48 protein-coding genes and 1 tRNA gene (1 of these 49 running past the window's edge) are annotated in these 56777 nt (G+C 69.2%); 20 read left to right on the forward strand and 29 right to left on the reverse strand.

Going from position 1 to position 56777, the window contains the following annotated elements:
- Positions 1-99 precede the first annotated feature (99 nt).
- Positions 100-191 (reverse strand) — tRNA-Ser (locus ABD658_RS07220).
- A 166-nt stretch (positions 192-357) separates the two neighbouring features.
- On the opposite strand from ABD658_RS07220, the gene ABD658_RS07225 reads away from it, so the two are divergent.
- Positions 358-2328, forward strand: a complete 1971-nt coding sequence (locus ABD658_RS07225; protein WP_344682589.1) for an FAD/NAD(P)-binding protein — start codon at positions 358-360, stop codon at positions 2326-2328.
- 63 nt (positions 2329-2391) lie between these two features.
- On the opposite strand, the gene ABD658_RS07230 is transcribed toward ABD658_RS07225, so the two are convergent.
- From ABD658_RS07230 to ABD658_RS07240, 3 genes are read right to left on the reverse strand one after another with little or no spacing between them, the layout of a single operon-like run.
- A complete protein-coding gene (locus ABD658_RS07230; RefSeq protein WP_344682587.1) occupies positions 2392-3714 on the reverse strand; it encodes an aspartate aminotransferase family protein in 1323 nt (440 codons plus the stop codon).
- Positions 3715-3758: 44 nt separating this feature from the next.
- Entirely contained in the window at positions 3759-4835 is a 1077-nt protein-coding gene (locus tag ABD658_RS07235) for a phosphotransferase enzyme family protein (RefSeq protein WP_344682585.1), read from the reverse strand.
- The gene (locus ABD658_RS07240; RefSeq protein WP_344682583.1) at positions 4832-5629 is read right to left on the reverse strand and encodes an SDR family NAD(P)-dependent oxidoreductase; all 798 of its coding nucleotides are present in this window, start codon (positions 5627-5629) and stop codon (positions 4832-4834) included. Before ABD658_RS07240 ends, ABD658_RS07235 begins: the two co-directional genes overlap by 4 nt.
- 316 nt (positions 5630-5945) lie before the next feature.
- Between ABD658_RS07240 and ABD658_RS07245 the strand changes: the two genes are divergently transcribed.
- Positions 5946-7589: an amidohydrolase gene (locus tag ABD658_RS07245; protein WP_344682581.1), complete on the forward strand. Its 1644-nt coding sequence runs from the start codon at positions 5946-5948 to the stop codon at positions 7587-7589.
- Between the two features lie 137 nt (positions 7590-7726).
- On the opposite strand, the gene ABD658_RS07250 is transcribed toward ABD658_RS07245, so the two are convergent.
- Positions 7727-8997, reverse strand: a protein-coding gene (locus tag ABD658_RS07250; protein WP_344682597.1) for an IS3 family transposase whose coding sequence is annotated in 2 segments (ribosomal slippage) — positions 7727-8694 and positions 8694-8997 — 1272 coding nt in all. Because the reading frame shifts where the segments join, the coding sequence is not laid out codon by codon here.
- 23 nt (positions 8998-9020) lie between these two features.
- Between ABD658_RS07250 and ABD658_RS07255 the strand changes: the two genes are divergently transcribed.
- Complete coding sequence (locus ABD658_RS07255; RefSeq protein ID WP_344682579.1) at positions 9021-10181, forward strand: MFS transporter; 1161 nt, start codon at positions 9021-9023, stop codon at positions 10179-10181.
- Between the two features lie 108 nt (positions 10182-10289).
- Here the strand turns inward: ABD658_RS07255 and ABD658_RS07260 are convergent, their stop codons facing one another.
- The 8 genes from ABD658_RS07260 to ABD658_RS07295 all read right to left on the reverse strand — a co-directional run bounded on the left by ABD658_RS07260 (position 10290) and on the right by ABD658_RS07295 (position 20422).
- A complete protein-coding gene (locus ABD658_RS07260) occupies positions 10290-12206 on the reverse strand; it encodes an FAD-binding monooxygenase (RefSeq protein WP_344682577.1) in 1917 nt (638 codons plus the stop codon).
- Positions 12207-12208: 2 nt separating this feature from the next.
- Entirely contained in the window at positions 12209-13000 is a 792-nt protein-coding gene (locus ABD658_RS07265) for an HpcH/HpaI aldolase family protein (RefSeq protein ID WP_344682575.1), read from the reverse strand.
- Positions 12985-13785, reverse strand: a complete 801-nt coding sequence (locus ABD658_RS07270; protein WP_344682573.1) for a fumarylacetoacetate hydrolase family protein — start codon at positions 13783-13785, stop codon at positions 12985-12987. The genes ABD658_RS07265 and ABD658_RS07270 overlap by 16 nt, the downstream gene beginning before the upstream one ends.
- An 11-nt stretch (positions 13786-13796) precedes the next feature.
- Positions 13797-14906 carry a 3,4-dihydroxyphenylacetate 2,3-dioxygenase gene (hpaD, locus tag ABD658_RS07275; protein ID WP_344682571.1) on the reverse strand — a complete coding sequence of 370 codons (1110 nt, stop codon included), beginning with the start codon at positions 14904-14906 and terminating at the stop codon, positions 13797-13799.
- 60 nt (positions 14907-14966) lie between these two features.
- Positions 14967-16508 (reverse strand): 5-carboxymethyl-2-hydroxymuconate semialdehyde dehydrogenase, encoded by a 1542-nt coding sequence (hpaE, locus tag ABD658_RS07280; protein ID WP_344682569.1) that lies wholly within the window; start codon positions 16506-16508, stop codon positions 14967-14969.
- 11 nt (positions 16509-16519) lie between these two features.
- A complete protein-coding gene (locus ABD658_RS07285; RefSeq protein WP_344682567.1) occupies positions 16520-17206 on the reverse strand; it encodes a GntR family transcriptional regulator in 687 nt (228 codons plus the stop codon).
- Positions 17203-18681 carry a fumarylacetoacetate hydrolase family protein gene (locus ABD658_RS07290; protein ID WP_344744236.1) on the reverse strand — a complete coding sequence of 493 codons (1479 nt, stop codon included), beginning with the start codon at positions 18679-18681 and terminating at the stop codon, positions 17203-17205. The genes ABD658_RS07285 and ABD658_RS07290 overlap by 4 nt, the downstream gene beginning before the upstream one ends.
- A 241-nt stretch (positions 18682-18922) precedes the next feature.
- A complete protein-coding gene (locus ABD658_RS07295; RefSeq protein ID WP_344682563.1) occupies positions 18923-20422 on the reverse strand; it encodes an APC family permease in 1500 nt (499 codons plus the stop codon).
- A gap of 261 nt (positions 20423-20683) precedes the next feature.
- On the opposite strand from ABD658_RS07295, the gene ABD658_RS07300 reads away from it, so the two are divergent.
- Both ABD658_RS07300 and ABD658_RS07305 read left to right on the forward strand, forming a co-directional pair.
- Entirely contained in the window at positions 20684-21670 is a 987-nt protein-coding gene (locus ABD658_RS07300; protein WP_344682561.1) for an AraC-like ligand-binding domain-containing protein, read from the forward strand.
- A 52-nt stretch (positions 21671-21722) separates the two neighbouring features.
- The gene (locus ABD658_RS07305; protein ID WP_344682559.1) at positions 21723-22397 is read left to right on the forward strand and encodes a TetR/AcrR family transcriptional regulator; all 675 of its coding nucleotides are present in this window, start codon (positions 21723-21725) and stop codon (positions 22395-22397) included.
- Here ABD658_RS07305 and ABD658_RS07310 read toward each other — a convergent pair.
- A complete protein-coding gene (locus tag ABD658_RS07310) occupies positions 22322-24313 on the reverse strand; it encodes a primary-amine oxidase (RefSeq protein ID WP_344682557.1) in 1992 nt (663 codons plus the stop codon). The genes ABD658_RS07305 and ABD658_RS07310 overlap by 76 nt on opposite strands.
- Positions 24314-24392: 79 nt before the next feature.
- Between ABD658_RS07310 and ABD658_RS07315 the strand changes: the two genes are divergently transcribed.
- The 7 genes from ABD658_RS07315 (at position 24393) to ABD658_RS07345 (ending at position 31578) form a co-directional block, all read left to right on the forward strand.
- Positions 24393-24911: a hypothetical protein gene (locus ABD658_RS07315; RefSeq protein WP_344744180.1), complete on the forward strand. Its 519-nt coding sequence runs from the start codon at positions 24393-24395 to the stop codon at positions 24909-24911.
- 32 nt (positions 24912-24943) lie between these two features.
- Entirely contained in the window at positions 24944-26377 is a 1434-nt protein-coding gene (locus ABD658_RS07320) for an aldehyde dehydrogenase family protein (RefSeq protein WP_344682553.1), read from the forward strand.
- Between the two features lie 330 nt (positions 26378-26707).
- On the forward strand, positions 26708-28072 hold the full coding sequence (locus ABD658_RS07325) for an MFS transporter (RefSeq protein ID WP_344682551.1): 1365 nt from the start codon (positions 26708-26710) through the stop codon (positions 28070-28072).
- Between the two features lie 108 nt (positions 28073-28180).
- Positions 28181-29281, forward strand: a complete 1101-nt coding sequence (locus ABD658_RS07330) for an ABC transporter substrate-binding protein (protein ID WP_344682549.1) — start codon at positions 28181-28183, stop codon at positions 29279-29281.
- Between the two features lie 154 nt (positions 29282-29435).
- Positions 29436-30380, forward strand: coding sequence for an ABC transporter permease (locus tag ABD658_RS07335; protein WP_344682547.1), 945 nt, complete (start codon positions 29436-29438; stop codon positions 30378-30380).
- A gap of 1 nt (position 30381) precedes the next feature.
- Positions 30382-31173, forward strand: a complete 792-nt coding sequence (locus ABD658_RS07340) for an ABC transporter ATP-binding protein (RefSeq protein ID WP_344682545.1) — start codon at positions 30382-30384, stop codon at positions 31171-31173.
- Positions 31174-31287: 114 nt separating this feature from the next.
- Entirely contained in the window at positions 31288-31578 is a 291-nt protein-coding gene (locus tag ABD658_RS07345; protein WP_344682543.1) for a hypothetical protein, read from the forward strand.
- 69 nt (positions 31579-31647) lie between these two features.
- Here ABD658_RS07345 and ABD658_RS07350 read toward each other — a convergent pair whose 3' ends face one another.
- Positions 31648-32553, reverse strand: a complete 906-nt coding sequence (locus ABD658_RS07350) for a transporter substrate-binding domain-containing protein (RefSeq protein ID WP_344682541.1) — start codon at positions 32551-32553, stop codon at positions 31648-31650.
- Between the two features lie 37 nt (positions 32554-32590).
- Positions 32591-33907, reverse strand: a complete 1317-nt coding sequence (locus ABD658_RS07355) for a short-chain fatty acid transporter (protein WP_344744238.1) — start codon at positions 33905-33907, stop codon at positions 32591-32593.
- 319 nt (positions 33908-34226) lie between these two features.
- On the opposite strand from ABD658_RS07355, the gene ABD658_RS07360 reads away from it, so the two are divergent.
- From ABD658_RS07360 to ABD658_RS07375, 4 genes are all read left to right on the forward strand, one after another.
- Positions 34227-35429, forward strand: coding sequence for a thiolase family protein (locus ABD658_RS07360; RefSeq protein ID WP_344682537.1), 1203 nt, complete (start codon positions 34227-34229; stop codon positions 35427-35429).
- 2 nt (positions 35430-35431) lie between these two features.
- A complete protein-coding gene (locus tag ABD658_RS07365) occupies positions 35432-36286 on the forward strand; it encodes an enoyl-CoA hydratase/isomerase family protein (RefSeq protein ID WP_344682535.1) in 855 nt (284 codons plus the stop codon).
- Positions 36283-37176, forward strand: coding sequence for a 3-hydroxyacyl-CoA dehydrogenase family protein (locus tag ABD658_RS07370; RefSeq protein WP_344682533.1), 894 nt, complete (start codon positions 36283-36285; stop codon positions 37174-37176). Before ABD658_RS07365 ends, ABD658_RS07370 begins: the two co-directional genes overlap by 4 nt.
- Before the next feature lie 74 nt (positions 37177-37250).
- Positions 37251-37994, forward strand: coding sequence for a Pr6Pr family membrane protein (locus ABD658_RS07375; RefSeq protein ID WP_344682531.1), 744 nt, complete (start codon positions 37251-37253; stop codon positions 37992-37994).
- Positions 37995-38288: 294 nt separating this feature from the next.
- Here ABD658_RS07375 and ABD658_RS07380 read toward each other — a convergent pair whose 3' ends face one another.
- Genes ABD658_RS07380 through pdhA form a run of 3 tightly spaced genes read right to left on the reverse strand, consistent with a single transcriptional unit; the run spans position 38289 to position 42182 of the window.
- Positions 38289-39761, reverse strand: a complete 1473-nt coding sequence (locus ABD658_RS07380; protein ID WP_344682529.1) for a dihydrolipoamide acetyltransferase family protein — start codon at positions 39759-39761, stop codon at positions 38289-38291.
- 1 nt (position 39762) lies between these two features.
- A complete protein-coding gene (locus ABD658_RS07385; RefSeq protein ID WP_344682595.1) occupies positions 39763-40800 on the reverse strand; it encodes an alpha-ketoacid dehydrogenase subunit beta in 1038 nt (345 codons plus the stop codon).
- 56 nt (positions 40801-40856) lie between these two features.
- Entirely contained in the window at positions 40857-42182 is a 1326-nt protein-coding gene (pdhA, locus tag ABD658_RS07390; RefSeq protein ID WP_344744186.1) for a pyruvate dehydrogenase (acetyl-transferring) E1 component subunit alpha, read from the reverse strand.
- A 199-nt stretch (positions 42183-42381) separates the two neighbouring features.
- Here pdhA and ABD658_RS07395 point away from each other — a divergent pair, with 199 nt between their 5' ends.
- The 4 genes from ABD658_RS07395 (at position 42382) to ABD658_RS07410 (ending at position 48518) form a co-directional block, all read left to right on the forward strand.
- Entirely contained in the window at positions 42382-42876 is a 495-nt protein-coding gene (locus ABD658_RS07395) for an Lrp/AsnC family transcriptional regulator (RefSeq protein ID WP_311025768.1), read from the forward strand.
- Positions 42877-43001: 125 nt separating this feature from the next.
- Entirely contained in the window at positions 43002-45119 is a 2118-nt protein-coding gene (gene paaZ, locus ABD658_RS07400; RefSeq protein ID WP_344682526.1) for a phenylacetic acid degradation bifunctional protein PaaZ, read from the forward strand.
- A 93-nt stretch (positions 45120-45212) separates the two neighbouring features.
- Positions 45213-46556 (forward strand): amidase family protein, encoded by a 1344-nt coding sequence (locus tag ABD658_RS07405; protein ID WP_344682524.1) that lies wholly within the window; start codon positions 45213-45215, stop codon positions 46554-46556.
- A 120-nt stretch (positions 46557-46676) separates the two neighbouring features.
- Positions 46677-48518 (forward strand): OmpA family protein, encoded by a 1842-nt coding sequence (locus tag ABD658_RS07410; RefSeq protein WP_344682522.1) that lies wholly within the window; start codon positions 46677-46679, stop codon positions 48516-48518.
- A gap of 10 nt (positions 48519-48528) precedes the next feature.
- Here ABD658_RS07410 and ABD658_RS07415 read toward each other — a convergent pair whose 3' ends face one another.
- From ABD658_RS07415 to ABD658_RS07460, 10 genes are all read right to left on the reverse strand, one after another.
- On the reverse strand, positions 48529-49299 hold the full coding sequence (locus ABD658_RS07415) for an enoyl-CoA hydratase/isomerase family protein (protein ID WP_344682520.1): 771 nt from the start codon (positions 49297-49299) through the stop codon (positions 48529-48531).
- 92 nt (positions 49300-49391) lie between these two features.
- A complete protein-coding gene (gene paaE, locus ABD658_RS07420) occupies positions 49392-50549 on the reverse strand; it encodes a 1,2-phenylacetyl-CoA epoxidase subunit PaaE (protein WP_344682518.1) in 1158 nt (385 codons plus the stop codon).
- Complete coding sequence (paaD, locus tag ABD658_RS07425) at positions 50549-51151, reverse strand: 1,2-phenylacetyl-CoA epoxidase subunit PaaD (protein WP_344682516.1); 603 nt, start codon at positions 51149-51151, stop codon at positions 50549-50551. Before paaD ends, paaE begins: the two co-directional genes overlap by 1 nt.
- 41 nt (positions 51152-51192) lie before the next feature.
- Positions 51193-52020: a 1,2-phenylacetyl-CoA epoxidase subunit PaaC gene (gene paaC, locus ABD658_RS07430; protein WP_344682514.1), complete on the reverse strand. Its 828-nt coding sequence runs from the start codon at positions 52018-52020 to the stop codon at positions 51193-51195.
- Positions 52017-52322, reverse strand: a complete 306-nt coding sequence (gene paaB, locus ABD658_RS07435; RefSeq protein ID WP_070158946.1) for a 1,2-phenylacetyl-CoA epoxidase subunit PaaB — start codon at positions 52320-52322, stop codon at positions 52017-52019. The genes paaC and paaB overlap by 4 nt, the downstream gene beginning before the upstream one ends.
- 65 nt (positions 52323-52387) lie before the next feature.
- Positions 52388-53419, reverse strand: a complete 1032-nt coding sequence (gene paaA / locus ABD658_RS07440; protein ID WP_344682512.1) for a 1,2-phenylacetyl-CoA epoxidase subunit PaaA — start codon at positions 53417-53419, stop codon at positions 52388-52390.
- Positions 53420-53632: 213 nt separating this feature from the next.
- The gene (locus ABD658_RS07445) at positions 53633-54250 is read right to left on the reverse strand and encodes a TetR/AcrR family transcriptional regulator (RefSeq protein ID WP_344682509.1); all 618 of its coding nucleotides are present in this window, start codon (positions 54248-54250) and stop codon (positions 53633-53635) included.
- A gap of 10 nt (positions 54251-54260) precedes the next feature.
- The gene (locus ABD658_RS07450; RefSeq protein WP_344682507.1) at positions 54261-55607 is read right to left on the reverse strand and encodes an AMP-binding protein; all 1347 of its coding nucleotides are present in this window, start codon (positions 55605-55607) and stop codon (positions 54261-54263) included.
- A gap of 3 nt (positions 55608-55610) precedes the next feature.
- The gene (paaI, locus tag ABD658_RS07455) at positions 55611-56069 is read right to left on the reverse strand and encodes a hydroxyphenylacetyl-CoA thioesterase PaaI (protein WP_344682505.1); all 459 of its coding nucleotides are present in this window, start codon (positions 56067-56069) and stop codon (positions 55611-55613) included.
- Between the two features lie 164 nt (positions 56070-56233).
- Positions 56234-56777, reverse strand: partial view of an NAD-dependent epimerase/dehydratase family protein gene (locus ABD658_RS07460; RefSeq protein WP_344744192.1) — the 3' portion only. Its footprint extends 470 nt past the window's final position; only the last 544 of its 1014 coding nucleotides appear in the window; the start codon falls outside the window, past its right edge; its stop codon occupies positions 56234-56236.

Raw genomic sequence — 56777 nt, forward strand, 5'->3', positions numbered from 1 at the left:
GGCACCGACGACGAAGGGCCTCCGAACCCGGGGGTTCGGAGGCCCTTCTGTCAACGATGATCTGAGACATCTGTCAACGATGTCCCGATACATCACATCTGGCGGAGGCGGGGGGATTTGAACCCCCGGTCCGGGTTTAACCGGACCCTTCATTAGCAGTGAAGTCCGTTCGGCCGCTCCGGCACGCCTCCTGTGCGCCTGAGACCCCACGGGGATCGCCCATGCCTCGTCCAGGCGCTGTACCAGGGTAGCGGCAATCCTTGCCGGAGCACAAAAGCGGCATGACGCTCCTGGCTGGGCGGCGCAGTACCCTGGTCAGAGCAGCAGTGGGCATCAGCAGACAGGAGGCGGCCGCCGATGAGTGAGGTCCAGGGACAGGCGGCGGCCACCATGGAGCTCGTCATCGCCGTCGTCGGAGCCGGCCCGCGCGGCACCTCGTTCCTGGAACGCCTGCTGGCCCACCTTGACCACATCCCCGACCCCGTACCGGAACTGCGCATCGTGGTCCTGGACCCCGCTGCGCACGGGCCGGGTCGCGTCTGGGACCCGGACCAGTCGCCTCTCTACCTGATGAACACCCCGGCCAGCTACCCGACCGTGGCACCGGCGGGGGAGACCCAGCAGGGGCTCGCCCCCTCTGAGGTCTCACAGAGCTTCGCCCAATGGCGCCGGGAACGCTCCGGGGAGACCGGTGACGCCGACTATCCCACCCGCGCCGATTACGGGCAGTACCTTGCCGATCTCCATGAACGGACCATGGGACTGCTGTCTGCCCGCGACGGCGTCACCGTGGAGTCCCGGCGCTCCCAGGTCATAGGGCTGCGCCAGGTGGGCGGGAGCCAGCACGGTGGCGACGACGCCGTCGACCAGCGCTACTGCCTCAGCTGCGACGACGGCACCGAGCTGACGGCGGACGCCGTCGTACTGGCGCTCGGGCATGTGCCGGCGAGACTCTCCGATTCCGCCCAGCACCTCGCCGACGTCGCCGTAGACCTGGGCCTGCACTATTCGCCGCCGGCCATACCCACCGATGTCGACGTCGACGCGATCCCGGCCGGGGAGGCCGTGCTGGTCCGGGGGATGGGCCTGAACTTCTTCGACCTGATGATCCAGGCCACCGCCGGGCGCGGCGGCCGGTTCCGCCATCTGCCGGACAACCCGCCGGGGCGCCGTCTGGAGTACCACCCCAGCGGGGAGGAGCCCCACCTGATAGCCGGTTCCCGCCGGGGCGCACCCTACCGGGCGAAGACCACCGCCGCCGGGTTCGTCCCGGCAGGCATCCGGCTGGTCCACTTCACGGAGCAGGCCGTCGAGGAGGCGGAACGGCGGCACGATGTGCTGGACTTCGCCGCGCACCTGTGGCCGCTCATCCACCGGGACGTGCTGCGGACCTACTATCGGACGCTGGCCGCCGTGTCCCCGGAGCTGTTCCCGGCGCGGCCGGAGGTGTTCCTGGACGAGTTCGACCGGCTGCTGGAAGACCCCGGAGTCGGCGAACAGGTACTGGCGGTGCAGGGGCAGCATCTGCTGCACGAGCACGCGCCGGATGTGCTGTGGTTCGACATCAGATCGCTGGGCAGACCTTTCGACGACGTCGTCTTCGACTCGGCCGACCATCACCGAGACCACATGCTCGCCTACCTGGAGGATGACGCGGCGTCCTCTGCCGCCGGCGCGGCGAGCCCGGTGAAGATGGGGATCGGGGCGCTGCACGCGGCCCGGATGGAGCTCAAGGCACTGATCAGCGACGGCCGCGTGTCCACGGCCAGTCAGGTCGCGGACATCGAGGGCTGGTTCGAGTCTCTGGTGGAGGGTCTGGCCAGTGGTCCGCCGCTGCAGCGCATCGAGGAGCTCGCCGCCCTGACCCGCGCCGGCGTGGTGGACTTCCTGGGCCCGGATCCCGTCTACGACGTCGACCGGGAGAGCCGGACCTTCAGCGCCGAGTCCCCCTGGGTCGCCGCCGAGCCGTTCCGCGCCCGCTGGCTGATCGAGGCGATGATGCCGGCGAACCGGGTGCAGCTGTCCCGCTCGCCCCTGGTGGCCGGGCTGCTGAAGGACGGTCTCGCCCGTGCCAAGGAGCTGGTCGACGTCTCCGGGACCGCCCGGGCCGGCAAGGGCTTCGACGTCACCGAGACGCCCCACCGCCTCATCGACGCCGCCGGACACCCCCTGGACGGCGTCTACGTGCTGGGGCTGCAGCTGAGCTCCGTGCAATGGGGCACCGCCATCGCCGCCGAATCCGGTGGGGATCCGCGCTCAGGGGCGCGTACCCTGGCCGACGCCGACGCCGCAGCTGGCAGCATCCTGCAGACCGCGCTGGGGCGCTGACGCGCGGGGCTGAGACCCGCCACCGCAGAGACAACATGGTGAGTTTGCGTAGATGACGGCGCCTCACCGCAGCACTGTCGCCACACTCTCGGCGAGCCCCTCGAGCAGCAGCTGGGCCTCATGGTCCTCGATGACCATCGGCGGCCGGATCTTCAGTACATTGTCCTGCGGCCCGATGCGGCTGATCAGCAGGCGACGGCGTTTCATCTCCTCCACCAGGCGCTTCGTGGCACGGGCGTCCGGGGAGCCGTCGTCGTCGATGATCTCCAGTCCGAAGAACAGTCCCGAGCCGCGGCGGGCGCTGATGCGGGCGGTGCCGGAGGCGATCTCCTCCAGCTGGCGGTGGACCCGGGCACCGAGTTCCGCCGCATGGGCCATGAGACGCCGGTCCTCCATCTCCTCCAGGACGGCGAGCCCGGCCGCGGACGAGACCGGGTTGCCGGCGAAGGTGTTGAAGTACATGTTCCGCCGACCGAACTCGTCGAGCAGCTCGGCAGTCGTGACCACGCCGCCCATGGGGTGGCCGTTGCCCATGGGCTTGCCCATCGTCACCAGATCAGGATCCAGACCGACGGCCTGATGTCCCCACATCGCACCGCCGAGGCGCCCGAACCCGGACTGCACCTCATCTGCGATGACCAGACCACCTGCGGCACGGACCTTCTCGCCGAGCATCTGGGTCCACCCGTCCGGAGGCTCCGGCATGCCCTCTGTGGAGAACAACGGGTCCACCAGCAGGGCGGCGACGCCATGGCCCGCCTCCTGCAGGGAGCCCAGCGCAGCGTCGAGCTGGGCGGCGGAGCTCTCCAGGAGCGAGCGAGGATCCACGCCGGTAGCGGTGACGGTGTCGGGGACGTGGAACGCCCGCACGTGGTCGCCGAATTCCTCACCCACAGCGAGCCCCGTGGTCAGCTCCGCGAGACTCCTGGTGTTGCCGTGGTAGCTGAAGTCGGTGACCAGCACACCGCGAGCACCGGTGTGCTGCGTCGCCAGCCGCAGGGCCAGCTCGTTCGCCTCGGAACCGGAGTTGGTGAGGAACAGGCGATCCAGGTCAGTGTCGAAGGTCGCCAGCAGCCGCTCCGCATACTCCACCACGCGGTCCTGGAGGTACCGGGTATGGACGTTCAGCCGCCCTGCCTGGTCACAGATCGCCTGCTGCACCCGGGGGTTCGCGTGTCCCACATGGGGCACGTTGTTGTAGCCGTCGAGGTACTCGGTGCCGTCGGCGGCGGTCAGCCAGACGCCTGCGCCGGAGGCCAGGTGCAGGGGCTCCTCGTAGAACAGTGGGGAGTGTGGGCCGAGCGTGTCCCGCCGACGCCGCAGCAGAGCGGCTGTCGCCGGCGTCTGGCCGGGAGCGCTGACGGGGGAGCTGTCCGCGGTGCTCATGGGTGCTTCCTTCCAGGAGTGTCGGATGCGGGGAATGTCGGTGGTCAGCGTGTGGCCAGGCTCAGGGCCATGTCGGTGACGGGCCCCGCCACGTGATCGACGATGAACTCGGCGTCCTCGTCTCCACGACGAGCCGCGGCCCAGCCGAGGTAGGTGCAGCCGCGGGCCAGGATGAGGTCGTCGAGGAGTGCCAGGTGCTCCGCCGGGATGGGCCGGATCTGCGTGTAACCTGCCAGCAGGGCCTCGCGCTGCCGAGCGGCGTCCGGATGCCGGTGGTGCCAGAACAGGATGGTCGCCAGATCGAAGAGATGCCAACCGGTCGCGCAGTCATCGAAGTCGATCAGGGTCAGTCCCTCCGGGCCGGTGAGGATGTTCTCCGGGGTGAAGTCGGCATGGATCGGGCCGAACCAGTCATCATGCGGTGCTCGGGTCAGGCGCTGCCGCACTCCGGCCGTGGCTTCCGCCAGGCGTCCCGCCCCGGGATGGTCGAGCGTCCCGGGGTCTCCCCAGACGGCGTCGGGCCCCCAGAAGCCGGCGGCGTCCCAGGTAGGCCGGTCGTAGGCGCTGGGGCCGATCTCTGAGGCGGCCAGATGCGCCTCCGCCGCGAGCCTTCCCACGGCGGTGAACATCGTCAGGTCCGGTGTGGTCCCGCCGGTCCAACCGGACTCCACCGAGCCGATCGGTCGCGAGTCGACCACCCATTCCATGACCACCACCTGGGTGGGTCCTTCCGGGGTCTCCACCGTGACCGGATCCAACAGGTCCGAGGTGCGCCGGGCCGAGTCGGGCGTGTCCGCACCCGCCGCGTCCGACTCGCCAGGCACGCGGGGGATCGCGCGAATGGTTCGGACTCCGTGGGCCTGGAGACGGCGTGCGAAGTCCAGCTCCGCCCGGATCTGTGAGTCTCTGCGGTGCCCCGGCCGGTGCAGCCGTACCGCGTAGTCGCCGTCGTGCGGCGTCGCGGCACGGAAGACGGTGTTCTCGCGGTGCTTGACGAACTGCAGCGTGCTCTCGGCCGACAGCCCATAGGCGGGCAACGCCCGTCGTGCCGCCTCCTCCGCCCAGTCCGGTGCCTGTTCGCGCACGATGTGGTTCCTTCCGCTCAGGTCGATGTCACTCATGTCAGGGCGTCGAAGGCGAGGGTGGGGACATCGACGATGTGCGCACCCCCGTCGGTCACCAGTGTTGCGCCGGTGAGGCAGGCGGACTCGGGACCGGCCAGGAAAGCGATCGCCTGTGCGACCTCGTCGGCCTCGGCGGGGCGCCCCAGCGGCACATGGCGAGTGACGTGGGCATAGGCTGACTCCCGGTCCGGCAGCTCGGCGACGGCGTCACACAGCTGGTCCATCTCCTCGTCGGCCATGGGCGTGCGCGTCCAGCCGGGGCAGATCGCGTTGACGCGGATGCCCTCCTTCCCATGGTCCCGGGCCAGCGCGCGGGTCAGCCCGATCACCGCATGCTTGCCCGTGGTGTAGCCGACCACCCCGGGCCCGGCGCGCAGACCTGCCAGTGAGGAGACCATGACGATGCTGCCCCGGCTGCGTCGGAGGTGACACAGCGCGGCTCGGGCCGTGTGGAACGCAGTGCCGACGTTGGCTCCCATGCTCGCCTCCCAGTCCTCGGGGCTGGTCTCCTCGGCCGTGGCGAAACCATGACCGCCGGCGTTGGCGATCAGCGTGTCGAGGCCGCCGAGATGCTCCGCGGCGGCATCCACTGCGGCCTGGGCAGACTCCGCTGCGGAGAGATCGGCGGGGATCGCCACGCCTCCGATCTCGTCGGCGACCTGCCGGAGAGGCCCCGGGCGGCGTCCGGTCACGGCCACCAGCCATCCGCGGTCGGCCAGCAGGCGGGCGGTGGCCGCACCGATACCGGTGCCGCCGCCGGTGATGAGCGCCCGGCGGGTCGGGGTCGTCATGAAGGTCCTCCTGGTGGGCGTCATGGTCGGCGGGCCGGTGCTCCGGCGGCGGCCCGAGATCCCCACACCGCAGCGGTGCGCGGACAGGCTGTGGTCTGGATCCTGGCATGTCTCCGCCGCCGGGCTCTTGTCCACCGGTGCACAGGCCTGCGCAACGCGTGCTGGACCGACGCCGTCGGGTGATCCTGTCGCGGATCGCCAACTGACCAGCACGCACGTGCAAGCCAGCTCATGGCGCCGTCCGTAGGTTCACAGGCACGAGCACTGCCACGCCGTCGGCGGGACGGACCCGCTGGGACATGAGGAGGACTTCGCGATGACATCACCAGCAGACACGCTGATCACAGCCGCCCGCATCGACGTTGACGCCAGCGGTGAGGTGGTCGCTGACCAGATGGCCCTGCGACGAGGAAGGATCCTCGCGGTGGGCGAGTCGTCGGCGGACCACGCGGGACCGGGCACACAGGTGGTGGACATGGGCGGCCGATGGCTCATGCCGGGGATGGCCGATGTGCACAACCACCACCTGCTGGCCGGCCAGTCTGACCTCTTCGAGCTGACCGTCAGCCCCACGGCGGGCCTCGACGAGCTGCTGAGGGCGGTGGCTGAGCACGCCGCGCAGCAGAGTCCCGAGGAGTGGATCGTGGGCGGCAGCTGGGGCAGTGTGCTGCTGGATCAGCTCAACACCTCGGAGACCCTGTCACGCATGGACGAGGCCTGCGGCGGACGCCCGGTGATGCTGCGGGACGACAGCAAACACAACCGGTGGGCGAGCTCGGCGGCGCTGCGGGCGGCAGGCATCACCGCTGACACCCCGGATCCCGACGGCGGACAGATCCTCCGGGACGCCACTGGCGAGCCCACCGGTGTGCTCATCGAAGCCGGTGGCCTCCTGGTGGAGGAGGCGTTGGCAGCCCACCAGCCGATGAGCGTCGAGGAGACGGCCCAGGCGGCGGCGCGGGGCATCGAGATGCTCCACGCTCACGGGATCACGGCGTTCCAGGACGCGGCGGCGTCCTTGCAGCTCATGGAGGCACTGCACCACCTCGACAGTGAGGGTCGGCTCAAGGCGTGGACGGTGACCTCCATGCTGGCCAATGACTTCATCTTCGGGGCCGACCCTCTGGGCGAAGAGATCATCCGTCACCGGGACCGGCTGAGCAGCAGGCACCACCGGCCGGACTTCATCAAGATCTTCCTCGACGGCGTCCCGCCGACTCGCAGCGCGGCCTTCCTCGAGCCCTACCTGCCCGACGCGCTGCACGGCTGCGACCACCGAGGACACACGACGATGGACCATGCAGAACTGGAGAGCTGGCTGCTCCGTACCGCGGAGCGGGGGATCTCTGCGAAGATCCACTGCACCGGCGACGCCTCGGTGCGTCTGGTGCTGGACGCTGTGGAGGATGTGCGTCGGGCCGGACACACTGAGCCTCGCTATCAGATCGCTCACGGCCAGTTCATCCACCCGGACGACGTGCCCCGGTTCGTGGAGCTCGACGTCGTCGCCGACATCTCTCCGGCCCTGTGGTTCCCCGGGGTGATCGTCGACGCCGTCTCCTCCGTGCTGCCCGAGGGGCGCGTGGACCGCATGCAGCCCAATCGCGAGCTTCTGGATGCGGGTGTGCTGATCGCCGGCGGCTCGGACTGGCCGGTGGCGGAGTCGCCGAACCCGTGGGCGGCGATCTACGGGCTGGTGACCCGCCAAGACCCGACTCGCCGGGCACCGGGCACCCTGTGTCCGGACCAGGCGATCACCCTGCGCGAGGCGATGACCGTCCACACCACGGCGGCCGTGGAAGCAATGGGGCTGAGCGCGGAGACCGGACGTCTGGCCCCCGGGCTCTCCGCGGACTTCATCGTCCTCGAGCGGAGTCCCTACGAGGTCGACCTCGAGGAGCTCCCCGAGTTCTCCGCCGACGAGACCTGGTTCGCAGGTCAGCGGGTGCACGCCCGCTGACGTTGACTTCTGCTCCCCATTCCTGCCCAGAAAGGTCTGACAATGTCCACCATCACCCGTGGCTCCGCCGTACCGCATCAAGCATCACCAGCAGGCGACGGCGGCGTGAACCGCACTGGGATTGATGGAGACTCCAGCTATAGGGATTCCACCAGCTCATTGGATCTGGTGTTGTCATCGTAGAACAGGGCCTCGAACTCCGTCGGCGGCCGGTCACCGAGGTATCCATGGAGCCGCTCGGTGTTGTGCCAGTGGACCCATCCCAGAGTCGCCAGCTCCACATCTTCGACGGTCTTCCATGGGCCGCGCTGAGCGCGCACCGGTCCTCGGATGAGTTCGGCCTTGTAGTAGCCGTTGACGGTCTCGGCCAGAGCGTTGTCGTAACTATCCCCGACAGTTCCGATTGATGGGGTGGCCCCAATCTCTGCCAGTCTCTCGCCGTAGCGAATGGACGTGAATTGAGATCCTGCATCGCTGTGGCACCGCAGTTGCTCGTGCCGTGGGCCTCGGGACCAGCGGGCCATCTCGATCGCGTCGAGCACCGTGTCGGTGCGCATCGTAGAAGCGACCCGCCACCCAACGATCGCCCTGCTGAAGGCATCGATGATGAAGCAGACATAGGCCACACCGGCCCAAGTCGGTACGTAGGTCAGATCGGTGACCCAGAGCCGATTCGGCGCGATCGCGGTGAACTCGCGATTGACCAGATCCGGATGCCGCGGGGCTTCAGGGTCAGGTGTGGTGGTGCGGACCTTCTTGCGCCGAAGAACACCTTCAAGGCCCGCGTGGCGCATCAGTCTCGCTGTCTGATCTCTACCGATCTGCAGGCCGGCTCGGTTCGCTGCCTTCCAGAGCTTCCTGGCTCCATAGACCCCGTAGTTCTGCGCGTGCAGGCCCACCAGTTCTGGGATCAGCTCGGCATCCCTGACGCTCCGGGCCGAGGGGGCACGGTTCTTCGCTGCGTAGTAGGTGCTCGGAGCCACCTGCAGCATCGTGCAGATGGGCTCGACTCCGAGTCGACGACCGTCGATGACGTCGTCTTTGTTGGCTTCGATGAAGGCGACTATCTCGGTGACTGGCGGTCGAGCTCCGCCCCGAAGAAAGTCGCGGCCCGTTTCAGGATCTCGTTGGCCCGCCGCAGTTCACGGTTCTCTTGTTCCAGGGCTTTCTCGCGGGCCGACTGCTCGGTGCTCTGACCCGGGGCGTGGCCTTCATCGATGTCTGCTTGACGGACCCAGGACCGGACAGACTCAGGCCCGTAGCCGAGCTGAGTCGCGACCCGCTTCACGGTGCCGCGGTCAGTCCCCAGCTCCTGGCGCAGCTGGCGGACCATCCGCACCGCTGCGGCCTTCTCCTGCTCCGAGTAGCGGCGCGTGGTCGCGTTGCCCGGTTTGATCTCTCTTGGCATGTCTCCATCATCCTTTCCAAACGATGGAGTCTCCAAGAATCCCAGTGCGGTTCAGCGCGCTGATCTTCATCGCTGCGTACTCGGCGGTGCTCAATGCCCTGATGCTCATCGCCCCCGTGATCAGCGGCAAACTCGCTGAGGACTTCGGCCTGGGGCCCGCGCAGACCGGCGCGATCTTCTCCGTGGAGCTGGGCTGCTTCAGCCTGGCGACGATCCCGGCCTACCTGTGGCTGCGCCGACTGAACCTGCGCCAGGTGACGATCGTCTGCACCGTGATCGTGATCGTCGGCAATATCGTCTCCGGCTTCGTGGGCACGTATTCCGCGCTGCTGCTCGCGCGACTGGTGACCTCGTTGGCGGCGGGCTCGATCGTGGTCATCCTGCTCTCCCGGTCGGGGAAGGCTCATAACCCGAGCCGGGCCTTCGGCGTCTTCGTGGTCTCGCAGCTGGTGATGGGCGCGCTGATCCTCGCGGTCTTCCCCACCGTCTTCGCCGAGGTCGGGTCGTCGGCCGTCTACTGGAGCCTGGCGGGGCTGGCGCTGCTGTGTCTTCCGGCCACGGCGCTGTTGGACGGCGAGTTCCTCCGCCGCGACCGAGGGCAGGGCCCCGCGGACGCGGCCCGACCGAGCGGACGTTCCGTGCTGCCCTTCGTCCTCGGACTGGGGGCGGTGCTGCTGTTCTACGTGGCGCTCTCCGGAGTGTGGACCTTCATGGCCGCTGTCGCCGACGTCGCCGGGACCTCTCCGGATGCGGTGAGTCGTACGCTCTCTGTGGCGACCCTGGCGGGGATCGCCTCGGCACTGTTCGCCTCGCTGCGAGGGGACACTCCGCGGCGGCGTCTGTATCTGGCCGTCGGGTACCTGGGCATGGCGGTCTCCGTGCTGCTGCTGGTGGGGGCTCCGGGGCTGTGGCGTTTCGCCGTCGCGGCCGTCGTGTTCAAGTTCGTCTGGACGCTGATCCTTCCGTACCTGCTCTCCACGCTGGCGGATCTCGGATCCGGAGGTCAGGTGATGAACACGACGAACCTGATGATCGGTTCCGGGCTGGCCTTGGGCCCGTTGATCAGCGGATCCCTCATCGAGTCGACCGGCGGCTTCGGTGCGATGCTGCTGGTCTCGACGGTCGGCGTCATCGTCTCAGGACTGCTGGTGATGGTGGTGCATCCGCGGAGAGCCGACACTTAGGGCAGCAGCTCAATACACAGTTGGTTCCGCGGTTTGGGCCCTTCTCCCGCCTGAAACGGCGCGGCGTCAAAAGTGCCCAAACCGCGGAGTCAACGTGAAGCAGACGCCTCAGGCGTGCTGGCTCACCGGAGACTCCGTGCGAGCTGCCGCGTCCAGGGTGTTCTGTGCGAAGAACGCCGCCAGCCCCGCGGTGTCCGTCAGCGGCAGCACGTGGGCCACGTACTGGTCGGGACGGACCACGACGACGGCGCCGTCTCGGGAGATGCCGCGGGTTTCGAAGATGTCCTCGCCGTCCAGCACGGCGAAGACCTTCTCGTACTGCAGCAGCTGGTACGGGCCGACCTCCGGCAGGAAGATCCGTGGGGCGTCGGTGACCTCGAACTCGGTGTGCCGCTGCTGGTAGATGACCTTCACGTCGAACAGCGCATCCTGGTCCGCCCCCTCAGGAGTGCAACCCACCACCGGGGAGTCCGGCGACTCGGCCAGCCACCGGGCCCAGTCGGTCAGCGCGGAGGGCTGTCCGGCGGCAGGGCGGTCCGCGAAGGCGTAGATCCGCCACCGGCCGTCCGCCTCGGCCTGGTGGCCCAGATGCAGCGGGTTGGTGTCGCAGACCCGCACCACGCGGGCGGACTTGAACCGCTTGCCCACCGGGAAGCCGGAGGCCAGCTGCTGGTGCTCATCGGGGCCCACGATCATCGAGGGCTCATACTGCGTCATGAACCCGGCCGGGAACTCGGCGGTCTTGACGTAGAAGTCCTCCAGCTCGGAGGGGTCCTCGAACTCCTCGGGCCTCTTGGCCATCATCGTGGACCACTCGCGGTCGAAGTCGATGAGGTTCTGCGCGATGACCTGACGCTCCGCGGAGTAGGTGCTCAGCAGCTGCTCCGGGCTGCGCCCGGTGAGCACGTGCCCCAGCTTCCACCCGATGTTGAACCCGTCCTGCATGGAGACGTTCATGCCCTGGCCTGCCTTCGCCGAATGCGTGTGGCAGGCGTCGCCGGCGATGAACACCCGCGGGCTGCGGGAGGCGTCGTCGACGTCGTCGAACTTCTCCGTGAGCCGGTGGCCCACCTCGTAGACGCTGTGCCAGGCGACATGCCGGACCTCGATCGTGTAGGGGTGCAGGATCTCGTTGGCCTTCTGCTCGATCTCCTCCACGGTGGTCTCCCGGATGCGGTCCTTGCGCTCCGGGGTGACCTCTCCGAGGTCCACGTACATGCGGAACAGATGCCCGCCCTCGCGAGGGATCAGCAGGATGCTGCCTCCGGAGTGGGACTGGATCGCGCATTTGAGGCGGATGTCGGGGAAATCGGTGCGGGCCAGCACGTCCATCACGCCCCAGGCGTGGTTCGCCTGGTCGCCGTCGAGGCTGCGGCCGATGGAGGCGCGCACGCGGCTGCGGGCGCCGTCGGCGCCCAGCACGTACTTGGCGCGCACCACTCGCTCCTCGCCCTCGCGGGGGCCGGCGGTGTGCCGGACCCGCACCGCCACCGGGTGGCTCCCGGAGTCCTTCACGGTGAGGTCCAGGAACTCGATCCCGTAGTCGGGCCGCATCCGGGAGGGGGAGCGCTCCATGAACTCGGCGAAGCGGTCCAGGATGCGCGCCTGGTTGACGATCAGGTGCGGGAACTCGCTGACGTCCTGGGGGTCGTCCACCGGCTGGGCGGTGCGCACGATGTGCTCCGGCGTCGCGGTGTCCGGCTTCCAGAACGCCATCTCGGTGATGTGGTAAGCCTCGCAGGAGAGCTCCTCCGCGAAGCCGAAGGCCTGGAAGGTCTCCACGCTGCGGGCCTGGATGCCGTCAGCCTGGCCGACCTCCAGCCGCTGGGGCCGGCGTTCGATGATCCGGGTGTGGACGTCGGGGAACCGCGAGAGCTGGGCGGCGGCGATCATGCCGGCCGGTCCGGTGCCCACGATGAGCACGTCCATCTCGTCGGGCAGCTCGTCGGGACGGTCCAGGCCGATCCCTTCGGCCGGGAGGACGCGCGGATCCGTGGACACGTAGCCATGGTGGTGAAACTGCATCGTCATGCTCCTGCGGGTGAGGACGGGATGAACTCGGCGGCGAGACGCTCGACGCCGCGGGCGGCCAGGGAGACGTCGGCGCCCACCAGGATCCAGGAGGCCCCGGCCTCCAGGTACGCCTTGGCCGTCGCCGGATCGAAGGCGTTGACACCCACCGGCACTCCGACGGCGCGTCCGGCGGCGAAGGACCGCTCCACGGCGGCGACGACGTCCGGGTGGGTCTGCTGGCCGAGCAGTCCCATGGAGGCGGACAGATCGGAGGGTCCCAGGAAGATGCCGTCGATGCCGTCCACGCCGGCGATCGTCTCGGCGTTCTCCACGCCCTCGACGGTCTCGATCTGGACGAACACCGAGACGTGCTCGGCGCCGCGGGCCAGATACTCGGGCACGCGACTCCACCGGCCGGAGCGGGCCAGGGCGCTGCCGATCCCGCGGCGGCCCGCCGGCGGGTACTGCGCGGCGGCGGCGACGTCGCGGGCCTCCTGCGCGGTGGAGACCATCGGCACCAGGATGTTCTGCGCTCCCAGGTCCAGCACCTGCTTGATGATCACCGGGTCCGCGGAGGGCACCCGGACGATCGGGGTGACCTCATAGCCGGAGGCGGCATGCAGCTGGGCCAGCACGGACTCCAGCCCGTTGGGGGCATGCTCCATGTCGATCAGCAGCACGTCGAGCCCGCCGCCGGCCATGACCTCGGCCATCACCGGCGATCCGGAGCAGACCCACCCGCCCACCAGGGGCCGGTCGGCCGCGGCGAGGCGTTCGCGGAAGGTGGGGGTCAGATGAATCGGCATGTCACGGCTCCCAGATCCCCGTAGTCGCAGTGGACGGTGTCGCCGGGGTGGACCCACATCGGCCGGGTGAAGGATCCGGCCAGGATGATTTCCCCGGCCTCGAGCCGGTCCCCGTGTCCGGCGAGCCGGTCGGCCAGCCAGGCCACCCCGCGGGCGGGGTGGCCCAGCACGGCGGCGGCCACCCCGGACTCCTCGATGGTCTCGTTGCGGTACAGCAGTGCGGAGACCCAGCGGAGGTCGACGTCGTGGGGCCGCACGGGCCGACCGCCGTGGACCATGGCGCCCATCGCGGCGTTGTCGCTGATGGTGTCCACGATGGTGCGGCCCTCCATCTCGATGCGGCTGGAGAGGATCTCGACGGCGGGGACCACGTAGTCGGTGGCGTCCAGGACGTCGAAGATCGTGGTCTCACGACCGGTCAGCCCCGCACCGGCGAGGTCGCGGCCGAGCACGAAGGCGAGCTCCACCTCCACCCTGACCCCGGTGAATGCCCCGTGCTGAAGCACCGCACCGGTCTCATGGACCATGTCGGCGAAGATCGTGCCGTAGTCGGGTTCGGTGATGCCGGTGGCGGCCTGCATGACCTTGGAGGTCAGGCCGATCTTGCGTCCTGTGGGGCGTCGCCCGGCGGCGATGCCGCGACGCCGCCACTCGTTCTGGACCGCGTAGGAGTCCTCCACGGTCATCTCCGGGTGACGGGCGGTCAGCAGCGGCACCATGGTGCGGTCCCGCTCGGCGTCGGCGAGCTCTTCGGCGATCTGGCCGATCTGTGTCTCGGTGAGCATGGGTTCCTCCCTCAGAGCTGGTGGCCCAGCTTGTACTCGCCCTGTTTCCAGCTGGGCATGGACTCCTCGCCCTCTTCGGCGCGGGTGTAGGAGAACCCGTCGGCGCCGATGGTGACCTCCATCTCGGAGTCGTCGGTGCGCTCGGTGGTGGGCACCGGACGGCCCTCGAGGTCGAGGACGGTGGAGGCGTCGGTGTACCAGGAGGGGACCACCGGGTTGCCCCACCAGTCGCGGCGCTGATTGTCGTGGACGTCCCAGGTGACGCGCGGGTTGTCCGGGTCGCCGGTGTAATAGTCCTGGGTGTAGACCTCGATGCGGTGCCCGTCGGGGTCGCGCAGATAGAGGTAGAACGCGTTGGAGACGCCGTGCCGGCCGGGGCCGCGCTCGATGTGGTCGGAGAGCCGCAGCGCACCCAGCTTGTCGCAGATGGCCAGGATGTTGTGCTTCTCATGGGTGGCGAAGGCGACATGGTGCATCCGCGGGCCCGCCCCGCCGGTCATGGCGGTGTCGTGCACCGTGGGCTTGCGGCGCATCCAGGCGGCGTAGGTGGTGCCGGCGTCGTCCTGGATGTCCTCGGTGACGCGGAAGCCCAGGGTCTCCATGTAGCCCACGGCCCGCGGCACATCCGGGGTGACCTGGTTGAAATGGTCGATGCGGACCAGCGCTCCGGGGGAGTAGAGGTCGTAGCGCCAGGCGAGCCGCTCCACATGCTCCACCTCATGGAAGAACTCGTAGGGGAAGCCCAGCGGGTCCTGCACCCTGACCGAGTCGCCCAGCCCCTTCACGAAGCCCTCGGGGTTCCTCTTCACCGGGCAGCCCAGCTCCCGGTAGAAGGCCTCGGCACGGTCCAGGTCCTCCGGGCTGCGCACCCGGTAGGAGAAGGCGGCGACGGCGGCCTCGTCCCCCTTCCGGAGGATCAGGTTGTGGTGGATGAACTCCTCCATGGAGCGCAGGTAGATGGCGTCCTCGTCCTCCTCGGTGACCACCAGGTCCAGCACGTCCACGTAGAAGTCACGGGAGCGCTGCAGATCGGTGACCACCAGCTCCATGGAGGCGCACCGCAGGATGTCCGGCGGCGGAGTGGAGGGGGTGGGGAGGGGGTTCGGGTTCGTGTCTGTCATGCTGAGCGTCCTTGCTGCTGATGAGGATGGGAGGGATGGGCAGGGTGGGGCGGTGCCGGGTCAGTCGGCCTTGCCGAAGACCGGGTTGTGGACCTCGCCGAGGTTGATGTGGACCGCCTGCTGGTCCGTGTAGAAGTCCAGGGAGCGGTACCCGCCCTCGTGGCCGAGCCCGGAGGCCTTGACCCCGCCGAAGGGGGTGCGCAGGTCTCGGACGTTGTTGGAGTTCAGCCACACCATGCCGGCCTCCACGGCCTGGGCGATGGTGTGGGACCGCTTGAGGTCGTTGGTCCAGATGTAGGCTGCCAGCCCGTAGCGGGTGTCATTGGCCAGGGCGAGCGCCTCCTCCTCCGTGTCGAAGGGGGTGATCGCGACGACGGGCCCGAAGATCTCCTCCTGGAAGATCCGGGCGGTGGGCGGCACGTCGGCGAAGACAGTGGGGGCGACGAAGTTCCCGGTCTCGAAGCCCTCGGGGCGACCGCCGCCGGCCACCAGGCGTCCCTCGGTCTTGCCCAGCTCCACGTAGCTCATGACCTTCTCGAAGTGCTCCGGGTGCACCAGGGCGCCCACCTCGGTGGTCTTCTGGTGCGGCAGCCCGACCTTCACCCGCTTCGCCTGGGCGGCGTAGCGCTCCACGAACTCATCGTAGACCTCCCGCTGGACGAGAATCCGCGAACCGGCGGTGCAGCGCTCCCCGTTGAGGGAGAACACCCCGAAGATGGTGGCGTTGACAGCGGCCTCCAGGTCGGCGTCGTCGAAGACGATCGCCGGCGACTTCCCGCCCAGCTCCATGGACAGGCCCTTCAGGTGCGGGGCCGCGTTGGCGAAGATCAGCTGACCGGTGGCGGACTCACCGGTGAAGGAGATCAGGGGGACCTCCGGGTGCTTGACCAGGGCGTCGCCGGCCTGCTCACCGAAGCCGTTGACCAGGTTGAACACGCCCTGCGGCAGCCCGGCCTCCTCGAAGATGCCGGCCCACAGGCCGGCGGAGAGCGGGGTGAACTCCGCCGGCTTGAGCACCACCGTGTTGCCGGCAGCGATGGCCGGGGCGAGCTTCCAGCTCTCCAGCATGAACGGGGTGTTCCAGGGGGTGATGAGACCGGCGACGCCGATGGGCTTGCGGTTCACATAGTTCACCTGCCGGCCGGGCACCTTGTAGACGTCGTCGGCCTGCGCGACGATCAGGTCCGCGAAGAACCGGAAGTTCTCTGCGGCCCGGCGGGCCTGACCGAGAGCCTGGGTGATCGGCAGGCCGGAGTCGAAGGACTCCAGCTCGGCGAGCCGATCTCCGCGGGTCTCCACCAGGTCCGCGATGCGGTGCAACACCCGGGAGCGCTCGCGGGGGAGCATGCGCGGCCAGGGCCCTTCGGTGAAGGCGCGCCGTGCGGCGGCCACGGCACGGTCGACGTCGGCGGCCTTGCCGGAGGCGGCCTGGATGTAGGTCTCGTTGGTGACCGGGTCGAGCACGTCGAAGGTGTCGCCGTCGGCGGAGTCGACGAACTCGCCGTCGATGTAGTGCTGGATGCTCTGCGGCAGATCCTCCGGCAGGCGGTGGGCGTAGGCGTCGGGGCCGGGGGTCGAGGTCTGGGTCTCGAGGGAGTTCATCGGGAGTCCTCTCACTGCGGGGTGTCTGGGGTCAGGTTCTGCTCGTGGCTGCGGTAGGCCTCCACGGTGCGCCATTTGTGGCGGCGGACCGCCATCTCGATCTCCACCGGGTCTGCCTGGGCCCGGATCAGCGCCAGGATCTCCTCGTGCTCGGCCACGGAGAGCGGGGCCCGTTCCGGCACGAAGCTGAAGGTGGAGCTGCGCAGCCCGGAGAGTCGGTTCCAGCCGCGGTCCACCAGATCGGCGATGTGCGGGTTCGGGCAGCGGTGCACCAGGGCGCGGTGGAACTTCTCGTTCAGCGCGGTGAACACGGTGGGCTCGAAGTGGTCCAGCAGCGCGCGCATCTGCTCGTTGATGGACTCGGCCCGGGCGATGTCGGTCTCGGTCAGGCGTCCGAGGGACAGCGAGGTGGCCGCCCCCTCGAGCACGCCGAGTGTCTGCATGGTGTCGATGTACTCGCTCTGGTCCACCATGGCCACCCGGGCGCCGATGTTGCGTTCGAACTCGACGAGTCCCTCGGCCTCCAGACGGCGCACCGCCTCCCGGACCGGGACCGTGCTGACGCCGAGCTCCTTGGCGATGGTGCCCAGCACCAGGCGGTAGCCCGGGTTGAAGTCCCGGGCGATGATGCGTTCCCGGATCCAGCGGTAGGTCTTCTCCGACTTGGAGGCCTGCTCGTCGATGCGCAGGGTGCTCATGCCTGGTCCTGCGTCGCCGCGGCCGCGCCGTCGGCGGTCTCAGCCTCGTAGCGGGCCCGCCACTGCGCGTTCATGGGGAACAGGCCGTCCACCGGGTGGCCGGAGGTGACCTGCTCGGCGACCCAAGCGTCTTCGGCCTCCTTGGCCAGGGCGGCGTCGGCGACCTCCTCGGCGATCTCCGGGGGCAGGACGACGACGCCGTCGTCGTCGCCGACGATGACATCACCGGGCTGGACGGCGGCCCCGCCGCAGGCGATGGTGACGTCCACGTCCCAGGGGACATGTCGGCGCCCGAGCACGGCGGGGTGGGGCCCCTGGCAGAACACGGGGAGGTCGATCTCGGCGACGGTCGCGTGGTCCCGGACCCCGCCGTCGGTGACGACACCGGCGGCACCGCGGGCCTGGGCGCGCAGAGCGAGGATGTCGCCCAGGGTGCCTGAGCCTGTCTCCCCGCGGGCCTCGATGACGATCACCTCACCGGCGCCGACGTCGTCGAAGACGCGTTTCTGCGCGTTGTAGCCGCCGCCGTGGCTGCGGAACAGGTCTTCGCGTGCCGGGATGAAGCGCAGAGTGCGTGCGGTGCCGACCATCTTCCGTCCCGCACGGGTGGGGCGCAGACCGTCGATGGTGACGGTGTTGTAGCCGCGGCGGCGCATCTCCTGGGTCAGGCCCGCCACCGGAGCAGACTCCAGCTTCTCCCGCAGGGCCTCAGCGATCCCGGTGGTGTGCTCCGGCAGCCCGGCAGCCTGGCGCGATCCCCAGGCCTCCTCGCGCTGGAGGTCGTCCACGCGCGGCAGGCTCCCGAGGTCGGGATCGAAGTCTCCGGGCCCTTCGACGATCGGGGTGCGCAGTCGGCCGCTGGAGCGCGGGGCCTGCTCGGGGTCTCCCACGACGTCTACCTCCACCTCGACGACGTCGCCGGGCTGAGTCACCGAGGCGCCGGCGGGGGTGCCGGTGAGGATGATGTCTCCGGGCTCCAAGGTCAGATGCTGGGAGAGGTCCGCCACGAGCTGGGGGAGGGGGAAGATCATGCCGGCCGACGTGTCCTCTTGGACGAGGTGGCCGTTCTTCCAGGTGCGGATGCGCAGGGCGGAGGGGTCGACGTCGGCGGCGGGGATCAGCTGCGGGGCGAGCGGGGTGTAGCCGTCCCGCCCCTTGTTGCGGACGTTGGAGCCTTTGTCGTTGCCGCGCAGGTCATACAGGCCGAGGTCGTCGGCGGCGGTGATCCAACCGACATGCGCCCACGCCTGATTCCGGGCGAGGCGGCGGGCCCGGCGCCCGATGACCAGGGCGATCTCCCCCTCGAAGCCCAGCAGCTCCGTACCGGCCGGGCGTTCGACGGCGGCCTCGGTCGGCGCCAGCGAGCTGGCCGGCTTGAAGAAGTAGGACGGGGCCGCGGGGCGGCGACCGCGCTGCTCGGCCCGGGAAGCGTAGCTGATGTGGACGGCGATGATCTTGCCGGCGTGGGCTGTCATCAGGTCCTGGGAGTCGCTGAGGGTGTCCAGGTGGCTGGAGGTGTCCAAAGAAGCTCCTTCGCTCCGTGGGGGTCTGCGCTGTATGCGTCTGCGCTGTATGGGTCTTTGCCGTGTGGGTCTGCGTCGTGCGCAGCCGTGCCGTCCAGGGTGTGCCGTCTGCCGATATCAGATCATATCGAGAATCGTATATCATCCGTGGCACACGCCACAAGAGGGTCGATGGGGACAGTGAGGGGTGGAGTCAGCCGATGTTCGCCTGCCGCGCATGCTCGTAGATCTCCGGTCGGCGTCGCTGCAGATGCGAGGCCCAGATGAGCCCGGCCACCCCGGCGGCGACGATGGTGCCCGGGATGACGATCACCAGGGCGGAGAAGCTGTCGGCCTCGATCATGGTGTCGAAGTTGGCCATGATGAGCAGGGCGATGACGCCGAAGCCTACCGCGGCGACGAGCGGTGCCACCCTGCGGATGAGAAGCGGGTGCTGGTCGGGGTCCTCGCCGAGGCGGCGCATGATCGCCACGGAGGTCACGCACAGCAGGATCACCATGCCGAACCCCGCGGCATTGGTCAGCCAGGGGAACATCGTCAGCACGGGATAGAGGGCTCCGAGATCCGAGCCGGCCCCGGCCACGGTGAAGATGAGGATGAAGATCAGGCCCAGCGAAGACTGTGTCAGCGACCCGGCCACGGGAGCGCCGTTGCGCGGCCCGGTCAGGCCCAGAGCGCTCGGCAGGATCCGGGCTCGGCCCATGGAGAAGAAGTATCGGGCCGCGGCGTTGTGGAAGGCGATCATGGCGGCCAGGATGCTGGTCAGGAAGAGCAGGGCCGCCATGCTCGAGGCCATCGCCGGCACGTGCTGGCCCAGGAAGACGAACATCAGGTCCGGCCCCCACTGCTGCGACTGTTCCACCATCTGCGAGGTTCCGACGCCGAGAGAGAAGGCCCAGGCCGAGAAGGCATAGAACGCCGCGATGATGCCCACGGCGATGTAGGTCGCCGTCGCGACGGAGCGCCGGGGGTCCTTGACCTCTTCCGCGTAGATGGCGCCGGACTCGAAGCCCATGAAGGCGGCGATGCCGAAGGCGAGCAGCGCCCCGAAGCTGCTGGTCAACCAGTGTTCAGGGAGGAAGGCCTCTGTGCTGATGCCTTCCGGTGCGACGGAGAAGGAGAGTGTGCTGACGGCGATGACGATGACGAACTCGAGCGCCACGATCACTGCCAGCACCTTCGCGTTGAGGTCGACCTTGGTGACTCCCAGGGCGCCCACGATCAGCCATCCCATCAGGGCACACAGCCACCAGGGGGCCTCGAGTCCGGTGAGCTCGCCCAGTACGGACGAGGCTGTGAAGCCGAAGACCCCATAGAGTCCGATCTGCATGGCGTTGTAGGTCACCAGGGCGAGGAACGAGGTGCCGATGCCTGCCCGGATGCCGAGTCCCGCGGCCACATAGGCGTAGAAGGCCCCGGCGTTCTGGATCAAGGAGCTCATCCGGCCGTATCCGATCGCGAAGAACACCAGGACGAGGCCCAGCAGCAGATAGCCGACCGGTACGCCGAGCTCACCGGTGACGGCGAAGCTGGTCGTGGCTCCGCCGGCGAGAACGGTCAGCGGTGCGGAGGCTGCGATGATCAGGAAGACCAGGGCTGGGACGCCGAGTGTCCTTCTCGCCAGGGCGGCGTCCTCGGGGGCGGGCGTGCTGTCAGGAGTCGGGGTCGGTGTGGCGAGAGGGTGTCTGCTCATGAGGTGCTCCGTGCGGTCATAGGGTGGATGACCTCAGTCTTCTCGTCCCGCCGTCCGGCGTCTTGTGTCACCGTGCACACAGGTTGTCCCGGATCGCGCGCAGGATCTCGCCCCCCGGCATCACCGTCAGCCTTGCCATCCGGTATGAGCGGTGCCACACTGCTGGGTAAGTCGCCGTCGGACCGTGGACACTCTTCGTCACCGTTATTGAGCAATCGCTCAACAATCTGGGGTGTCCCCGCAGATGTCCCAGGAGGGGTCATGAGTCAGCAGCGTGACGAAGGAGCAGTCCTCGACCTGCCTCGGACGGGTATCGACCTGCCCTCCTGGCGGGCCGCCATCGGGTCCGCCGTCGTTCCTCTGGACATCCGCGCCGAGGGCGGCATCCCCTTCCGCGGCCACCTGCGCAGTTCCACCGTGGACGACGTCGGGCTCTTCCAGCTGGTGACCACACCGCACAGCGTGGCCCGAACCCCCGGGCTGATCTCCGCCGACGACGCGCGGTTCTACAAGATCAGTTTGCAGCTGGCCGGGCGCGGCATCCTGGAGCAGGACGGCCGTCGGGCCAGTCTGGGCCCCGGAGACCTCGCCATCTATGACACCCACCGGCCTTATCGCCTGCACTTCGCCGAGGCGAGCCAGGCAATGGTGATGATCTTCCCCCAGGAGATGGTCGACCTCGCGCCGGAGGAGATCGCCCAGGTCACGGCGAGCTGCTTCCCCCAGGACCGCGGGTTCGGACGCATGATCAACCCGTTCTTCATGGAGCTGGGCCGGGACCTCGACCAGCTCACCAGCACCTACTCGGCACGCCTGGTGCATCTGGCGTTGGACCTGATGGTCACCATGCTCTCTCAGGAGCTGGATGAGCGTCAGGCGTCGGGGGCCTCGCCCGCTCGGCACCTGGGGCGGGAGATCAGGGATCACATCCTGCGTCATCTCGGGGACGAGAGCCTGTCCCCGGCCTCGATCGCCGCAGCCCACTACATCTCCCTGCGCCACCTGTACACCATCTTCTCCGAGGAGGGCCAGACGGTCTCCGCCTGGATCCGGTCTCGGCGTCTGGAACACATCCGGCGGGATCTCGCCGACCCGCTACAGGCCGATCGTCCGATCTCAGCCGTGGCCGGGCGATGGGGGCTCCATGACGCCGCCCACTTCTCGCGGGTGTTCAAGGCGGAGTTCGGCGAGTCGCCCAGCGCCTATCGCCGGCGGCATCTCGAGCAGGAGATCTCGCTCGCCGGGTGACCTGTGGTGCCGCTGCCGCAGAGGAGTCCGTTCATGGGGCAGAATCAGCCCCATGCCGAAGAAGGTCGACCGCCGCGCCCGCCGAGAAGAGATCGTCCGCACCTACCTGAAGATCGCCGCCCGCGACGGCATGGAGGCCGCCACCACGCGGGCCCTGGCCGCCGAGCTCGGCGTCGCCGTCGGGTCCCTGTGGCACTACTTCTCCGGCTTCGACGAGGTGCTCTCCCAGGCCTTCGAGATGATCTTTGAGCGCACCGACGGACGTATCGCCCGGCAGGTGGGTGACTCCGCCGGGCTGCGGGCGCTGCGCGCCATGCTCGAAGAGGTCCTGCCGATCGGCGGCGTTCCCCGCGATGAGGCCTATGTGGTGGTCAGCTTCTGGGGGCGCGTCGCGGCGAACCCCAGTGTGGGCAGCCTGCAGGTCGCCGTCGAGCGGCAGTGGCGTCAGCAGATGACCGGACGCCTCCGGGAAGCTGTCGACGCCGCGGAGCTGCACCCGGAGGCACCGGTGGAGGACATCGCCGATGCGCTGCTGTACCTGGTCACCGCCTCACAGTTCGAACGCGTGCTCGGCACGTCCCTGGGCCAGGAGGCCAGGCTCTGGCAGATCGTGCGCCACCACCTGGCCCCCTGGATGACCGATTGGGCAGCTCAGCAGTGGCAGCCGCCGTCGTCCTGGGGCGAAGCGCCGGAGGAGGAGGCCTCCGGCGCGGCCGACGACGCCTGACAGTGCCCACCGGGCTCCGGCGGGACGTCCAAGGTGGGGTTGCGGTCGAAGAAGCCGTTCGGGGTCATGCGGAATCCCGCATAGTCCACGGGCATGATCGGCCAGTCCTCGGTGCGGGGGAAATGGGTGAGGCCGAAGGTGTGCCAGAGCACCACGTCCTCCCCGTCGATCGCTCGGTCCTGCGCCGCATACCGGGGGAGGCCGTCGCCGCCCGGGTTCAGGTTGACCAGCCGCCCGGCGGGGTACAGCTCCTCGGCGTCGTACCGGGTCACCCATAGGTGGTGCGCGGCGAAGGCCGCGCGACGTCGGATCGGGGAATCATCGGCCGCCAGCAGCGTGGGCGAGTCCTCTGCGTGGAGCACGTAGGCGGTCGGCTGCCCCAGGCGGTTGGTGGCCTCGGTGCTGCTGATGCGCCAGAGGCGACCTGCGGAGCCGTCCGCATCGCGGATGGCCTGCTGCTCGGACGGCAGTCGGGTGATGGTGCGGTTGAACGTGTTGCCCCACGGATTGCTCTGAGAGGTCGGCTCGCGGACGACGTCGATCTCGTCCACCGCGTTCGCGGTGCCGTCGACCATCATGTCCAGTCGGGCGCAGAACAGGTGCTGGTGGATCGGGGCGCCGAGTCCCGGGGCGATCTCGGTGGAGTATGGGTAGTCCCCGCCCGGATGGGCGTTGGTGAACACGATGCCGGTGGCCTTAGACTCCAGCTCGATCTTGCCGTCCAGATAGAGGTGCCAGTAGAAGCCGTAGTCGTAGTTGCCGACGGTGACGAAGAACGAGATCACCAGGCGCCGCTGGCGGCGGACCTCCGAGCTGCCGGAGAAGTCGTCGGTGTGCTTCCACAGGATGCCGTAGTCCTCCTCGTGGAGGCAGATGGCGTTCCGCAAGGTCTGCGGGCGGCCGAAGTCATCGGCGACGACGGCGTCCACATAGGTGATCTCGCCCTTGCAGTCGCAGCCCAGCTCCAGGGCGTTGGCGAGCCGTCCGAACTGGAACTCGCCGACGTCGTAGTAGTTCTGCCAGGCGTTGGTGGGAGAGGGGTCCCCGTAGCTGACCACCATCTCCGCCACGGAGCCGCGGTACAGGATGGGCCGCTGACGTCCCTGGTCGGAGAAGCTGAGCTGGTGCAGCGTGAGCCCTTCCCGGCCGTTGAAGCCCAGGCGGACGCTCCAGTTCTCCCACTCCAGTACGCCGTCGTCGAGGGTGAAGCTGACTCCCTCGGGCTGGGTGATGGAGATGGGCTTCAGTGAGGTGCGGAACTCGCCGCGCACAGCCGGGTCCAGGTAGTCGCCGGACTCGTCGGGCACGTGGGTCACCTCGGTCTCGACCACGCGCAGGACCTTCTGATCGGTCATGTCGATGTGAGCGACCACGCCGCCGATCGGGTGGGCCCAGATGGAGTCGGTCGGGTAGTCCTGGCGGAAGGAGAGGGCGCGCAGAATTCGGTGGCCGGTCTCGTCCTCGTAGCCGAAGACGCCGGCGGAGAGGCCGATGACGACGACCTTCTCGAGGTCGGTGACTCCACGGCGCCGCAGGGCCTCGACGTAGCGTGGGTCGGCTTTGAGGATGTCGTCGGCGCCGAAGAGCTCCTCCAGGAAGATCGGGCCGGTGCCCTGCTCCGCGACGTCGACCGGCTGGTCGGAGGCGATGGTCTCGCCGTCCAGGTCGACGACGACGTCGCGGACGGTGTTCGTGGCCAGGTCGGTGACGACGAGCGAGGCCTGGCGGGGGAGTCGCCGGCCCGGTGTCCAGGCCAGGACCTCCTGCTTCTCCGGTTCACGCAGCATCAGGTAGCTCACCCGCGCGGAGTCGGGCAGCAGGCCGTTCTGCTGCAGCACCGTGCGGATCCGGGAGATCTCCTCGGCGGAGAGGGGGGTCAGCGGGTGGGCGGCATCGCCCGAGGTCTTGTCAGTCATCGAACTCCTCCTTATAGTTGAGCGCACGCTCAATATAAATATCGCACAGTTCACAGTATCCGGGGAAGGGGTGCCGCTCATGGTTGCCGTCGGGTTGCGCCGCACCGCGGCGATCGTCGCAGCCCTCGCCGGCGTGCTCCATCTGCTGATGCTGGGGCACGGAGGCCTGGTGATGAGCCTGCTCATGGTCGCGATGGCCATGATCTGTCTGCCGTGCGCGGGCCATCTCTGGCGCGGCGACTCCCCGCGGGCCTGGACGATGATCGCGCTCATGAACGCCGGGATGGTGGTCCTGCACCTGGGCCTGATGAGGTCCCATGGCGCTGAGTTGGGCGATAGTGCCGAGCCCGTGCCGCATGCGCATCACCACGGGGAGGGGCTGGGACTGGCCGGACTGCATGAGCCGCTGATGCACCTCGCCCTCGGGTTCGCGACGGCGGAGATCCTGCTCGTCCTGGTGGCGGTGTGTTGGTACCTGAGGGGCCGGCATCGGGCAGTCCGCCTGACTGTTCACCACGTGGCGGAAGAGCGCTCCCCTCATAGAAGGCTGCAGGAGGAGTCAACTGCTTCTCTGCAGCTGTCGCGCACAGTGAAGTGATAAGACAGCCGATCGATGGAGGAATCACCACAATGACGACCCAGAATGTGTCTGACGGCCAGTCCCTGCTGGAGCGGATCCAGCCGGTTTCCGGGGGCCGGGAGATCCTGGACCCGGCCACCGGAGAGCTGGTCGGCCGAGCGCCAGAGGCTGATCTGGCGGACCTTGACGCCGCCGTGGCTCGGGCGAAGGCTGCTCAGTCCGGCTGGGCGGCGCGTGCTGACGAGGACCGTGCCGGACTCCTGAACGCGGCTGCTGATGCGATCGAGGCCCAGGCCGAGGAGCTGGCGGTGCTGCTGTCCCGAGAACAGGGCAAACCGCTCAATGGTCCCAATGCCCGGTTCGAGGTCGGTGCCTGTGTGGCCTGGCTGCGCGCGACCGCCTCCTTCCCGGTGGAGCCGGAGGTGCTCCTCGATGACGAGTCCGGGCATGCCGAGCTGCACCACCGCCCATTGGGGGTGGTCGGGGCGATCGGTCCGTGGAACTGGCCGATGATGATCAGCATCTGGCAGATCGCCCCCTCGCTGCGGATGGGCAACACGGTGGTGATCAAGCCCTCTGGGTACACCCCGCTCTCCGTGCTGGGGTTGGTGGAGGTGCTCAACACGGTGCTTCCGGCCGATCTGCTGATCGCGGTGCCCGGGCGCGGAGACATCGGGGACCGGCTGACCCGGCACCCCGATATCGCCAAGATCATGTTCACCGGCTCGACTCCTACGGGTAAGAAGATCATCGCCGCGGCCGCCGAGACGGTGAAGCGACTGACCATGGAGCTGGGCGGCAATGACGCCGGCATCGTCCTCGATGATGCCGATCCGGCTGCGATCGCTGAGGACCTGTTCTGGGGCGCGTTCATCAACACCGGGCAGACCTGTGCGGCGATGAAGCGTCTCTACGTCCCGGATGCTCTCTACGACCAGGTCTGTGACGCTTTGGTGGCGGTCGCTGGGCAGATGCCCATGGGCAACGGACTGGACGAGGGCAATGTGTTGGGCCCGCTGCAGAACCGGGCCCAGTGGGAGATCGTGGACCGCCTGGTCACCGCCGCGGTCGACTCCGGGGCGCGGGTGCTCACCGGCGCCGATCCCTCCCCGGAGGCGGTGGACGGATCAGGCGGGCACTTCTACCCGACCACCCTGATCGCCGACATCGATGGGGACGATCCCCTGGTGGTCGAAGAGCAGTTCGGCCCCGCGCTGCCGATCATCCGCTATACCGACCTCGATGAGGCGATCGCCGCCGCTAATGCTCTGGAGGTCGGGCTGGGCTCCTCGGTCTGGTCCTCGGACCTGGACCGGGCCCGGGCCGTGGCTGCCCGGCTGGAGGCCGGGACCACTTGGATCAACAAGCACGGCGCGATCGATCCTCGGGTGCCTTTCGGCGGTGCCAAGGAATCCGGATTCGGCCTCGAGTTTGGCGCCCACGGGCTGCGCGAAGTCTCCCAGCCCCACGTCATCAGCTGGTGAGCATGTCCGGCTGAGTCTCACGCCCCACCCCGGTTGGCTCCGGAGGAATGGTCGCTCTGAGTGCACTTGCGCGAGTTTTAGCGACCATTCCTCCGGAGCCAACGTGTCGTTGGGGCCCGCCGCTGAGGTGCGTTGAGCCCTGAGCGCGGCCCAGTGCGGTCTGCAGGATGCTGCCAGGAGTCGACGTGCTGCGTGTCGGTGACTTTTTTGAACTGACCAACCGTTCGGTCAATAAATCTGGTACATTCTCTCGCAGTGGTGAGCTGCATCACATGATGCGGGCCTCCCTTCGCCGGCGGCCCGTCCGCATCGACCGCACTCGGAGAGCACATGAGCCAGACCATCTATCTCAGCACCGAAGGCCATGAGATGACCCGCGAGGAGAAGAAGGTCCTCGCGGGGACTCTCGTGGGCACCACCATCGAGTGGTACGACTTCTTCATCTACGCGCAGGCGGCAGGCTTCGTGCTTGCCGTGCTGTACTTCGAACCTCTCGGCCAGGAGAATCAGGCGTTGGCGCAGATCGTCGCCTGGGCATCCATTGGCATCTCCTTCCTCTTCCGCCCCCTCGGAGCCATCCTGGCCGGCTGGCTGGGGGACCGGTTCGGACGCAAGATCGTCCTGGTCATCACCCTGATGGGCATGGGCGGTGCGACCGTGCTCATCGGGCTGCTGCCCACCTACGCCACTCTCGGCATCGCCGCGCCGATGATCCTGATCTTCCTGAGGATTCTGCAGGGCCTCTCCGCCGGCGGGGAATGGGGCGGTGCCGCGCTGCTGTCCGTGGAGCACGCCCCGCGCCACAAGCGCGGCCTCTTCGGCGCCTACCCGCAGATCGGCGTCCCGCTGGGCATGCTGCTGGCCACCGGATTCATGTTCGGCCTCAACGCCGTCACCACCGAGGAGCAGTTCCTCGAATGGGGCTGGCGCGTGCCGTTCCTGTTCTCCTTCGTGCTGATCATCGTCGGCTACCTGATCCGAGTGAAGGTCGACGAGTCCCCGGTGTTCACCGAGATGAAGGAACGGAAGAAGGAGTCCTCGGCCCCGCTGAAGGAGCTGGTGACCACCCATAAGAAGTACACCTTCCTGGCCGCGCTGATCTTCGCCGCCAACAATGCCGCCGGCTACCTGGTCATCGCCTTCTTCGCCGCCTACGGCGTCAGCCACCTGGGCATGGAGCGCACCGAGACGCTGATCGCCTCGCTCATCGGAGGCGTGGGCTGGTTCGGCTTCACCCTCTTCGGCGGCTGGGTCTCTGACCGCATCGGCCGGGTGCGCACCTTCCAGATCGGCTACGGCATCATCATCGTCTGGGTGGTGCCCATGTGGTTCCTCCTGGACACGGCCTCCCTGCCGCTCTTCGCCCTGGCGATCTTCGTGCTCACCGTGGGCCTCGGGCCCTCCTACGGCCCGCAGTCCGCGCTCTACGCCGAGATGTTCCCGGTGGCCATCCGCTTCTCCGGGGTCTCCATCGGCTACGCGCTCGGCTCGATCATCGGTGGAGCCTTCGCCGCCACGATCGCCCAGACCATCCTGGACACCACCGGCAAGTCCTGGCTGATCGGCGTCTACATCGCGGCCCTGGCCGTGATGTCCTTCCTGGCGGTCTCGGTGGTTCCGAAGCACCTGCAGGGCATCAACCTGACCGACGACAGCGACCGCGAAGAGCTCACCATCCTGAAGTCTTCGCGCTGACACGCCCGCCGAGGGCAGACAAGCGGCGCCGACGTCGCGCATGATGTCAGTCATGGATCGCTCACCAGCGCTGATGACTGATCCGCACCACAGATGAGGAGAACCCCCATGCGACACCACAGCACCATTCTGAGGCTCTCGGCCGCCACGGCCGCCGCCGCTCTGCTGCTCACCGCCTGCGACGGCGGCGGCGAGGGAGAGGACGGCGGAGGCGACGGCGACAGCTACTCCATCGGCATCACCCAGATCGTCGCCCACCCGTCCCTGGACGCCGCCCGCGAGGGCTTCAAGGCGGCCTTCGAGGACGCCGGGGTGGAGGTGGACTGGGACGAGCAGAACGCCCAGGGCGAGCAGGCCACGGCCTCGAACATCGCCGGCACCTTCGCCACTGCGGGCCACGACCTGGTCCACGCGATCGCCACCCCCACCGCCCAGGCGGCCGCCCAGTCCATCACCGACATCCCGATCGTCTTCTCCGCGGTGACCGAGCCGCAGGAGGCCGGCCTGGTGGACGACTGGGACGCCCCGGGCGGCAACGTCACCGGCGCCTCGGACATGAACCCGGTGGCCGATCAGCTGGAGCTGCTCCAGGAGATCGCCCCCGACGTCGAGTCCGTCGGCATCGTCTACTCCTCCGGCGAGGTCAACTCTGCCGTCCAGGTGGAGCTGGCGCACGAGGCCGCCGAGGAGCTGGGCCTGGAGATCCAGGAGGCCACCGTCTCGAACTCCGCAGAGGTCCAGCAGGGCGTGGAGTCGCTGGATGTGGACGCGATCTACGTGCCCACCGACAACGCCGTCGTCTCCGCCCTGGAGTCGGTGCTGCAGTACTCGCACCAGAACCAGATCCCCGTGATCGCCGCCGAAGGCGACTCGGTGCAGCGCGGGGCGCTGGCCACCTACGGCATCAACTACGAGAACCTGGGCCGCCAGGCCGGGGAGATGGCGCTGCGGATCCTCCAGGATGGCGAGGACCCGGCCGAGATGCCCGTGGAGACCGGTGAGGTCCTCGAGCTGGTCGTCAACCCGGAGGCCGCCGAGCAGATGGGCATCGAGCTCGACGACGAGCTGCTCGATCGGGCCGACGGCGTGGTCGGCGAGGACCTCGAGGAGCTGGACCCCGAGGACGACGAGGAGGACTCTGACGAGGACGTCGACGAGGACGCTGAGGACGACGTCGACGAGGACGACGTCGACGAGGACGACGAGTGACCCTGACGCTGATCACGCACGCGTAGGATCACCCAGAGACAGAATCCAGGACGGGCACCGGCCTGGCCCACCAGGCCGAGCCGGTGCCCGTTCCCTGGGCGGACGTGGAGACGTCGTCGGGCGGAACCCGGCCGACGACGGCGGATGAGGACAGATGATCACAGCACTTGAGCTCGGGCTGATCTACGCGATCATGGCCCTGGGCGTCTACCTGACCTTCAGGATCCTGAACTTCCCGGACCTGACGGTGGACGGTTCGTTCACCTCGGGCGCGGCGACGGCGGCGATCCTGATCACCAACGGGGTCAACCCCTTCCTGGCGACGGCGGCGGCGTTCGTCGTCGGCTGCCTGGCCGGCCTGATCACCGGGCTGCTGCACACCAAGGGCAACATCAACGGCCTGCTGGCCGGCATCCTGACGATGATCGGGCTCTATTCGATCAACCTGCGCATCATGGGCGGGGCCAATGTGCCCCTGCTGGGGCAGGACACCATGATCAGCGCGCTGCGCTCCGTGGCCGGGGTCGGCTGGACCTCCGTGCTGGTGCTCGCCGCGGTGGCGGTGATCTTCAAGCTCGTCATGGACTGGTATCTCCACACGGACAACGGCCTGGCCCTGCAGGCCACCGGTGACAACGAGCAGATGATCCGCTCCTTCGCGGTCTCCACCGACCGGCAGAAGATCACCGGGCTGATGCTCTCCAACGGGCTGGTCGGCATCTCCGGCGCCGTTGTGGCCCAGCATCAGGGCTTCGCCGACATCGGCATGGGCATCGGTCTGATCCTGGTGGGCCTGGCCTCGGTGATCGTCGGTCAGGCCATCTTCGGCACCCGCACCGTCTTCCAGGCCACCCTGGCGGTCGTCCTCGGCGCAGTGATCTACCGCCTGGCCATCCAGCTGGCCCTCAACGTGGGGCTGAACCCGAACGACATGAAGCTGATGTCCGCGGTGCTGGTGGTGGCCGCCCTGCTGCTGCCGCAGTGGAAGGGCTTCGCCAAGCTCACCCGCCGTCGCAAGGGGCGCTCAGCCCTGAGCGCCGCCGCCGAGGCCACGCTGACCTCCGACGCCGCTGCCGGCGCCGGCAAGAAGGGAGCCTGACATGTTGAGCATCACCTCCGTGTCCAAGACGTTCTTCCCCGGCACCGTCAACGAGCGTCGGGCCCTGGTGGACGTGGACCTCGAGATGGCCGAGGGCGACTTCGTCACCGTGATCGGCTCCAACGGCGCTGGAAAGTCCACCCTGCTGAACACCGTGGCCGGCCGGATCATCCAGGACGACGGCGTCGTCGCCCTCGACGGCAAGGACGTCAGCCGCCTCAAGGAGCACCAGCGCGCGGCGAAGGTGGGCCGGGTCTTCCAGGACCCCATGGCCGGCACCGCCCCGAACCTCACCATCGAGGAGAACCTCTCCCTGGCCGACCGTCGCGGCAAGATGCGCGGCCTGGCCCGGGGCGTGACCAAGGCGAAGCGCGAGCGGTTCGCCGAGGCGCTGACCCAGCTGGAGCTGGGCCTGGAGAAGCGTCTCAAGACCAAGGTCGGGCTGCTCTCCGGCGGGCAGCGGCAGGCGCTGAGCCTGCTCATGGCCACCTACTCCGACCCCCGGGTGCTGCTGCTGGACGAGCACACCGCCGCCCTGGACCCGCAGCGGGCGGAGCTGGTCACCCGGCTCACCCGCTCCGTGGTGGAGGAGAAGGGGCTGACCACCCTGATGGTCACCCACAACATGGTCCAAGCCTTGGAGGTGGGCAACCGGCTGATCATGATGCACGAGGGTCGGATCATCCTCGACGTCGATGCTGAGCGGAAGTCTCAGATGACCCCGGAGGACCTGCTGGCCGAGTTCGGCAAGCTCAAGGGCGCCGTCGTCGACGACAAGACGATGCTGCAGTAGGCGCACTCCGTCACCGTTGAGCTGGTGCGTTTCCACCGGAATCAGGCGCTGTCGAGCGTCATTCGGGCGGGAAAGCACCAGCTCAACGCGTTCTGAGGGAGTACCGTGGGGGTCATGACTGCTGACGCGCTGTTGTTCCTGTCCGCCACCCCGCTGGTTCCGGCCGGGTTTGAGGCCGTCGCCAGCGGAGCAGGGCTCCTGACGCTCGCCCTGCTCGTCTGGGCGCTGGTCGAGATCTTCCGCTGCCCTGGCCTGGCCCCCGGGTGGAAGCTGGTGCTGGGGCTGCTGGCGTTCACGCTGCCGTTCTTCGGTCCGCTCACCGCGGTGGTCATGGCACGTTCGCACCGCCGGCGGGTGGAGTCCGGGGAGCTCGCGCTCACAGCGATGGCGCCGCGGGGTCGATGAGCGCAGGCTCTGCCACGGCCAGCAGGCAAGCGTCCGCTCGGGGCGGTGTCCCTGAGGCACCGGCCCGGGTCACAGGTCGACGTCGTCGCCGAACCAGGGTTCCGTGATCTCCTCGTAGGTGCCGTCGTTCAGGGCCATGGTCAGCCACTGGTCCACATAGTGCTTCATCACGGTGTCGCCGCGCGGAAGCATATAGGCCTTCTCGAAGTAGTCGAAGGGCTCGTCCGGATTCACAGCGCAGAGCTCGTCATACTCGTGGGCGATCCACAGCACCTCGGAGCGGTCGGTGGTCATGACGTCGGCCTCGCCGTCGACGATCTGGTCGAAGATCGTCAGGTTGTCATGGGTGACCAGGTCCCCGTCGGGGTAGTGCTCCTGGGCGAAGATCTCGTTGGTCCCGCCGCTGGGCATGATCGAGGTGACGTCAGGATCGTTGATCTGCTCGATCGTGCGGTAATCGTCCACGTTCTCACAGCGCGTGATCGGGGTCTTGCCGTCCTCCATCAGCGGTGCGGAGAAGAACACCTGCTCGGACCGCGCCGTGTTGATCGAGATGCCGCCGACGGCGATGTCGCATTGGGCCAGATAGTCGTCCATAAGGTCGTCCCAGGTGGTCTGCACCCACTCGACCTCCACCGCGAGGTGATCGGCGAGGTCTCGAGCCATGTCGACGTCGATGCCGGTGTACTCGCCGGTCTCCTCGTCGAGCTCGGTGAACGGCGGATAGTCGCCGGTGGTGCACACCGCCAGCGAGCCGGCGTCGAGGACCTCGTCCAGCCGGGAGGAGTCCTCGAGGACCTGCGGGGCGGCCTGCTCGGTGCTGTCCTCCGCAGAAGCGTCGGCACCAGCGTCGACGTCGGCCTCAGAAGCCGGGGAGCAGGCGGCGAGCAGCGCGACGGCGACGCCGGCGGCCGTCAGCAGGGCTGCGGTGGGTGTCAGAGCGGTGGGTGTCAGAGCGGTGGGGTGGGATGTCATAGGACCTTCCGAGTCGAGTTCAGGGTGGTGGGGGAGCTCAGGACACGATCAGCAGCGTCGCGCCGAAGACGAGTCCGGAGGCGATGAGCACGATCGTGGTGTAGCCGAGGATGTCGCGCATCTTCAGCCCGGCGATGGCCAGCAGCGGCAGCGCCCAGAACGGCTGGATCATGTTCGTCCACTGGTCGCCGTAGGCCACCGCCATGATCGCCACTGCCGGATCGGTGCCCAGGGACTCGGCCGCCTCCAGCAGGATCGGCGCCTGCACGGCGATCTGCCCGCCGCCGGAGGGGACGAAGAAGTTCACGATCCCGGCCGAGAGGAATGCCCACAGCGCGAAGGTCTGGTCCGTGGAGATCGCCACGAACGCTTCGGAGAACACCTGCATCAGCCCGGTGCCGGCCATGATGCCCAGGATCCCGGCGTAGAGCGGGAACTGCAGCAGGATGTCGCCGACATTCGCGGCGGCCTCCTTGGTCAGCGCCAGCAGCTCGAAGGGGCTGCGCACCAGCAGCATGATCAGCGTCAGGAAGCTCCAGTTGACGATGTCCAGGGTCAGCCCGCCTCCGCCGGAGAAGTGGATGGCCAGGTAGCCGACCAGCATGAGCCCCACCAGCATCGTGGGGATGCGGCTGGCGTCCACGCGGTCGGCCGGAGTGACGACGGCGTCGTCGACCTCCGTGTCCTTCAGGCGCGCGTCCACTCCCAGCGGGACGACGTCGTGGGGATTGCGGGGCGCGATGAGCGTGAGCGCGCCGGCGACCACGAGGATCGTCACCGCGGCGGCGATCAGGTTCCAGCTGGAGAACACCGTCTCCGTGATGGACAGCGGCTCGCCGAGGACATCGGCCACGAAGGAGTCCGGCGTGGCGGCGGTCAGCGGTCCGGAGGCCGAGTACCCCATGTGCCACACCACGAAGCCGGAGAATCCGGCGGCCACCAGCATCGGGAAGTGCACCGGCATCTCCCGACGGCGGGCCTGTTCGGCGACCTCCCGGGCCATCAGACCGCCCACCACGAGTCCCAGCCCCCAGGTGATCAGCGAAGCCAGGGCGGCGATCAGGAACACGAACAGGTAGGCCTGCATGGGGGTCCGCGGGACCTGGGCCAGCCGGCGCAGCAGGGCGCGGACCGGACGGGTGCTGGCCAGGATGTAGCCCAGGAACAGGATCAGCGCGATCTGCGTCATGAACTCCAGCAGACCCGCCAGACCGAGGCCCCATTCCTCGACCACCTGCACCGGGCCGGCGTCCGTGAGCAGCAGGGCGAGCACCGCGACGATGACGGTCAGCCCGATCGCGAAGACCAGGGCAGAGGGGATCAGCTTCTCGACCAACGCGTTCAGCGGTCGCATGACGGGGCCGAGCAGGGCTCCGCCTCCCGCGCTGGGCTTCTGGCCTGAGGGGGCAGCGTTCACGGCATCCTCCTTGATGGTGAGACTGAGGCGTCAGTGACAGGGGAGGGGTGATCCCTGAGTGACGTGGCTCACCTCACCTTAGCCAGTCGACCGCCCTGGCGGGCGGGCGACCCGCTGGGTGCAGTGCAGGCGACCTCCTGGTGATTGACCTCACAGCCCGGGCGTGGAAGAGTGTTCAGGTGAACGATCGGTCAGTAATTCCGGTCCGGCGACCTGCCGCCGCCCTGCAGCCCTCACCGACAGTCGGAGGAACCCCGTGACCACCCCCGCCTTCCTCGTCTCCGGGACACGCACGCCCGTCGGCCGCTACGGCGGCGCGCTGTCCTCCGTCCGGCCCGACGACCTCGCCGCCCTGGTGGTGCGCACCGTCGTCGAGGATGCCGGCATCGACCCCGCCGCCGTGGACGAGGTCATCCTCGGCAACGCCAACGGCGCGGGCGAGGAGAACCGCAATGTGGCCCGCATGGCCTGGCTGCTGGCCGGGTTCCCCGAGACCGTCCCGGGCATCACCGTCAACCGGCTGTGCGCCTCCGGGATGAGCGCCATCGCTCAGGCGCACCACATGATCGCCGCCGGTGCCGCGGACCTCGTCGTCGCCGGGGGAGTGGAATCCATGTCGCGGGCCCCCTGGGTGATGGCCAAACCCACCCGCGGCTTCGGCAAGCCCGGGGAGATCGTCGACACCTCCATCGGCTGGCGTTTCGTGAATCCGAGGTTCCTCACCATCGACAAACGGACCTACTCCATGCCGGAGACCGCCGAGGAGGTCGCCCGCGTGGAAGGCGTCACCCGGGAGGAGGCCGACGCCTTCGCGGTGGAGTCCCAGCGTCGGGCGGCCGCCGCCGTCGACGCCGGCCGGCTGGCCCGCGAGATCACATCCGTGGAGGTCCCCGGGCGCAAAGGCGCGGTGACCGTCGTCGACTCCGACGAGGGGCCCCGGCCCGGCACCAGCATGGAGGACCTGGCCGGTCTGCGACCGGTGGTGGGCGGCGGCGACGTGGTCACCGCCGGCAACTCCTCGTCCCTGAACGACGGAGCCTCCGCCGTCATCGTCGCCTCCGAAGCCGCCGTCGAACGGTACGGGCTCACCCCCCGGGCGCGGATCGCCGGCGGGGCCAACGCCGGCCTCGCCCCCGAGATCATGGGCATGGGGCCCGTGCCGGCCAGCACCAAGGCCCTCGAGCGTGTCGGCTGGGGCATCGGCACGGTGGAGGCTGTGGAGCTCAACGAGGCCTTCGCCACCCAGTCCCTGGCCTGCATCCGACGCCTGGGCCTGGACCCCGCACTGGTCAACGCCGACGGCGGCGCGATCGCCCTGGGCCACCCGCTCGGCTCCTCCGGGGCGCGCATCGTGCTCACCCTCGCCCGCCGCATGGAGGACGAAGGCGCCCGCCGCGGCCTGGCCAGCATGTGCGTGGGCGTCGGGCAGGGATCGGCGATGCTGCTGGAGGCGATGTGATCATGACTGAGACCCCTGCGCCGCACGCCTCCCACCAGGGCGCGCACCGGCTCGACGCCGCCGCCTTCACCACCCTGCGCATCACCGAGGCCGAGGACCGCCTCCACGCCCGACTCGACCGGCCCGAGGTCCGCAACGCCATCGACGCGACCATGGTCGACGAGCTCCACGCGCTCTGCGCCCACCTGGAGCACCACCCGAAGATCCTCATCCTCTCCGGCACCGACCCGGACCCGCAGACCGGCCGGCCAGGAGTCTTCGCCTCCGGAGCCGACATCGGCCAGCTGCGTGCACGCCGCCGCGACGACGCCCTGCGCGGGGTCAACTCCACTGCCTTCGACCGCCTCGCCAAACTCCCCATGCCGGTCATCGCCGCCCTCGACGGCTACGCCCTCGGCGGCGGGGCCGAGCTCGCCTGGGCCGCCGACTTCCGACTCGGCACCCGTGAGCTGAGGATCGGCCAGCCGGAGACCGGACTGGGCATCATCCCCGCCGCCGGGGCACTGTGGCGGCTGCGCGAGCTCGCCGGGGAAGCGATGGCCAAGGAGATCCTGCTGGCTGGGCGCATCCTCGACGCCGAGGAGGCTCTGGCCCATGGGCTCCTCAACGCCGTGCACCCGGCGGAGGAGCTGCTGGAGGCCGCCGATGCGCTCGCCGATCGGATCGCGAGGCAGGACCCGCTGGCGGTACGGATCTCCAAGCAGGTCTTCCACATGCCGCGGGAGGCCCACCCGCAGATCGACAACCTCGCCCAGGCGATCCTCTTCGAGTCCGAGGCGAAGTTCGACCGCATGCAGGCCTTCCTGGATCGGAAGCGACGCAAGGCCGCCGAGAAGAACACCGGAGACGACGCATGAGCACCCCACAGACCGTTGAGCCCGCCCGAGACGCCACCCTGCCCGACGTCGTCGGTGTCCTGGGCGGAGGGCGCATGGGCGGAGGCATCGCCCACGCGTTCCTCATCTCCGGAGCCGAGGAGGTCGTCGTCGTCGACGTCTCTGCGGAGGCGGCCGAGGCCGCTCGCGGACGTATCGAGGCCGACGTCGCCGCCTCCCTGGACCGCGGCAAGATCAGCGGCGAGCTGACCGACTGGACCTCGAAGCTGACCACCACCGACGACGTGACCGCCTTCGCCCGCTGCGGGCTGGTCATCGAGGCTGTGCCGGAGGACATGGCGCTGAAGACCTCCTCCCTGCGCCGGGCGGAGCAGCAGCTCTCCCCAGAGGCGTGGCTGGCCACCAACACCAGTTCGCTGTCCGTGACCGGACTGGCCGAGCACCTCCAGCGTCCCGAGCGATTCTGCGGACTGCACTTCTTCAACCCTGTGCCGGCCTCCAAGCTTGTGGAGGTGGTGCTCGCCGAGACCACCGGCGAGGAGCTGACTCGCCGCAGCCCGCAGTGGGTGCAGGCGCTGGGCAAGACGCCGGTGGTGGTGAACGACGCTCCGGGCTTCGCCTCCTCCCGGCTGGGGGTCGCGATCGGACTCGAAGCCATCCGGATGGTGGAGGAGGGCGTGGCGAGCCCGCAGGACATCGACAACGCCATGGTGCTGGGCTACAAGTTCCCGATCGGTCCCCTCGCGCTGACCGACATCGTGGGCCTGGACGTACGGCTCGGGATCGCCGAGTACCTCGAGTCCCAGCTGGGGGAGCGCTTCGCCCCGCCGCAGCTGATGCGGGACATGGTGGCCCGTGGAGAGCTCGGGAGGAAGACCGGCAAGGGCTTCTACGACTACCCTCAGGACTGACCCGTCGGCCCTCCTGATCCGGATGTCCCTATCCGGCTGTCCTGATCGGGCTGTCCTGAAGCGGACTCCCTGAGGTGGCCGGCGACGAGCACACAGGAGGTGCCCTGAGCGCACGCCAGGACGCAGCGGAGCCGCGACCCTTCGGCCCTGGCCGGTGGGAGGAGTCGACGACGGCGCGGGGCCTGCACGCCGTCGTCGCGGCCCTGTGTGCCGTGGGTCTGGTGACCTCGGTGCACCTGGGGTGGACCACGGAGACCAGCCTGCCCGTCGGGGTCGGCTATCACGGAGGATTCGCCGCCGGGTGGGAGCACACCCTCAACCAGCCCGCCTACTTCACGGTGCTCTCCGGGTTCCTGGCCTGCCTGACCTCGGCGATGCTGGCGGTTCGGGTGCCTCGGACCTCCACGGTCTTCCATGCCCTGCGGCTCTGCGCGGTGGTGAGCGTGATCATCACCGGAGTGGTGTTCAACCTGCTCCTGCGGGGCCCGGACGTGCTCACCGGGGTGCGGTGGGTCAATGACACGGTGCTGCATGTCATCGTGCCCATCCTGGTGCCGGCCGTCTGGCTGCTGGTCGGGCCGCGAGGAGTCATCACCGGCAAGGTGGTGGCGCTGTCCCTGCTGGTGCCGTTGGGCTGGCTGGCCGTCACCCTCGGACGAGGGCCGCTGATCGACTGGTACCCCTACGACATCCTCGACGTCCCCGGGATGGGCTACGCCGGGGTCGGGGTGTACGTCGGCGCCATCCTGGGCGGGTATCTGCTGCTGGCGTGCCTGCTGTGGGCGGTGGATCGCCTGCTCGCGCGCGTGCCTGGGTGAGGTGCTGCGGCTCGGCTCGATGCGGTTGGCCTCGAGGAGTCATTCTCCCGCACATCGGGGAGGGCTGACGCGCGTCACCCGGCCTGTGGCGTGAGGGAAAGTGACTCCTCGATGGAGACAGCGTCCAGGTGAAGGATTCTGACGAGACGGCCGGGACGCGGCCACCGCTGCGTGGAGTCACGCGGAGGTGGGCCGTGTCCCGGCCGTCGTGCAGGGTGCGAGTGATCCTGCGGGCGGTCCGAGGGACCGGCTCAGTGGGACCGGCTCTGTGGGGTCCGGGCGGTGGGGAGCGGCTCAGAGATCTGCCAGGGCTGTGGTGGGGTCCTCTACGCAACGTGCCACGAAGTTGAGGAACCCTCCGGCGGTGCCGCCGTCGCAGACCCGATGGTCGAAGGCCAGGGTGAGCGTGGTGATGCTGCGCACCGTCAGCTCCCCGTCCACCGCCCAGGGGCGGTCCAGGATGCGTCCGATCCCCAGGATCGCGACCTCTGGGTGGTTGATGATCGGAGTGGCCCCGTCGGAGCCGAAGACCCCGTAGTTGTTCACCGTGAACGTGCCGCCGGTGAGCTCCTTGCCGGAGATGGAGCCGTCGCGGGCGGCCCCCACGAGTCGGCCGATCTCGCCGTGCAGCTCACGGGCGGAGAGTCGCTCGGCATGCAGGACCACCGGCACCACCAGTCCGGTGTCGGTCTGGGCGGCGAAGCCCAGGTTCACCCCGTCGAAGTGGACGATCTCCTGCTCACCGTCCTCCCGGGTGTCCACCCGGGTGGCCAGCTCCGGGTGGCGGGACAGCCCGGCCAGCACGAACCGGCCGATGAGTGCGAGCAGTGAGGGCGCGGAGGAGCCTTCGGCCTCCGCCTGACGCTTCAGGCGGGCCCGCAGCGCCAGCAGCTCGGTGGCGTCCACGTCCTGCCACACGGTGGCCTCCGGGATCTCCCGGCGGGAGCGGGAGAGCGTGGTGGCCACGGCCTTGCGGATGCCGGTCACAGGGACCCGCTCGCGGATCTCGAGCCCGCCGGGAGCCGGCAGGGACGGCGAGGCCGACACAGGGCCAGTCGACGCCGGCGCCTGAGCAGTCTGCTGGTCCTGGGCGGGCGCCGCGCCGCGCGACTCCACGGCGGCCAGCACGTCGGCGCGGACGATCAGTCCGTCCGGGCCCGTGCCCGTCAGGCCGGTCAGCGGGACGGAATGCTCCCGCGCCAGTCGGCGGACCAGCGGAGAGGAGACCCGCGGTGCCTTCTGCGCGGGACGCTCCGCCACCGCGAGTGCGCTCCCCGCGCGAGGGCCCGTGGGGGGCTGGTTCGGGCCACCGGCGCGACGGCGACGACGGCGGGCGCCGGCTGAGGCGGAGGTGCCGTAGCCGATCAGCACGTTCCCAGAGCCTTCGTCGCCCGTGTCCTGGAGGGTCTCCTCCCCGCCGCCGTCGGCGGGGACCGCGGTCCCGGCCCGCTCCTCCTCGCGGTAGCTCAGCGCACCCGCGGAGGAGCCTGCGGCCGCGCTCGGCCCGGCGGCGTCGTCGAACCCGCCGCCGCCGTCGGTGTCCACGGTGATCAGCGGTTCGTCCACGATCAGCGTCTCGCCGACCGCGCCGTGCAGACGCACCACGATTCCGGCGTAGGGGGAGGGGACCTCGATGGACGACTTCGCAGTCTCCACTTCGGCGATCGGCTGGTCGACCTCGATCATGTCGCCCTCGTCCACGAGCCAGCTCAGCAGGGTGGCCTCGGTCAGGCCTTCGCCCAGATCGGGCAGGTCGAAGGTGGTCATCTCAGTCCTCCCACTGCAGCTCGTCGAGGGTGTCCAGGATCCGGTCCACGCTGGGCAGGTGGTGCTCCTCGAGCTTCGGCGACGGATACGGGATGTCGAAACCGGTGACCCGCCGCACCGGGGAGGAGAGGGAGTGGAAGCAGCGCTCCTGGATGCGGGCCACGATCTCACCGGCCACCGAGACGAAACCCTGCGGCTCGGCGATCACCACGGCGCGGCCGGTCTTCTCCACGGTGGCGGTCAGCGCGTCGTCGTCGAAGGGCACGATGCTGCGCAGGTCCAGGACTTCGGCGGAGATGCCCTCCTCGGCGGCAACCTGGGCTGCCTTCAGCGCCACGGAGACGGAGGGCCCGTAGCTGATCAGTGAGACGTCGGAGCCCTCGCGGACGACGACGGCGCGGCCCTCGGTGCCCACCCCGGCGTCCGCGGCGCCAGACTCATACCGGCGGCGCAGCGCGGCCAAGTCGACCTGCTCCTTGGTCCAGTAGAGCTTCTTCGGCTCGAAGAAGACCACGGGGTCGGGGGAGTCGATGGCCTCCCGCAGCATGAGGTAGGCATCCGCCACGGTGGCCGGGGTGTAGACCTTCAGGCCGGGGGTGTGGGCGTAGTACGCCTCGGAGGAGTCGCAGTGGTGCTCCACGCCGCCGACTCCGCCGCCGTAGGGCACCCGGATCACCATCGGCAGGCGCACGTGGCCGCGAGTACGGTTGGCCAGCTTGGCGATGTGGCTGAAGATCTGCTCCAGCGCCGGGTATGCGAAGGCGTCGAACTGCATCTCGATCACCGGCTTCATGCCGTTGATCGCCATGCCAGTGGCCATGCCGGCGATCCCGGACTCGGCCAGCGGGGTGTCGAAGCAGCGGTTCTCGCCGAAGCGCTGGGTCAGCCCGTCGGTGATGCGGAAGACGCCGCCGAGGGTGCCCACGTCCTCGCCGAAGACGCAGACGGCGTCGTCGTGCTCCATGGCGTCGGACATCGCGGTGTTCAGTGCCGCGGCGAAGGTGGTGGCCTTCACTCCGGTGGGCGAGGTGTCGCCCATGGCGGAGGCGGGGGAAGTCTCGGCGGTGCTGGTGGTCTCTGTGGTGGTGGCCATGGTCAGTCCTCCTGGCTGCGCTCGAGCTCGTCGGCCAGCTGGGCGCGCTGCTCGCGCAGCTGGGCGGTGGGGGCGGAGTAGACGTGATCGAAGATCTCCAGCGGGTCCATGGCCGGCTCGGTGGTCATCGCCTGGCGCAGGGAGGCGGCCACCTCCTCGGCCGTGGCGCTGATGCGGGACTCGACGGCGTCGTCGAGCACGCCCTTGCCGGAGAGGAACCGCTTCATCCGCAGCAGCGGATCGCGTTCCTTCCATAGCTCCACCTCATCCGCGTCCCGGTAGCGGGTGTCGTCGTCGGCGTTGGTGTGGGCCTGCATCCGGTAGGTGGTGGCTTCCAGCAGCAGCGGCATGGAATGCTCCCGGGCCAGGTCGACGGCGCGGCGGAGGGTGGCCAGCACGGCGACCATGTCGTTGCCGTCCACCTGTTCGCCCGCCATGCCATAGCCGATGGCCTTGTGCGCGAGGGAGGGCGCGGCCGACTGGTGTGACAGCGGCACCGAGATCGCATACCCGTTGTTCTGCACGAAGAAGACCACCGGAACCTCGAAGACGGCGGCGAAGTTCAGCGCCTCGTGGAAGTCGCCCTCACTGGTGGCGCCGTCGCCGCACATGGCCAGCACCACGGTGTCCTCGCCACGCAGCTTCGCGGCGTGGGCGACGCCGACCGCGTGCAGCAACTGGGTGGTCAGCGGGGTGGAGAGTGCGGAGACCTGGTACTGGTGCGGGTCGTATCCGCAGTGCCAGTCGCCGCGGAAGGAGACCATGACCTCCAGCGGGTCGACGCCGCGGGTGATCACCGCGACCGTGTCCCGGTAGGTGGGGAACATCCAGTCGCCGTCGCCCAGGGCGAGAGCGGCGCCCACCTGGCAGGCCTCCTGCCCGTGGGAGGAGGGGTAGACGGCCAGGCGGCCCTGCCGGACCAGGGCGTAGTTCTGGTCGTTGATCCGGCGGCCGACCACCAGGGCCTCATAGGCTGCCAGCAGGGCCTCGTCCTCCGGCAGGGGGTACTCGTGGCCCGGGCTGGTGCCCTGCTGGTCCTCCGGGATCAGGGTGCCGTCGGGGGCCAGCATGCGGATCTGCTGGCCGGCCGGGAGCATGTACTGCTCCGGGGTGATCCCGAAGCGGCGGCTCGTCTCCCAGATATGGGTGGCCTGCTCGGCCTTCTCGTGGCCCGGGACCTCCGGGGCGAAGCGCGGGTCCACGTCGGTGCTCGTGGGGCCGGCGCCGGTGCCCTGTCCGATGTCGGCGGCCTGCTTGGGCTGCTGCGCGTGCGACGAGGCCTCCCCGGTGGGGGTGGTCTCGTCGGCTGGTGCTGTGCCGGGGGTCATGGCTGTCAGCCTCCTCGAAGGTGTCGCCGGCGCGGGGATCGCGGCATCGGTGCATCACGGGTGATGCTTCGAGTGTGACCCAGCTCATGGCGAGGTCTCCAGCTCTGCCGGACATCCAAGACGTCGTCTCAGTCGGCGGGCTGTCGGTTGGACGATCTGCTCTCCAGTTGGGCATCTGGCAGTGGTATCGTCCAGCGATATGAGCAGTCTGCCGGACACCACTTCGTCGAGCATGCGGCCGCTGGATGCCGTCGACCATCGCATCCTGGCTGCGCTGAGTGCGGATGCGCGGAAATCGGTCACCAGCATCGCCCAGGAGCTCCACCTGTCTCGGGCCAACGCCTATGAGCGCATCGCGCGGCTTCGCGAGGCCGGGGTGCTCCGTGGCTATACGGCAGTCATCGATCCCCGCGCCGCGGGCCTCGCGACGGCGGCCTATGTGTTCCTCACGCTGAAGCAGGATGACTGGGAGGTGCTGCGCTCGGCGCTCGCCGACGAGCCGGCGGTGCGGCACCTGGCCCTGGTGGGCGGGCAGTACGACGCCGTGCTGCTGGTCCGCACGCGCACGGTGGAGGAGCTGCGCCGGGTGATCTTCGAGCGGATCCAGTCACTGTCCTGTGTGCAGTCCACGCAGACCGCCTTGATCTTCGACGATCACGCCGAGCATCGGCATGCTGTGGCGCCGGAGGGCTGAGGCCCCGTCTCGGTGGATGGGGTCTCGGTCCGCATCGACTGCCCCTCGAAAAGTGGCCGCGATCACGTTAGGATGATCATGATTACCGACCGTTCGGTCAGTTACGCCGCCGTCGAGAGGACGCCATGACCGCCACAGCCCCCACCGCCGAGGCCGCCGTCGTCGACCTGCTGCCCAGCTACATCCAGGACTCCTGGTGGACGCCGGAGGACCCGCAGAAGGTCGCCGAGGTCCACGACGCCTCCACCGGAGAGCCGGTGTGCCGCATCTCCACTGACGGCCTCGATACCCGTGCCGCCGTCGAGCATGCCCGCAGCGTCGGGCAGGCCGGGCTGGGCGAGATGACCATCCACCAGCGCGCGCTGCGCCTGAAGCACATCGCCGGCTACCTGGACGAGCACAAGGAGGAGCTCTACGCGCTCTCCGACCGCACCGGCGCCACGCGCCGTGATCATCTGATCGACGTCGACGGCGGCATCGGCACCCTGCGCGTGTTCTCCTCCAAGGGGCGCAAGGAGCTGCCGAACACCAACGTCATCATCGACGGCGACGTCGAGCAGCTCTCCCGGGACGGCTCCTTCCTCGGCGAGCACATCTACACCCGGCTCACCGGCGCCGCCGTGCAGATCAACGCCTTCAACTTCCCGGTGTGGGGCATGCTCGAGAAACTCGGACCCAGCTTCATCGCCGGAGTGCCGACCATCGTCAAGCCTGCCAGCCAGACCGCCTACGTCACGCAGGCCTGCGTGCGGCTGATGCTGGAGTCCGGGCTGGTGCCCGACGGCGCGATCCAGCTGATCTCCGGCTCCGCCCGGGATCTGCTCGACCACCTGGACCATCGCGACCACGTGGCCTTCACCGGGTCGGCGGCCACGGCGCAGATGCTCCGCTCCCACCGCAACGTCCAGGAGGGCGGCGTCCGCTTCACCGCCGAGACCGACTCGCTCAATGCGGCCATCCTGGGCCCCGACGCCGGGCCGGGGACCCCCGAGTTCGACGCCTTCATCAAGTCGGTGACCCTGGAGATGACCGCCAAGGCCGGGCAGAAGTGCACCGCCGTGCGGCGGACCATCGTGCCCAGCGAGCATGTGGACGCCGTGGTCGAGGCGCTGCGGAGCCGGCTGGAGTCTCGCGTGGTCCTCGGCGACCCGCGCGACGAGGCCACCACCGTCGGGGCACTGGCCTCGAAGGACCAGCAGGCCGAAGTGGGCCGTGCCGTGCAGACCCTGCTGAGCGCCGGGGGCACCCTCTGCCTGGGGGGACCCGAGGGCGACGTCGGCACCGCCGATGCCCAGGCCGGCGCGTTCTTCCCACCCACCGTGCTGTCCTTCGACGACGCCCGCACTCCCGAGGTGCACGCCGTGGAAGCCTTCGGGCCGGTCACCTCCGTGCTGGGCTATGCGGACGTCGACGACGCCGTCGAACTGGCGGCGCTGGGCGGCGGCTCCCTGGTGGCGACCGTCTGCACCCACGACCCGCAGACCGCGGCAGCCTTCGCCCGCGGCATCGGTTCCCACCACGGACGCGTGCTGTTCCTGGACCGCGACGACGCCAAGACCTCCACCGGTCACGGCTCGCCGCTGCCACACCTGGTCCACGGCGGGCCCGGCCGCGCCGGCGGCGGGGAGGAGCTCGGCGGAGTGCGGGCGGTGAAGCACTACATGCAGCGCACCGCCGTCCAGGGCTCGCCGGATCTGCTCACCGGGGTCACCGGCGTGTGGCACCGCGGCGCACGGGCGAACACGGCCACCCCGGAGACGGTGGCCTCCGGCGAGGCCGTCCACCCGTTCCGGAAGTCCCTGGCCGAGCTGCGGATCGGCGACCAGTTCGCCTCGGGGCTGCGGACGGTGAGCCTGGAGGACATCCTGGCCTTCGCCGAGTCCACCGGGGACACCTTCTACGCGCACACGGATGAGGAGGCGGCGACGGCCAACCCGTTCTTCCCGCGCCGGGTGGCCCACGGGTACCTGCTGGTCTCCTGGGCCGCCGGGCTGTTCGTGGAGCCGGCGCCGGGGCCGGTGCTGGCCAACACGGGCCTGGAGAACCTGTCCTTCCAGACTCCGGTGACCTATGACGACTCCATCCGCGTGACGCTGACCGCCAAGCAGATCATCCCGCGCGAGACCGACGATTACGGCGAGGTCCGCTGGGACACCGTGCTGCACAACCAGCATGACGAGATCGTCGCCACCTATGACGTGCTGACCCGTGTGGCCAAGGAGAAGGACCCGGACTGGGCCTGAGGAGCGGAGCGCATGATGACAGCCGTGGAGCAGATTCTCCAGACGTGAAGCCGGTCCGATGCTGACGCCCGAGCGCAGCTGCGCCGCGAGTCCGTGGCGCGAGCCGAGGACGCGGCGTCGTCGTCCGGTGTGTTCGTGGCCGTGTCCGAGGTGGCGTCCGAGTTGGTGTCCGAGGCGGGAGACTCGGATCCTGAGGCCGCCGGGGGTTCCGGCGAGCTCGCCGGAGTCCCGTTCGCCGTCAAGGACAACATCGACGTGCAGGGCCTGCCCACGACGGCGGGGAGCGGGCTGTTCGAGGGCAACGTGCCGCGTCATGATGCGAGCGTCGTCAGTGTGCTCCGCGACGCCGGCGCCTGGGTCGTGGGCAAGACCAACATGCACGAACTGGCACTGGGCGTGACCAGCAACAATGGACATTTCGGGCCGGTGCGCCACCCCGTGGATCGCACTCGCACGGCCGGTGGTTCCAGCGGTGGCAGCGCGGCGGCGGTCGCCAGCGGCGTGGTGCCGTTCAGCCTGGGAACCGACACCGGTGCGTCGGTGACCCTGCCCGCGTCGTTCTGCGGTGTCGTCGGATTCCGACCGACGACGGGGCGCTATCCCGACGATGGGCTCCTGCGCATCTCATGGACCCGGGACACCGTCGGGCTGCATACGACCACCGTGGCGGATGCCCAGCTCCTCGATGGGATCATCACGCGCGAGTCCGAGTCCGAGTCCGAGTCCGAATCCGGGGCCGAGGTGGGGAGCAGGCCGCTGGCAGGTCGCAGGATCGGCGTCCCAGCCGGTAGATTCGACGACCTCTCACCGGAGGTGGATGCTCTGTCCCGGGCCGCACTGGGGCGGCTGGAGGACGCCGGTGCGACGCTCGTCGAGGTCTCCGTCAGGGATGACCTCCGGGCGGCAGCCGAGGGCGGTATGACGGTCGTGCTCTATGAAGCGGCACAGCTGCTCCAAGAGCAGCATGCGATCTTCACCGGCGGAACCCCGGGGGCTGCCCTGGCAGAGCTGGCGGATTCCGTCGACTCTCCCGATGTGGCAGGGCTGCTGAGGCACCTGTCCGCCGCCCCAGTCAGTCGCGAAGACTATGAGACGGCGCGGAGGATGGTGTGGCGGCTGCGCGGGGCCTATGCGTCGGCGTTCAGGGATCCACACGTCGAGGCCCTCATCTCGCCGACGGCTGTGGCGCTTCCTCCTCTGTTGGGTGAGGATCAGACCTTCCGCCACAACGGGCGGGACGTTCCGGTGTTCGAGACGTTGATCCGCAACACCGGCCCCGGAACGTCTGCGGGCCTGCCGATGATCTCCGTCCCGGCGGGTCGTGCGGCCGACGGCATGCCGGTCGGCATGCTTCTCGAGGGCCCTCGATCCGCCGATACGGCCTTGTTGAGACTCGCCGCCGCGGTGGAGGAGGCGTTCGCGGCCTCAGCCCGCTGAGACGGCCGCGAGACGCCGACGCGAACGGCGCCGCGCGCCGTCGTCCCGTGAGCATTGACACCCAGACATGTATTTGCGATAGTGAACGCCAGTGGTCGGTTCCCGTGGAAGGCGGATGAGATGACCTCGGCTCACAGATCGCATACCCCGCTCGCCCTGGCCGCGCTGGCGGTCCTCCTGGCCTCCGGCTGTGTGCCGCTGGGCGAACCGGCGGCCTCCCAGGAGACCCTCGACTCCACCAGCGACGATCCGACCGTGGACGGGGGAGCGGACGAGGCCGGCGCTGCGGACGGCGCCGGCGACGATCCCACTGACGAGCCCACGGACGAGCCCACTGACGAGCCCACGGTGGAGGCCGAGGGCGAGGTCGTGATCGACTCGGGTGCGGATCAGCTTCCCGACGGCATGGGCGTCACGGCCCAGACCACGCTCTGGGATTTCCTCAACGATCAGGAGGTCGAGGCGCAGGTCACCGTCTACCCGCTGGTGAGGACTACCTTCGACGGCGAGGACTTCCTGGCCTCGCGCATGGACTTCACCCTGCTCAGCGAGGACGGCGCGCTCGATCTGGACCACACGCTGAGATCCCACACCGAGAACCCGGTGGAGGTGCGTCTGGTGGACACCGAGGCCATGGACATCCAGCTCACCACGGTCAGCTCGGACGGCCAATACGTCTGGGACTTCTTCGCGCTCGACCGTGACCTGGTCCTGCCGGACCAGGGTGGGACCTGGGTGTCCTACTTCGGAGACACCGGTTTTGAGGAGGCGGCCCTGTTGTTGCCGTACTTCGGGCTCGTGGAGGGCGTGGAGGTCTTGGATCCCGATGACCTCGACGCTGAGGTGCTGGAGGCCTACCCGCTGCTGGAGGATCTGGAGGACCCGCCGGAGCGGATCGAGCCGCGGATCTTCCCGGCGGACATCTATCGGGAGCGTGACGGCGGAGACGTGACCATCCGCGACGACGACGGCCAGGCCACCTTGACGATGGCCTCCGACGTGCTCTTCGACGTCGACGAGCACGAGCTCGATGACGACGCCGACGCCGCACTGCAGGCCGCAGCCGAGGAGCTGGAGCGTCTCGACGGCGGTGAGCTGTTCATCATCGGGCACACCGATGACGTGCTCGACGAGGACTACAACCAGGCGCTCTCGGAACGGCGTGCGGAGTCGGTCCATGACCGGCTCGACGACCTCACCGACCTCTCCGGCTTCGACATCACCGTGGAGGGCCGGAACTTCCAGGAGCCGGTGGCGGACAACGAGACCGAGGAGGGGCGGGCGCAGAACCGACGCGTGGAGCTGCGCTTCGAGCTCCCGGACCTGGAGGACCTCAGCGACCTGGAGCAGATCGGCGAGCCGGCGGAGCCGCAGGGCCCGGTGGGTGCGGCCGACGACGTCTTGGAGGTCACCGCGGAGGACGGCCGATCCGCGGAGGTCGCCGTGGAGGAGCTCTATCAGGTGGACAGCCTGCTGGTGGGTCGTCTCTCGGTGGAGATCACCCAGAATGCGGACGGCCACGACAGCTCAGGCTCGTTGGCCTGGCCGTTCAGCTTCGGCCCCGGCGGCGAGCGGGATGACCTCGATGCGCTGGCCGACGGGGGGCAGGCGGATGCGGTGACCCTGCTGATCGGTGACAGCCGGGTCTTCCCTCTGGAGATGAGCGGGCAGGGGTTCGTCTTCGGAGTGGACGAGGACGGCGAGTTCATCATCGACGACCTCCCCTGGTACTCGCCCATGGCGGACCAGTACTTCGGCGGTGACTACGGCGCGGCCGAAGGTGTCCGGGGCGTCGTCACCGTGGTCTGGCCTCTGGTCTCCAGCGAGGAGGTGACCATCGACGTCCCGGTGGAGACCGAATGGGAGGACCGTGAGGGCTTCGACCCGTGGAGGTTCGAGGACGTCCCGGTCCAGGAGCACCGGCAGGACGACGACACTGACGAGGACACTGACGAGGGCTGACTCCCGAGCGTCACTCGCCGCGGAAGGTGGGGGTCCGCTTCTGCTGGAAGGCCGCGAAGCCCTCGGCGTAGTCCGCGGAGTCGCAGAGCCGCCCCTGGGCCCGGTTCTCCTCCTCGAGGGACTCCCACAGCCCGATCCGCTCATCCCGCACCCGGGCTACCAGCGCCTTGGACTCGCGGAACGCCAGCGTCGCGCCGGAGGCCGCCCGGCGGGCCTTCTCGCGGGTGAAGTCCACCAGCTCCTCGGGCGGCAGGCACCGGGAGAACAGCCCGGAGGCCACCGCCTCGGCTCCGGACATCAGGTCGCCGGTGTAGATCAGGTCCAGGGTGCGGTGCGCCCCCAGCCGCTCGGTGAACAGGGCGTGGCCGCCCGAGTCCAGGGTGGCGCCCAGCGCGGCGAACGGGGAGCCGATCTTCGCGTCCTGGGCCACATAGACGACGTCGGTGGCGATCGCCAGGCCCAGCCCCACGCCCAGGCAGGGGCCCTGCACGGCGGCGAAGGTCGGCGCGGGGAAGTCCGCCATCCGGCGAAGCACCGGGGTGACCTTCTCCTGCAGATAGCCCAGGGCGTCGTCGGTGGCGGGGTCCACTCCGGAGATGTCCCGCCCGGCGCAGAATCCCTTGCCCTCGCCGCGCAGCAGCACCGCGCGCACTCCGGCCTCCTCGGCCTGCCGGTAGGCCTCGTCCAGTGCCGACAAGGCCTCCTCGTCCAGGGAGTTCAGCTTCTTCGGGGCGTCCAGGACGATCTCGGCCAGGCCGTCGTCGAGGTGGGTGCGGATCACAGGGCGGCTCCTCAGCGGCACGTCAGCAGGCGGGGCGGGCGGGTCTGGGTGGGTCTGGGTGGGTCGGGCAGGTCGGTCGGTTCGGGGCCGTGTCAGGCGTCGTAGTCCACCACGAGCTTCTCCGCGGTGGGACGGGTCTGGCAGGTGAGCACATAGCCGGCCTCGAGCTCGTCGCTCTCCAGGGCGTAGTTCTCCTCCATCTCGAACTCCCCGCACACCACCTTGGCCCGGCAGGTGCCGCAGACGCCGCCGGCGCAGGCGAAGGGCACGTCGGAGCGGGAGCGCAGCGCCGCATTGAGCACGGTCTCCCCGGATCCCTTCGGGGAGGTCACCTGGCCGGTCAGCCCGTCGAGGGTGAACTCGATCTCCACGGTCTCGCCGTCGGCCTCCTGTTCCACCCTGCGGCCCTGATGTCCCTCGGGGCGGTCCGGGCGGCCGGTGGTGAACAGCTCGAAGCGGACCTTCTCCTCCGGCACGCCGCGGGCGGCCAGCTGGTCGCGGACCAGCTGGACCAGCTCGAAGGGTCCGCAGAGGAACCATTCGTCGGTCTCAGGGACGCGGAGCACCTTGTCCAGGAGGTCGCCGAGCTTCTCGACGTCGATCCGGCCGGTCAGCAGCGGGTTGATGCGCTGCTCGCGGCTGAGCACATGGTGGATCGCCAGCCGGGAGGGGTGGCGGTCCTTCAGATCGCCCAGCTCCTCGGCGAACATGACGTCGCCGGCGGAACGGTTGGCGTAGACCAGGTCGAAGGTCGAGCTGTCCGAGGCGGCCAGCACAGAGCGGGCGATCGCCATGATCGGGGTGATCCCGGAGCCCGCGGCGAAGGCCACCAGGTGCACATCGGGTCGGCCGGCCACGGCTTCGGCGGCGAGCTCCTCGGGCCGGTTCATCGAGGTGATGGCGGTCTTGGACACGAAGGTCCCGGAGGGGTTCATCACCTGCAGCGTGTCACCGGGGGAGAGGTGCTCGTTGGCCCAGGTGGAGAAGGAACCGCCGAGGTCGCGCTTGATGGCGATCCGGATCTCGCCGCGCGTGGGCTCCTGACACAGCGAGTAGGAGCGTCGGATCTGCTGGCCCTCGATCTCGGCGCGCAGCGCCACGTACTGGCCGGGCGCGTAGTCGAAGTCGTCCTGGAGCTCCTCCGGCACGGCGAAGGTGACCTCCACCGAGTCGGGGGTGAGCCGCCGCACCTCGGAGACGGTCAGGGTGGAGAACTTCGCGCGGCGGCGCTTGGTGGTCTTGATCTGCATCAGTGCACCTTGAAGTGGTCGAAGGGTTCCAGGCACTGCCGGCACTGGTAGAGGGCCTTGCAGGCGGTGGAGCTGAAACGGGTCATCTCGCGTGTGTCCGGGGAGTCGCAGTGCGGGCACTTCACACTCAGCCCGACCCGCACAGGGCCGACGGCGGCCCGCCCCGTGGGCGGAGCGATCCCGTAGGCGCGCAGCTTCTCCTTCCCGGCCTCCGTCATCCAATCGGTGGTCCAGGCCGGCTGCAGCACCGTGTCCACGCGGACGCGCTCGTGGCCGGCGGTGCGCAGCGCTTCCCGGACATCGGAGGTGATGGTGTCCATGGCGGGGCAGCCGGAGTAGGTGGGAGTGATCACGACGACGGCGGTCCCATCCTCGTCGAGGCGGGCCTCGCGCAGGATGCCCAGGTCCTCGATGGAGAGCACAGGGATCTCCGGGTCGTTGACCGTGGCGGCGACCTCCCACACGGTGCGTTCCCTGCCGTCGTCGAGGGCTGGCTTCGTGCTCTGGTCAGTGGGCTCCAGTGACGGGTGGCCGGCCATCATAGTCTCGGCCACGATGCGGGAGGCCTGGCGAGGGTCAGATGTCTTATAGCGTGTGCTCATGTCGTCCTCCGTCCTGCCGGCACGGGTCCGGACTGCGATGCTCACCAGGTCGCCCCGGGGTGCTGCCGGGCGAGGACCTGCATCTCGGCGAGGATGTAGCCCCGCTGCTCGGAGAACCGTCCGGTGCGGTCCGAGCCGTAGGCCCCGGACATCTCCGGGACGGTGAGACCGGCGGCCTCGATGGCCTCCCGGAGCCGGTGCAGAGTGTCCTCGCGCAGGCTGGAGGGCAGGACCGCGACGTCGCCCAGTGCGGGGATCGGGTCGACGTCGAGGAACAGCTCCTCCACGTAGGACCACAGCGAGTCCAGCCCGTCCTGGATGCGGCGGCTGGACTCCTCGGTGCCCAGTCCGAGCCTCAGGGTCCACTGGGCGGCATGGTCCTGATGGTACTGGACCTCCTTGAGTGCCTTGTCCGCGATGGCGGCCAGGGTCGGGTCGGTGGAGTGGACCAGCCGGCTGTAGAGCTGGTGCTGATAGGTGCTGAAGATCAGCTGGCGGGCGATCGTGCGGCCGAAGTCCCCGTTCTCCTGCTCCACGAGACGGCAGGAGCGGAACTCCTCCTCATCGCGGAAGTAGGCCAGATCGTCCTCGGTCTTGCCCCAGGCGGTGCCCGCATAGGTGAGGAGGAAGCGGGCATGTCCCAGCAGATCCAGGGCGATGTTGGCCAGCGCGACGTCCTCCTCCAGCTCAGGGGCGCGGGAGATCCAGGAGCTGAGGCGCTGGGAGAGCATCAGGGCGTCGTCGCCGAGGATCATCGCGTAGCGGGCAGTGGCCTCGTCGGCGACGGCGTCGGAGGAGGCGATCTCCTCCGGGGTGATCGCCTCGCCCTGGGACTGGCGCGTGGCGGAGTCGTGGGATGCGAAGTTCACAGGTGCTTCACCCCTTCTGACTGCGTGTAGTAGGTGGCGTGACGGTAGCTCTTGCCCTGCGGGGACTCGAAGAACCCGCCCTTGGAGTCGGGGTCGGAGGCCATGATCGCCTCGGCCGGCACCACCCACACCGAGGTGCCCTCGTTGCGCCGGGTGTAGAGGTCCCGGGCGTTGCGCAGCGCCATGGTGGCGTCCGGGGCGTGCAGCGAGCCGGCGTGGACGTGGGAGAGTCCACGGGAGGAGCGGATGAACACCTCCCACAGGGGCCACGAGCCGGAGTCTGCGGGGTCGATGGAGGTCATGGGCCTCGCCTTTCCTGAGGGTGTCTCGGGAGTCGAAGGGTGGTGGGGTGTGATGGGCCGACGGATCAGGCGCCGGCGAGGGCGGCCTGTTCCTGGTGCTGGCGGCCGGCGTAGGCCGCGGCGGCCTCGCGCACCCACGCGCCCTCATCACGGGCGCGGCGGTAGTGCTCCAGGCGCTGGCGGCTCAGCGGGCCGTTGCCCTTGAGCACGGAGAAGAACTCGTCCCAGTCCAGCGCGCCGAAGTCGTAGTGGCCGCGTTCCTCGTTCCACTGCAGCTCGGGGTCCGGCAGCGTCAGTCCCAGCGCCTCGGACTGGGGGACGATCATGTCCACGAAGCGCTGGCGCAGCTCGTCGTTGGAGAAGCGCTTGATGTTCCACGCCATGGACTGTCCGGAGTTGGGGGAGTCGCTGTCCGGCGGGCCGAACATCTGCAGGGCCGGTCCGTAGAAGCGGTCCACGGCGTCCTGGGCCATCTGATGCTGTTCCTCGGTGCCGTGGGAGAGCGTGTAGAGGATCTCCCAGCCCTGCCGCTGGTGGAAGGACTCCTCCTTGCAGATGCGTACCATCGCGCGTCCGTAGGGCCCGTAGGAGGCGCGGCACAGGGGCACCTGGTTGGTGATGGCCGCGCCGTCGACCAGCCAGCCGATGGCGCCGACGTCGGCCCAGGTCCGGGCCGGGTAGTTGAAGATGGAGGAGTACTTCGCGCGGCCCGTGTAGAGCTGGTCGAACATCTCGTCCCGCGGAGTGCCCAGCGTCTCGGCTGCGGAGTAGAGGTAGAGTCCGTGGCCGGCCTCGTCCTGGACCTTGGCCATGAGGATGGCCTTGCGCTTCAGACTCGGGGCGCGGGAGATCCAGTTGCCCTCCGGCTGCATCCCGATGATCTCCGAGTGCGCGTGCTGGGAGACCTGGCGGACCAGGGTCTTGCGGTACGGCTCGGGCATCCAGTCCCGCGGCTCGACGCGGGAGTCGGCGGCGATGAGCTCCTCGAAGCGCTCCTGGCCGGCCCGCGCGGCGTCCTCGGCCGCGGTCGCGTCGGAGTCGTCCGCCAGGCGGAGCCGCGGTGCGTGGTGGTCCTGGGAAGGGTGCTCTGCCGACATGCTGGTCCTCGTTTCCGTCGCCTGAATTACCGACCGTTCGTTCAGTATAGCAGGGTAGGTGTGATGGTCAACACACGATGACCTGGGGATATGTGGTTCAGCAGATGCGCGGGGAGCGCGTCGATCGGGCGATGCGACGGGCCTCGTCGGCCGTGAAGCCTTCGGTGGGCACTCGCATCGCACGAGCGGCGGCAGAAGGATGTGGTGGCGGCGTCAGCTCCGCGGGGAACGCAGCCCGTCCAGCAGCAGGTGGGTGACCGTCGCGGCCAGGGCGTCGTCGGGCTGCCCGTCCTGCGGGCGGTACCAGTCCACCAGGGAGTTGACCATGCCCATGGCCAGGCGGGAGGCCGTGCGGGCGTCGACGTCCTCGCGCAGGTCGCCGTCGGCCTGGGCCTGACGGATCAGCTCTGCGATCCGCAGGGTGATCTCCCGGCGCCGCTGCAGGGCCTTGACCTCCATCTCCGAGTTGCCGCGCAGCCGCAGCAGCAGCGTCACGTACGGCAGGGAGGCGGTCAGGACCTTCACCGACTCCCGGATGATGGTCTCCAGCTCGTCCACCGCTGGGGCGCCGAGCGCCTCGGCCTCGCTGACCACGCGCTCCAGCTCCGCCAGCGACCGGTTCAACGCGATGTCCAGGATCTCCTCCTTGGAGGACACGTGATGGTAGATCGCGGACTTGGAGATGCCCAGCTCCCGGGACAGCGCTCCCATGGAGGTGGCCTCGTAGCCGTGGCGGTTGAAGGCCTCCACGCAGACGGTCAGCAGGGCCTCGCGGTCATAGCCGGGCCGCCCGCGGCGCGAGGTCCCGGATGAGGTGGGAGTGGTCGTCATGGGCATCAGGCTATCCGGCCTGCCGCGGACGCTCATCATAGATGCGCCGCAGCTTTCCGGAGGAGCGGGCCAGCGATCCCGGCTCCTCCACCGATACTCGGCAGCTGGTGCCGATGCGGACTTTGATGCGGCGGGCGAGCTCCGCGCCGGCGGATTCGGCGGCCGCGCCGTCGCACTCCGGCCGGCGCTCGATGTGGACCGTCATCTCGTCCATGGTTCCTGGGCGGCTCAGGCGCAGCTGGAAGTGCGGAGAGAGCTCCTCGATCTCCAGGGCGATCTCTTCGATCTGGGAGGGGAACAGGTTCACCCCGCGCAGGATGATCATGTCATCGCTGCGACCGGTGATCCGGGCCATGCGCCGGTGCCCCGGCCGGTCGGTGCCCGGCATCAACCGGGTCAGGTCATGGGTGCGGTAGCGGATGATCGGCAGCGCCTGCTTGGTGAGCGTGGTGAACACCAGCTCGCCGTCCTCCCCCGTGGGCAGCGGCTCCTCGGTGATCGGATCGATGATCTCGGGGCGGAAGTGATCCTCCCAGATGGTGGAGCCGTCCTGCAGCTCCCAGGACTCGCCGGCCACGCCCGGGCCCATGATCTCGGAGAGGCCATAGATGTCGCAGGCCCGGATCGCGAAGGTCTCCTCGATCTCATGCCGCATCTGCTCGGTCCACGGTTCGGCGCCGAGCACCGCGATCTCCAGGGAGGTGGAGCGCGGATCGATGCCGGCCTCGCGGAACGTGTCGGCCAGGGTCAGAAGATAGGTGGGCGTGCACAGGATGACGCGGGGCCGGAAGTCCTGGATCAGCTGCACCTGCTTCTCGGACTGTCCGCCGGACATCGGAATCACGGTGCCGCCGAGCCTCTCGACGCCGTAATGGGCGCCCAGGCCCCCGGTGAACAGGCCGTAGCCGTAGGCGTTGTGGACGAGGTCGCCCGGCCGGACGCCCGAGAATCGCAGACAGCGGGCCAACAGCGACGCCCAGACGTCGATGTCGTCCTGCGTGTAGCCCACCACGGTGGGGCGACCGGTGGTGCCCGAGGAGGCGTGGATCCGGCGGACCTGCTCCATGGGCACGGCGAAGGCCTTGAACGGGTAGGCCGCCCGCAGGAACTCCTTGTCGGTGAAGGGGAACTTCGCCAGGTCCTCCAGGCTGCGCAGGTCATCGGGTCCCACGCCGTGGGTGTCGTAGAGCGCGCGGTAGGCGGGGACGTTGTCGTAGGCGTGCCGGACGGTGTGCTGCAGTCGGGTCAGCTGCAGCGTCTCGATCTCCTCGCGGGTGGCCAGCTCCTCAGGGTCCGGCAGGGCGGGGTCGTGGGACTGTGGGCTGTGACGGATGGGCTCGTCGGCCAGGGTGCTCATGGCTCACTTCTTTCCGGGGGACGGGACGGTGCGGGAGCGGCCGCGGAAGACGGCGATGGTCTCGTCCCCGCGGGTGACGGTGACGTCATAGACTCCGCTGCGTCCGGAGCGGGAGACCTCCACGGCCTCGGCGATGAGCTCATCACCCAGCCAGGCGGTCTTCAGGAAGTTGATGTCGGCCCCGGAGGCGACGGTCACGGTGGCGTCGTCGCCGTCCGGGTGGTTGCATGCCATCGCGAAGCAGGTGTCGGCCAGGGCGAAGATCATTCCCCCGTGGACGATGTCGAAGCCGTTGGTCATCTCGCGGCGCACCGTCATGCGCAGGCGGGCGTGCCCGGGGTCGGCCTGGAGCACCTCGGCGCCGAGCCAGCGGGTGCAGCGGTCCGTCTCCAGCATCCTGTGCCGGGGTCCGCCGTCGGGCATGATCACGCCTTCGTAGGCCAGCTGGGTGGGCTCGGTCATCGACACTCCTCGACTTATTTCCAGACCGATTGGTCGGTAAGTCAACTCAAGCATCGCCGTCATGTGATGTCAAGCACATCTCTGGGCGGCGGCCCGGTCGGCGGCAGAGGGCGGCGGCCCGTGCGGCGGCCCGGTCGGCGGCAGAGGGCGGCGGCCCGGTCCTCTCAGTCGTCCGCGGCGGGCTTCTCGAGCATCGGCGCATAGCCGGATCGGAAGTCCGGGTGCCTCAGCCCGCCCAGGAAGCGGTGCAGCGCCGCGCCGTTGACGGCCCGGCCGTGGGCCGGCGTCGCGCTCCACAGGGGGTCCTCCCGCCCGGTGTGGAGCACCTGGTCCAGTGCGACGCCCTCCGGGATGAGGTGCGGCCACGGACGCGGCAGGCCGAGCTCATCGGCCAGCCAGTCGTGCACCATCCCCACCGGCACGGGCAGCTCGTCCACACCCAGCAGCACCGAGGGGCGCTCGGATGCGGTGACCATCGCGGCGGCCGCCGCGGCGGCGTCGTCCACGTGGATCCGGTTGGAGATCTTCCACGGGTCCGTGCCCAGGCTTCCGGCGGTGGAGGCCTGGGCGGTACCGGTCAGCTCAGCGGCGGCGCCGAACCCTCCGCCGAGCACCTGGTCGAGCAGCCGTCGACGTCCGGGCCCGTAGATCCCGGCCAGGCGCAGCACCACGGACTCCACCGAGTCGTCGCTGCGCAGCAGCTGCTCG

This window comes from Nesterenkonia aethiopica, from assembly GCF_039534665.1.
In the GTDB taxonomy this organism is placed as follows: domain Bacteria; phylum Actinomycetota; class Actinomycetes; order Actinomycetales; family Micrococcaceae; genus Nesterenkonia; species Nesterenkonia aethiopica.

Excerpts from the sequence above, each read along its gene's own strand:
- ABD658_RS07225 (WP_344682589.1), top strand. The coding sequence starts at position 358 with ATGAGTGAGGTCCAGGGACAGGCGGCGGCCACCATGGAGCTCGTCATC.
- ABD658_RS07230 (WP_344682587.1), bottom strand. The coding sequence starts at position 3,714 with ATGAGCACCGCGGACAGCTCCCCCGTCAGCGCTCCCGGCCAGACGCCG.
- ABD658_RS07235 (WP_344682585.1), bottom strand. The coding sequence starts at position 4,835 with ATGAGTGACATCGACCTGAGCGGAAGGAACCACATCGTGCGCGAACAG.
- ABD658_RS07240 (WP_344682583.1), bottom strand. The coding sequence starts at position 5,629 with ATGACGACCCCGACCCGCCGGGCGCTCATCACCGGCGGCGGCACCGGT.
- ABD658_RS07245 (WP_344682581.1), top strand. The coding sequence starts at position 5,946 with ATGACATCACCAGCAGACACGCTGATCACAGCCGCCCGCATCGACGTT.
- ABD658_RS07255 (WP_344682579.1), top strand. The coding sequence starts at position 9,021 with ATGGAGTCTCCAAGAATCCCAGTGCGGTTCAGCGCGCTGATCTTCATC.
- ABD658_RS07260 (WP_344682577.1), bottom strand. The coding sequence starts at position 12,206 with ATGCAGTTTCACCACCATGGCTACGTGTCCACGGATCCGCGCGTCCTC.
- ABD658_RS07265 (WP_344682575.1), bottom strand. The coding sequence starts at position 13,000 with ATGCCGATTCATCTGACCCCCACCTTCCGCGAACGCCTCGCCGCGGCC.
- ABD658_RS07270 (WP_344682573.1), bottom strand. The coding sequence starts at position 13,785 with ATGCTCACCGAGACACAGATCGGCCAGATCGCCGAAGAGCTCGCCGAC.
- hpaD (WP_344682571.1), bottom strand. The coding sequence starts at position 14,906 with ATGACAGACACGAACCCGAACCCCCTCCCCACCCCCTCCACTCCGCCG.
- hpaE (WP_344682569.1), bottom strand. The coding sequence starts at position 16,508 with ATGAACTCCCTCGAGACCCAGACCTCGACCCCCGGCCCCGACGCCTAC.
- ABD658_RS07285 (WP_344682567.1), bottom strand. The coding sequence starts at position 17,206 with ATGAGCACCCTGCGCATCGACGAGCAGGCCTCCAAGTCGGAGAAGACC.
- ABD658_RS07290 (WP_344744236.1), bottom strand. The coding sequence starts at position 18,681 with ATGACAGCCCACGCCGGCAAGATCATCGCCGTCCACATCAGCTACGCT.
- ABD658_RS07295 (WP_344682563.1), bottom strand. The coding sequence starts at position 20,422 with ATGAGCAGACACCCTCTCGCCACACCGACCCCGACTCCTGACAGCACG.
- ABD658_RS07300 (WP_344682561.1), top strand. The coding sequence starts at position 20,684 with ATGAGTCAGCAGCGTGACGAAGGAGCAGTCCTCGACCTGCCTCGGACG.
- ABD658_RS07305 (WP_344682559.1), top strand. The coding sequence starts at position 21,723 with ATGCCGAAGAAGGTCGACCGCCGCGCCCGCCGAGAAGAGATCGTCCGC.
- ABD658_RS07310 (WP_344682557.1), bottom strand. The coding sequence starts at position 24,313 with ATGACTGACAAGACCTCGGGCGATGCCGCCCACCCGCTGACCCCCCTC.
- ABD658_RS07315 (WP_344744180.1), top strand. The coding sequence starts at position 24,393 with ATGGTTGCCGTCGGGTTGCGCCGCACCGCGGCGATCGTCGCAGCCCTC.
- ABD658_RS07320 (WP_344682553.1), top strand. The coding sequence starts at position 24,944 with ATGACGACCCAGAATGTGTCTGACGGCCAGTCCCTGCTGGAGCGGATC.
- ABD658_RS07325 (WP_344682551.1), top strand. The coding sequence starts at position 26,708 with ATGAGCCAGACCATCTATCTCAGCACCGAAGGCCATGAGATGACCCGC.
- ABD658_RS07330 (WP_344682549.1), top strand. The coding sequence starts at position 28,181 with ATGCGACACCACAGCACCATTCTGAGGCTCTCGGCCGCCACGGCCGCC.
- ABD658_RS07335 (WP_344682547.1), top strand. The coding sequence starts at position 29,436 with ATGATCACAGCACTTGAGCTCGGGCTGATCTACGCGATCATGGCCCTG.
- ABD658_RS07340 (WP_344682545.1), top strand. The coding sequence starts at position 30,382 with ATGTTGAGCATCACCTCCGTGTCCAAGACGTTCTTCCCCGGCACCGTC.
- ABD658_RS07345 (WP_344682543.1), top strand. The coding sequence starts at position 31,288 with ATGACTGCTGACGCGCTGTTGTTCCTGTCCGCCACCCCGCTGGTTCCG.
- ABD658_RS07350 (WP_344682541.1), bottom strand. The coding sequence starts at position 32,553 with ATGACATCCCACCCCACCGCTCTGACACCCACCGCTCTGACACCCACC.
- ABD658_RS07355 (WP_344744238.1), bottom strand. The coding sequence starts at position 33,907 with ATGCGACCGCTGAACGCGTTGGTCGAGAAGCTGATCCCCTCTGCCCTG.
- ABD658_RS07365 (WP_344682535.1), top strand. The coding sequence starts at position 35,432 with ATGACTGAGACCCCTGCGCCGCACGCCTCCCACCAGGGCGCGCACCGG.
- ABD658_RS07370 (WP_344682533.1), top strand. The coding sequence starts at position 36,283 with ATGAGCACCCCACAGACCGTTGAGCCCGCCCGAGACGCCACCCTGCCC.
- ABD658_RS07380 (WP_344682529.1), bottom strand. The coding sequence starts at position 39,761 with ATGACCACCTTCGACCTGCCCGATCTGGGCGAAGGCCTGACCGAGGCC.
- ABD658_RS07385 (WP_344682595.1), bottom strand. The coding sequence starts at position 40,800 with ATGGGCGACACCTCGCCCACCGGAGTGAAGGCCACCACCTTCGCCGCG.
- pdhA (WP_344744186.1), bottom strand. The coding sequence starts at position 42,182 with ATGACCCCCGGCACAGCACCAGCCGACGAGACCACCCCCACCGGGGAG.
- ABD658_RS07395 (WP_311025768.1), top strand. The coding sequence starts at position 42,382 with ATGAGCAGTCTGCCGGACACCACTTCGTCGAGCATGCGGCCGCTGGAT.
- paaZ (WP_344682526.1), top strand. The coding sequence starts at position 43,002 with ATGACCGCCACAGCCCCCACCGCCGAGGCCGCCGTCGTCGACCTGCTG.
- ABD658_RS07410 (WP_344682522.1), top strand. The coding sequence starts at position 46,677 with ATGACCTCGGCTCACAGATCGCATACCCCGCTCGCCCTGGCCGCGCTG.
- paaE (WP_344682518.1), bottom strand. The coding sequence starts at position 50,549 with ATGCAGATCAAGACCACCAAGCGCCGCCGCGCGAAGTTCTCCACCCTG.
- paaD (WP_344682516.1), bottom strand. The coding sequence starts at position 51,151 with ATGAGCACACGCTATAAGACATCTGACCCTCGCCAGGCCTCCCGCATC.
- paaB (WP_070158946.1), bottom strand. The coding sequence starts at position 52,322 with ATGACCTCCATCGACCCCGCAGACTCCGGCTCGTGGCCCCTGTGGGAG.
- paaA (WP_344682512.1), bottom strand. The coding sequence starts at position 53,419 with ATGTCGGCAGAGCACCCTTCCCAGGACCACCACGCACCGCGGCTCCGC.
- ABD658_RS07445 (WP_344682509.1), bottom strand. The coding sequence starts at position 54,250 with ATGACGACCACTCCCACCTCATCCGGGACCTCGCGCCGCGGGCGGCCC.
- ABD658_RS07450 (WP_344682507.1), bottom strand. The coding sequence starts at position 55,607 with ATGAGCACCCTGGCCGACGAGCCCATCCGTCACAGCCCACAGTCCCAC.
- paaI (WP_344682505.1), bottom strand. The coding sequence starts at position 56,069 with ATGACCGAGCCCACCCAGCTGGCCTACGAAGGCGTGATCATGCCCGAC.